The sequence below is a fragment of the Rhodococcus sp. NPDC004095 genome (genome assembly GCF_053604015.1).
Genome location: NZ_JBSGGS010000006.1, coordinates 113,298 through 170,968, shown reverse-complemented (window position 1 = coordinate 170,968; position 57,671 = coordinate 113,298). Strand labels below are relative to the sequence as shown.

The following is a 57,671-nucleotide window of genomic DNA, read 5'->3' as shown; positions in this document are numbered from 1 at the left end:
CGCCGGCCGCCGCGTCCACCACTCGGCGTCCTGCCTTGCCTGCGGCGCCCAGTACGACCAATTTCATGACTGCTCCCTCGATTCGGTAATGGCGGTCCGGGGCCCCGCGAGCGGTGCGAGTGGCGTCCACAACGTCGGTAGCAGCACGGTGACGCCGTCCCGCCGGCCCTGCTCGAAGACGAAGTCCATCGACGGGATGACGTCCTCCATCAGGTAGGGCTGGGGCTGGAGGGGGCCGTCGAGCAACGGGGTCATGAAGTCGTCCCAGTGCACGGGGATCACGCTGCGGGCGTCGGTGGCCCGCACCAGTTGATCCCAGTACTCGTCCCGGAACGCCGCGTCCTGCTTGCCGAGCATTCCGATGCCGAGATACACGACGTCGGCGGAGATGCCCTCGAGCTTGCCCGGCACGAAGTTCGCGCTGGCCTGGACCAGCACCGTCCCGCTCACGTGACGTACGAGCAGGGTGTAGCACTCGGCCGAGTGCCAGGCATCCGCGGTGGCGGGCGGGACGAGCGGCTCGTCGATCGTGCCGGGCGACACGTCACCGGGGCAGTGGACAGTTTCGACAAAGGAGATGTCGAAGCTGCCGAACGAGACGGTCTCGCCGTCCCCGACGACCCGCAGCAGCTCCTCCGAAAGCCCGTACCCGCGGCCGATGTTCGCCGTCGACGCCGAACCGATCAGGGGCGCGCCGAACTTGCCGGCGATCACCGGCGCGTCGAAGGCATGGTCGTAGTGCGAGTGGACCACGACGACGGCGTCGAGCGCGTCGACCCCCGCCCGCTCGAGACACGCGTCGACGACCGCCGGGTCCGGCGCGATGGGGCCGCCGAGCACTTGCTGCAGTGACGGCCGGGAGAGGAACCCATCGATCATCACCGACGTCTCGCCCGCCCGGATCAGCAGGCTGGAGGTGCCGAGGAACGCGACGGTCAGCGAGTCGTCGTTCGGTGGATTCCAGCGCCCCTCGACGGTGGGGTAATGGTCGATCCGGGGTCGGTCCGGTGTCGAGGTCATGCGGTCACCTCCGCCGTGTGCCAGAATCTGCGAGACGACCCGGTCGATCTCGGCAACCGGGTCGGACGCGAGATCGGCACTGCGCCAAGCAATGTATCCGTCGGGACGCACCAGCACCGCACCCGAATCGCCGATCCCGTAGGCCTCCAGGAATTCCATCCGGTCGTCCTCGAGCCCCGGGTCGCCGACGTGGTAGCAGGGGACCGGGACGGCGTACTTGCCGGCCGCGCGCTCAGCGGCGCCGCGCCACGTGGCGCCGCCCGGGCCGGTGAGGACGGTGAAGCCGGCGCCGAAGAGGTCGACGGTGGACACGGTGCCGGAGCGTCCCAGCCAGACGTGCGGCGCGCGGCAGCCCGGCGTCGCGCTCGGCTGGTAGTCGGAGTAGTCGTCGTCGACGACCGGGGCGGCGGTACCGTCCGGCACGACCGCGAACGAGTCGTAGACCGTCCCGAACTCGACACCGAGATGGTTTCCGTACCTGCGGGTTTCGCGCAACACGGTCTCGACGTCCAGGTCCGACTGTCCGCTGTACTGGGCGGCGCCCATCTGCTGGACCTTCTTGTGGTTGTCGAACGACTGCCGGGTCGTGCGCTGCGACGGCAGGCGCCGCTCGGTGTCGTAGGTGTGCAGCAGTGACCAGTCGGCGGCACCCGTGACGCAGAGCGCGAGCTTCCACATCGCGTTGTGCATGCCCTGCAGTCCGGTGTTGACGCCCAGACCGCCGGTCGGCGGGAACTGGTGGGCCGCATCGCCACACAGGACGATCCGGCCCTGAACGAATCGGTCGGCGACGGTGGCGTTCATCTGCCACCGACCGATGCTGCGTACCTCGACCTCGAGGTCCGGCTTGCCCACCGCGGCCCGTACCCATCGCCGGCAGTCCTCGTCCTGGTACACGTCGTCGGACCAGTCCTCGGCGGCCACCGGGATCTGGCACAGCCAGCGCCCGCGGGCATCGAGCGGTTGAAGTACACCTGCCGCACCGGAATTGGCGACGAACAGCAGGACGCCTCGGCGGTCCGGGATGTGCTCCTCGATGTCGGCGTGGAAGTAGCAGTTGACGAAGTGGTGGATCGCCTTCTCGCCGGTGAGCTCGATGCCGAGCTGGTCGCGGACCAGGCTCGTGGCGCCGTCTGCGGCGACCAGGGCGGACCCGGTCAGGGCGTACGCGCGACCGGTCGCCCGTTCCGTCACCTCGACGGTGGTGGTCTCGTCGTCGTCGGCCCACCCCGAGACGACCCCGGTGACGCGGTGCCCGAAGCGCACGTCCACCAGGCCCGTGGCGGCGGCCGCGTCGAGCAGGATCTTCTCGAGCAGGTCCTGGGAGGACATCACCGGCTGGGCGGGGCTGATCGTGGGTCCGGGTCCCTCGAAGCCGGTCGCGACGATGGTGCCGAACTCGCGTCCGAGCACGGAGTCGAAGAACCGGATTGGGCTCTTCCACCCGGGCGGGGTGTCGATGTCGCGCAGCCGCGCGTACACCTCGGGGCCCCAGTGCCGTGCGATCTCCATGGTGCGGGTGTTGAAGTTTCGCGTCTTCGGGTGCCATGCGACGCTCTCGTGCTGTTCGAGGAGAACGCTCGCGACACCGAAGCGTGCGAGTTCGAGCGAGGCCGCGAGTCCGACCGGCCCGCCGCCGAGGATCAGGACTGGGGAGGGAGGGTTCATGCGCCCAAAGTGTAATTGGATTACCATTACAGTCAATAGTGCTTGGGCACGTGCTGTCGACCCTGGGCCCAAAGGCGCGGGGCAGGAGGGGTTGCCGTGTCCGAGATGAGTCCGGATCGGACACGGCCGGAATTTCGTGAGGGCTACGTGACTCGCCGGGGATTGGCCGAACGGCCGGAGGTGGGTGTCACCCGAATATCGGTGCCGTTGTCGCCGTGAGGATCTCGACCAGACGTGCGGCCATTTCGTCGTCGGAGAGCGCGAATCGGCCCGGAGTCCGGTTCTCGAAGATGACGTGCTGCTGCAGCACGGCGGTGACGGTGCGGACCGCGAAGTCGATGCACCGTTCGCCGGTGTCCTGGTCCACGGTGATCTCGGGCCGCAGGCGGTTGGCCAGCAGTCGTGAGGTGGTCGCCATCAGCTCCGCCGCGCGCGCATACATGACGTCGCTGTCGGCGAGCACGACGCTTCGGAGCAGGTTGTGGTGTTCACCGAAGGTCTCGACGAGTGCGCGGGCGTAGAGGTCGAAGATCTCCGCGGGTGTCAGGGCCGCGGTGTCCTCGGATCCGAGGCGATCGACCAATCGCTGTTCGGCCTCGTGCTTGAACCGCTCGTGGGCGGCGAGCAGCAGGCCGTTCTTGTCGGTGAACCGGGCGTAGATCGAGGTCGGGGAACTGCTCGACCGAGCCGAGATCTCCGCGATGGTGATCTGCTCGAACGGCTTGTCCGCGAGCAGGTCCTCGACCGCCGCCAGCACTCGTTCCATCGTTGCGCGACTGCGCGATTGACGTGGCGGAGTGATGCTGGGCAGGCTCTCGGACGGCTCGGGTGGCACCCTCGTAGGGTACGGCAGCGGCCCGGGGGAACTGTAACCCCGCTACAGTTCCCAGGGCCGGTGTCAGCAGTGTGGGTGCACGTGTCCAAGCGGACCGTGCCTACAGCGCCCCGCCCGCCGCGATCGGTGCCCCGACGGATTCGCCTGCCGCACCGTTCATCTCGCGGGCAACGAACGCCTCGAGGTCGAACAGGTTGGTGCCGGCGCGGTCGGCGACGGTGAGCAGCGTGTTCATCGAGGCGACCTCCTCGACCTGCTCCTTGAGGAACCACTGCATGAACTGCTCGCCGAGGTAGTCGCCCTCGTCACGGGCGGTACTGGCGAGCTGGACGATCTGCTCGGTGACGGCCTTCTCCTGCTTGAGCGCCAGGGCGATGGGCTCGCGCGGGCTCTCGAAGTGCGAACGCGCGGGATCGATGCCGCTCAGCTCGACCTCGATGTCGCGGTCGAGGAAGTACTGCACGATCATCATCGCGTGGTTGCGTTCCTCGACGGCCTGCGCGTAGAAGTGCCGCGCCAGCTGCGGGAGGTCGGCGTTGTCGAAGTACACCGCGATCGCGATGTACTGATGCGAGGCGTTGAACTCGTTGCGGATCTGATCGTGGAGGAGGGCGTGAAACTTGGTCTGGTTCGCGTCATCCGGAGTGGGCATGAGAGCGACAATAGCGCTGGTCAGAGCACTACGCATCCAAGCGCATCCTTATTGAGGGCAGTGTTTCCTAACTGAGTTCACCCTATTTTCGTGCGCAGTAAGACCAGGTTTTCCGGGTGCCTGACTTTCCCGAATCGCGGTGAAATGCCCATTTTCCGTCAGATGCCGCCGCCCGCCGGCCGCGGCGCCGCCGGGTCCGGGGTCGACGTCGAGTTCATTTCGCGGGCGACGAATTCCTCGATGTTGAACAGATTCCCGTCGGCGCGGTCCACGATCGCCAGCAGCGTCGTCATCGAGGCGACCTCCTCGACCTGTTCCTTGAGGAACCACTGCATGAACTGCTCGCCGAGGTAGTCGCCGGTGTCGCGGGCGGTGCGCGCGAGGGTTGTGATCTGGTCGGTGACCGTCTGTTCCTGCCGCAGGGCCAGTTCCACGGGTTCGCGAACCGACGAGAACTCGGTGACGACGTCGTCGATGCCGGGGATGGTCACGTCCAAGTCGTTGTCGACGAGGTACTGGATCATCATCATCGCGTGGTTGCGTTCCTCGTTTGCCTGTGAGTAGAAGCGCTGCGCGAGCTGCGGTAGGTCGTGGCTGTCGAAGTACACCGCGACCGCGATGTACTGCTGTGAGGCGGTGAACTCGTTGCGGATCTGCGCATGCAGGAGGGCGTGGAACCCGCTGCGCTCACTGATCTCGGACATGCGGTCGAGCGTACCGTCGCGCGGGCCGCGACCGGCCGGCGAGCCGGGTCATGGGATCCGTCGACTGCCCCGGATCGCATGCCCGGCACACGGATTCGGCGCACTCGCCGCCGCTGCCGTCCGATCAGTTCGTCGTCAGGAGGTCCGTGGGCACCGGCTCGTCGTTGGCGAGGGCCTCGAAGAACCGGGACGCCTTCTCCCGATCCCACAGCAGGACGTTTCCGGAGCCGGCGACGTCCTCGAACCCGCCGACCGGGACGGTGGTGGTCACCAGGTCGCCGCGCATCGCCCACGCGAGACCGCCCAGGTTCCAGAGGTGGTCGCCGTTGTCGACCTGCAGCGTGCCCGCGGTCTTGGTGACCAGCGGCCACAGCCGGAACGGGTTGATCAGCGTCCCGATGCTGGTGGCCTGGTCCAGCAGCGCGGACATGAACAGGCGCTGGTTGTTCATCCGGTCCAGGTCGGCGAGCGGCGTCGCGCGACTGCGCACGAACCCGAGGGCCTGCGCCCCGGTCAGGTCCTGGCAACCGGGCTGCAGGTTGATCCCCGCGAGCGGGTCGTCGATCGCGTACGGCACGCACAGGTGGACGCCGCCGATCGCGTCGACGATGCCGGCGAATCCGCCGAACCCGATCTCCGCGTAGTGGTCCATCCTCAGGCCCGTCGCCTCCTCGACGGTCTGCACGAGCAGCTGCGGGCCGCCGCCGTCGATGGCGAAGGAGGCGTTGATCTTGTCCTTGCCCCAGCCGGGGATGTTCACGTACGAGTCGCGTGGAATGGACACCATCGTCGCGCCGCCGCTCTTCGGGACGTGCACGACGATGATCGTGTCGGTGCGCTTCGAATCCAGCTCGCCGCCCGTCGCCAGCTCCTGTTCCTGCTCGGGGGTCAGTCCGGTTCGGCTGTCCGACCCGACCAGCAGCCAGTTGGTGCCGGGGGTGTCCGCGATCCGCCCGGGATAGTCGGCGAGTGCGTCGATCCGATTGAGCGACCCATCCAGGTACACCACCGACCCGATCATCACCAGCAGCAGCACCAGGGCGGTCACCCCGATCCGGCGTCCCCAGTGCGGCCGGCGGCGGGGCCTCGGGGGCTCCGCAGGCGGCGTGGTCGCCGGGCGGCCCGGGCGCGGGGGCGGCGGCACCGGTGTGCCCGACCGTGGGCGTGCGCCCTCGGTGTACGGCTGCGGGGTCTGCGTCGGCGCGTAGCCGGACGCCGACCGCGGGCGTGGTTGCTGCGACGACCGCGGCGCGAGGGGCCGGGCGTCCGGGTCCTGCGACCACGCGCGGGCCGGCGCGGCCGGACGGCCGTCGCGGCGGATCACCTGCGTGCCCTCCGGCGGCGGTGCCGCCCGGTTTTCCCTCGGCGGTGCCGCCCGGTTGTCTCGCGGCGGTGCGGCTCGGTTGTCTCGCGGCGGCATCGCCCGGGTCGGCTCCTGCGGCATGTCGCGGTAGCGGTCCTGCCGTGGGTCCCGAGCGGGAGGGGACGGTCGGCGGGGTGGGTACTGCGGCGGCGGCACCTTGCCGTTCCGCGGCGGGGGCGGCCCGCCGGCGGGACGGGGCGGCGGCGTCGGTCCCGGATCCCCGGACTGCGACCGGCGTGGGTCGCCGCCGCGACCCGCTGCGGGGTCTCGGGGGTCGCGGTTGCGGGGACTGTCGCCGTTCACACCGGAAACTGTACTGGTCAGGGCAGCCAGGACAGGTGGCCGCGGAGCAGCGTGTAGCCGACGAACGCGACCGCGTCGATCAGCCAGTGTGCGACGACCAGCGGCCAGAGTTTGCCGGTCCGCTGCCAATATCGGCCGAACACCAGGCCCATCACCACGTTGCCGAGGCCCCCGCCGATGCCCTGGTAGAGGTGATAGCTGCCGCGCAGCAGCGCGGACGCCGCGAGTGCGGCGTTCTCGCCCCAGCCGAGCCGGCGCAGCCGGGAGATCAGGTAGGCCACGACCAGGACTTCTTCGGCGGCGGAGTTGGCCAGCGCCCACAGCACCAGCGCGGGCAGTCGCCACCAGTGGTCGTCGACGGTGCTTGGCACCACTGTGAGGTTCGCCCCGATCGCGGTCGCGGCCAGGTACAGGGCCAGCCCGGGTAGCCCGATCAGCGCGGCGAGTCCGACGCCGGGCAGCAGGTCGCGGCGCCACCGCGGGTGCGGTCCGAGGCCGATCCGCTCGGGTCCGAGGCCGCTGCGCCAGAGCAGGTACAGCCCGAGCGCCGCCCAGGCGCACAGCCGGGCGATGCCGAGCAGTTGCCGGCCGAGGTCGATCCAGCCGACGGTCGAGCGGGAGGTGTTCAGCGCGACGGTCTGGTCGGACAGTTGCCCGGGGGCCATCGCGGTCTCGACGAGCGACAGGACGCCGGACAAGCCGCTGAGGCCGAAGGTGACGAGCAGGACGATCGTGACCTCGAACCAGAGCGCGCGACGCTCCTTGGCGTCCAGCGGCGGTTCGGTCTGTCGGGGTGGGGAGGGCCGGAGCCAGTCGTCGAGCCGGGTCACGGTCTGAGATTAGGCGGCTTCGCCGCCCGTGAGTGGATTCGGAGTCCCTGGACCCGCAAAACGCGCACGAGCGCGTAGCGCCTATTTCCGGGCGCGGAGTCCGTTCATGAACGGGCAGCCGACCAGGATGCGGAGCGCGCGGTTCAGTCCGGCGGGGTCGTCGACGGGTTCCGGGAACGACAGCCGCACGTCGTTGTCGCCGGCGGGGGATTCGACGCGGAGCCGGATCCCGTAGCGGTCCAGGCCGAGCGGCCGCACCCGTCCGCTGCGCATGCTCGACGGAAGGCGTTGCGCCAGTTGGTGAACGAGGTCACCGTGGTCGGATTCGAGGTGCTCGAGCCAGCAGTCCTCGACCGACCAGAACGGGTCGGGGGTGGCGGTGAGCAGGTCGGCGAGCGGGACCGGTTCGGCGCCGTGGCTGTCGGCGACGACGGCCGAGTCGAGCACCAGTCGCAGCAACGTCGTGGTGTGTCCGACGTCGAGCAGGTCCGGGTTGGGGTTGTCGACGGCGACGGCGGCGGCGAGCGCGCGGGTGGCCTCGGTGGGAACGGCGTGCAGTGTGCCGCGCAGCCACACCAGGGAGCGGACCGGTTCGCGGAGCGCGAGCGGCGCGTGGTCGGTGAGTTCGAGGACGGCGGGCAGTCCGGCGCGGCCGGCCTGCCAGGTCAGCGCGGTGACCGCGACACCGTCCGGAACGGCGAGGACGACGTCGCCCCCGGAACGGAGGTGGTGGACCGCGACGGTGACCGGTTCGCTGCCGTCGACGGCGAGCACCGCCTGCTTGGCGCGGACGCACGCGGTGCGGACCCGTTCGGCGGTGGACGGGCCGAGGGTGGTGGCGGCGGTCATGCGGTGCTCCTTTTCGATCCCCTGCGGGTGCGGTACAACGCGGATGCGGCGACGGTCACAATAGGTTAGCCATGCCTAAGTTAGATCAGGCATGCCGGACCGCGCAAGAGTTCGGCCCGGGGATACCGTGGAGCCGTGGCCACCCTGCTCAACCTGCAACCGCCCGCCCCGCGCGAATCGCAGCCCCCGTTCGCGGGCCTGCTCTCCGAGCTCTGCCCCGACGGCGCCGCTCTCCGAGGCCGGGCTCGCGGCGCACTGTTCGGCCCGCCGGTGCTGACCGCCAGCGGCTTGGATGGTGTGGAGGCGGGTGACGGTCCGCTGTGGCTGCGACTCGACATCGCCCCCGACGCACTGCCCGGGTCCGCCCCCGACCTGACCCGGATCGAGGTCGACTGCCCGCTCGAGCACCTCGACGACGCGCTCGCCCTGGCCAAGGGTGATCCGGTGCGGCTGCCCGCCCCGGTCGCGGTGCGGGTCGAACCCGGTGCCGCCGGGCGGGGTTGGGCCGCCGAGTCCGCCGAACGGATCGCGGCCGCCGGTGCCCACCCGGTGCTGCCCGCCGGATCCGCGGCGGAGGACGTCGCCGACTTCCTCGCCGTTCTCGCCCACTCCGACGCCGGCTTCGTCTCGTACGCCGCCGACGGCGGCGAGGTGATCGCGATCCTCGCCGCCACCGTAGCGGCACTGCGCGGCGACGACATCCCCGCCGCCTACCTGGCCGCGGACCCCGCCCCGCTCGCCGCGCTCAGCACCCCGGCCGCGGAGGCGGTCCGGGAGGTGTTGCTGGCGATCGCCGTCCCCGACGCCGCCGCGGTCGAGGCGCACCTGCGGGCCCACGGCATCACCGCCGACCTCGGCAACCGCTGAACTCGTCCGCTCCGGACCGAGTGAACGGCAGCGTTCAGTCGATCGGATCGACTGAATGTTCCGTTCAGTCGGAATTGTCCGGACGGTCCGGGGGCGGTTGAGCAGGCGCGGTCGGGGCGCCGGTCCGGATGCGTAACCTGGACGCGTGCCTCGCATCGCGTACTTCGGACCCTCCGGAACCTTCACCGAGATGGCGCTCGACCAGTTCGAGTCGTCGGGTGCCTTCGACGGGCCCGTGGAGCGGGTCTCCGTCGGCAGCCCGCCGGCCGCGCTCGCCGCGGTCCAGGACGGTTCCGCCGACGCGGCGGTGGTGCCGATCGAGAGTTCCGTCGAGGGTCCGGTACGGCCGACCCTGGACGCCCTGGCTGCCGGGGAGCGGCTGCAGATCATCGCCGAAACCGAACTGGACGTGGCCTTCACGATCGTGGGGCGTGCGGGCACGACCCTCGCCGACGTCCGCACGATCCGGGCGTATCCGGTGGCGGAGGCGCAGGTGCGGATGTGGATCGAGGCGAACCTGCCGGACGCGGTGGTGGAGTCGGCGTCGTCCAACGCCGGTGCCGCCGAGGACGTGGCCGCCGGACGCGCCGATGCCGGCGTTTCCACCGCACTCGCGGGTCAGCGGCTCGGTCTGGACGTCCTCGCCGACGGGGTGGCCGACTTCTCCGGAGCCCGAACGCGATTCGTGCTCATCACGCGTCCGTGCCCGGTGCCCGCCGCGACCGGATCCGACCGGACGTCGGTGGTGCTGCAGCTCAACCACGAGCCGGGGTCGCTGGTCGGCGCGATGGCCGAGTTCTCCACCCGCGGAATCGACCTCACGCGGATCGAGTCGCGTCCCACCCGGGTCGAGTTCGGGACCTACCTGTTCTACCTGGATTGCAGCGGCCACGTCGACGACACCGCGGTCGCCGAGGCGCTCAAGTCGTTGCACCGCAAGCACACCGTACGGTTCCTCGGTTCGTGGCCGACGGCGACGCCCGGCGGGCGTCGCCCCCCGTCCGACGGGGAGGCCTGCGAGTGGCTCGCGCGGATCCGTGGCGGCGAGACGGAAGGAACGAACTGACGTGGCGGGCAAGCTGATTCTGGTCCGGCACGGACAGACCGAGGCGAACGTCGCCCGACGGCTGGACACCCGGTTGCCCGGAGCCCGGCTCACCGAGATGGGAGAGGGGCAGGCGCACGCGTTCGGGTCGTCGCTCACCGGTCCGCTCCCGAAGGCGGTGGTCGCGTCGGAGGCGTTGCGTGCCAGGCAGACCGCCGGATTCATCGAGCGGGCATCGGGGATCGTGGTGCAGGTTCGCGAGGGTCTCCACGAGGCGCAGGCCGGCGACCTGGAGGACCGTTCGGATCGCGCCTCGCACGAGACCTACGCGTCGGTGTTCCACTCCTGGCACGCAGGCGAACTCGGGGCGAGAATGCCGGGCGGCGAGTCGGGCGAGGACGTCCTCGCGCGGTACCTGCCCGTGGTCGACTCGCTGCGCTCGCAGTACCTCGAGATCGGGGACGAGGACGGCGACGTCCTGGTGGTCAGTCACGGCGCCGCGATCCGCCTGGTCGCCGGGTACCTGTCCGGGGTCGACGGCACGTTCTCCGCGGACACCCACCTGGACAACACGCAGACCATCGAACTGGCCCCCACCCCGGGCGGGGGCTGGACGGTCATGCGATGGGGTGCGCTGCTGCCGCCCTTCCGGGCGCCCGCCGTCGACGTCGTCGACGACCCGATGGGCTGACCGCTCGGCGTGGCGACGCCCTGAACGCCCGGGCGTCACATGTCGGGAGGGCGGTTCACCGGGGGAGCAGTGCCGGAACGACGAAGGCGCGCAGTTTCTCCCTGACCCGGTCGAGGGCGTTGTCGTCGGTGCCGTACTGGCTGATGTACATGATCTCGAGTTCGGAGATCCATTCGGAGAGCAGTCGCAGGTCCAGGTCCGCGCGGATGTTCCCCGCGGCCTGCTCGTCGGCGAGGACCGGTCCCCACAGTTCGTGGGTCAGCTCGACCGCGCGACCCGACTCGCCCAGCAACTGCATCGAGAGGGCCATCGACTCGGGGGAGACCAGCCGGTTCACCATCGGGTCCAGGTGGCCCTTGCGGATGTCCTGGCAGATGCCCTCGACGATGCGTTCCTCGACGGTCGGCCAGCGGGTGATGTGAGCGCGGGCCCGGTCCATGTTCGCCCGGGCGCGCCGGACCACCGATTCGGCGATCAGGGACTCCCGGTCCGCGAAGTAGCGGTACACCGTCGCCCGTGACATCGATGCCGCCTTGGCGACGTCCTCCATCGTGGTCTTCGCGATGCCGAACCGCTCGAAACACGCTTCGGCCGCAGCCAGGATCGCCGAATGGACGTCGGTCCGGGTGTCGGTGTCGGTGCGTGCTGCCACGCGAGAACCGTACCAACTCCACCGTCAACCGAAAGTAGTTAGATAAGACGCTAGACATTGATTGTCTCGTGTGTCACCCTCGATCCATGGAGCGCGACGAGAAGATCAGGCTCACGCAGCGGCTCATCGCCCACGTGGACAACGACACCACCGACTACGCGGACGACCTGCTCCGCGTGCCCTTCTCGGTGTTCAACGACCCCGAGCTGGCGGCGAAGGAACGAGACGTCGTGCGCCGGTTCCCGCACATCGTGGCGCACGTCGACGAACTGCAGAAGGCCGGCGACTTCCTGACCACAGAACTGATCGGCACCCCGCTGCTCGTGGTCAAGCAGGACGACGGCAGCGTCAAGGCCTTCTCCAACGTGTGCCGGCACCGCGGGGCCAAGGTCGAGTTCGGCGAGTCGGGCTGCAAGAGGGTCTTCGCCTGCCCGTACCACAACTGGTCCTACGGCAAAGACGGTGCGCTGCGCGGGCTTCCGCACGCCGAGGGTTTCGGCGGCATGGACCGTGGCGAGTACGGCCTGGTGGAGTTTCCGTGCGAGGTCCGGCACGGGCTGGTCTGGGTGGTGCCCACTGTCGGGGCCGACCTCGACATCGCCGCGGTGCTCGGCGCCAAGCACGACGCCGAGGTCGCCGACACCGGCATGGCCGGCTCCTTCCAGGTGCGCAAGGAGACCTGGAAGCTGGACATGAACTGGAAGATCGCGGTGGACGGCGTGCAGGACTCCTACCACCTGTGCCAGTTGCACACCAAGACCGTCTGCAACTACCTCGAGGGCAACATCACCGCGCTCGACGTGGTGGACCGCTCCTGGCGACTCGTGGTGGCGCGCAAGGCGATCACCGAGGTCCGCGACGCCGATCCGGACAGCTTCGACGTCCGCGACTACTCGCTCGCGAACTACACGATCTACCCGGGCACGATGCTCGTCACCGAGCCGAACCACTTCGAGATCTGGACCATCGTCCCCGACAAGGACGACCCGAACGTCAGCTACTGCACCATCCGGCTGCTCTCCCCGAAGAAGCCGGAGACCCCGCGCGAGGAGCGGATCCTGGAGAAGAACTGGGAGCTGCTGATGGAGACCCTGCACGCCGAGGACTGGTTCGTTACCAAGACCATCACCGACAACGCCGCCCACGGTCAGGTCGAGGAACTGATCTACGGACGAAACGAGTTGCCCGGACAGCTGTTCCACAACATGGTGGCGGGCGACGTCGCCGCCCTCGAACGCGAGCGTGCGGCCGGGCTCGCGGCGGCGCGGTAACGCCCGATGACCGTGGACGACCCGTCCGGAGTCCTGCTCCGCGACCACCCCGCACCGGGGGTGCTCCGGCTGACGCTGAACCGCCCGCAGGTGCGCAATGCGATCTCGCTGTCGCAGCAACGCGAGCTGGACGGCGTGCTCGCCGCGGCCGCGCGCGACGACGAGGTGCGCGCGGTGATCGTCGCCGGCGCCGGTCCGGACGCCTTCTCGGCGGGCTACGACCTCGCGGAGCTCGCCGCGATGTCGCCGGAGGAGGCCACCGAGGGGGCGCTCGAACGGGAGGAGCTGCTGTGGCGGTACCTCACGTTCCCGAAGCCGATCGTGGCCGCCGTCGCCGGCGCCGCGCACGGCGCGGGCACCATCCTGGCGGCCTGCTCCGACCTGCGGGTCGGGGGCCCGGCGACCCGGTTCACCGTGACCGCCGCGCGCTACGGCGGCGCGAACCTGACCTGGCTGCTGGACGGTCTGGTCGGCGCCGGCCAGGCGCGGGACCTACTGATGACCTCGCGCACCGTCGGCGGCGACGAGGCGTACCGGATCGGGCTGCTCAGCCGCTACGCCGAGGACGGGGACGTGGCAGGTGTGGCGCTCGATGCCGCGGTCCAGCTCGCCGGGCAACCGCCGGAGGGGCTGCGCGAGATCAAGGCCCTGCTGCTCGACGGGCCGGGCCGGGACCTGCGGGCCCGCTACGACCGGGAGAACACCGTCGCACGCACCACCCTGCGCCCCCGCCCGATCGCCGACCTGTTCTCCGGGTTCTTCTCCCGGCCGGGCAGCCGAACGTGAAGGAGGCCGGCATGACCGACGCCGCACCGACCCTCGACATCTGGAACCCGGGCTGGCCGGATCCGTTTCTCCCGACGGTCGATTCCGACGACGAGTACGCCGATCTGGTCGAGGCGCTGCGCGAGGTGCAGGAGGCGGTGACCCGGAGCCGTCCGACCCCCCAGGTCGCCAGGGAGGCCGCGGCCGCGCTGCGGGCGGTCGCACGGCGAATGCGGGCGTTCGAGGTCGACGAGGACAGTCAGATCGCCGGAAAACGTTGGGAGATACCGGGGAAGGGTCATGCACTCGCGCCCGCCCTGCGCATCGACACCGTCACCGACACCGCGGCCACCGGCCGGGTGACGGTCGGGCGGTTCCACTCCGGCCGGTACGCGATGAACGGCGGGGTGACGCCGCTGATCTTCGACGAGCTCCTCGCCCGGCTGGCGAACAGCGCCGGTCGACCCTGGGGGCGCACCGCCTACCTCAACGTGAACTTCCGGGCGCCCGCGCCGCTGCACACCGAACTGACCGTGGCGGCGGAACTCGTTGGGCAGGAAGGGCGCAAGCGCTTCCTGCGCGGGACGCTGCACCACGGCGACGTCCTCGTTGCCGACGTCGACGGGCTGTGGGTGGAACTCAAGCCCGAACAGACTCACAACATCTCGAAAGACCTGGAAGGAAGCGAACGATGAGCGGGTTCTCGCTGCTGGACGGCGTTCGGGTCCTCGAGGTCGCCCAGCTGGCCCCGGCCTCGCTGGGCGGGCACCTCGCGGACCTCGGCGCCGAGGTGATCAAGGTCGAGTCGGGGCCGCTCGGCGACCCGGTTCGGGTCGGCGGCAGCCGGGCGATCGGTGATGCGGACGGACCGGCGTTCATGCACCTGCGGTGGAACCGCGGCAAGAAGTCGGTCGCCCTCGACCTGCGCAGTCCCGAGGGAAAGCAGGCATTCCTCGACCTCGCCCGCTCCTGCGATGCCGTCATCGAGGGAATGCGGGGTGGCTACCTGGACTGGCTCGGCGTCGGCTACGAGCAACTGCGACAGGTGAATCCGAAGATCGTGTTGTGCACCGTGTCCGGCATGGGCACCGACGGCCCGTACCGCGGGCTCGGTACCGGCGGACCGGTGTTCGACGCCTACGCCGGGCTCCGTGAGGTGAGCACCCCCGCCGCGCCGCCGACCGAGGGCATGGCGGGCTCCACCACCCCGCCCATCGCGATGTACGCCCTCGGCGCGTACGGGGCGATGGGACTGCTCGCCGCGCTGCACAGGGCCGGGGCCACCGGCGAGGGGAGTCACGTCGAGGTGGCAGGCATCGACGTCGCGGCTGCATGGATGCCGGACCTGGTCGATGCGGAGCTGAACAAGGACCGGTCGATTCCGCGTCCGACCTGGTTGCCGGACGGGCGGCTGCCCGACTGGCCGCGGCTCGAGGCCTACCGCACCAGCGACGGCGAGGCGATCCTGTTCGGGTCGCACGTGGAGAAGTTCTGGCACAACTTCCTCGTCGCGGTCGGCCGGGAGGATCTGATCGGAGTCGACCTCACCAGCACCGACGACGGTGCGCCCGCTCGCGCGGACCTGGTGTGGCGGGCGCTGACGGAGATCTTCGCGCAGCGCACCCGCGCCGAGTGGGTGGAGTTGTTCCTCGAGCACGGCATTGCGGGCGGCCCGGTCAACACGGTGGCCGACATGCTCGCCGACCCGCACTTCCGGGCGCGCGAGAACACCTACCGGGTGGACCATCCGGAGGTGGGTGAGCTCGAGTTCGTGGTCAGTCCGGTGCGGGTCGCGGGGGAGAAGTTCGCGCCCGCGCTGCCGCCGGCCGTCGGCGCCGACACCGCCGACGTGCTGCGGTCGGTGGCGGGGTACGACGACGCGCGGATCGCCGCGGCGACCGACCCGAGAACTCCCCGACGTGAGGCGCCGCGCGCCGGCTGACGGGCCCACTCCCGAGATGCGACACCCACATGAAAACAACTGTGTGGGTGTCGTTTTCGTGTCCGAAACCGAGCGTGACCAGGTGGGCCGAAAGTCTCGAATCGGGCATTGCGCACTCCGCCTACAGCTGTTAGGTTTGCGGGCACGAAGTGAGGGTGATCACACCCCGTCGACGCGGCCGGCTGACGACACTCCGGCGAGCCGGCACATGAAACGAGGAGCACAGATGAATCTCGCGGACCTGACCCGGTTCTGGGGCAAGACCCGGTCGCAGCAGCAGGCGATCGTGTTCGGGGACACGGCGCAGACCTGGGCCGAGGTCGACGCGATCACCGACGCACTCGCCCGTGGTCTGGCGGCGCGCGGTGTCCGCAAGGGCGACCGCGTCGCGGTGATGATGCTCAACCGCCCCGAGCTCGCCCACGTCATCCTCGCGACCCTCAAGCTCGGCGCGATCAGCGTCCCCCTCAACTTCCGGCTCACCGCCAAGGAACTGGCCCCGATGGTGGTCGACTCCGCGCCCCGCGTCGTGATCGTCGAGGACGACTTCGCGCCGCTCCTCGAGGTCGCCGCCGAACAGGTGGAGTTCGAGACCTACTCCATCGGCGGCAGTGCGCACCCGCCGTACGAGCGACTGATCGATCCGGGGACCGCGCCCGTGGTCGCCATCGACGCCGACGATCCCGGCTTCATCTGCTACACCTCCGGGACCACCGGCGTGCAGAAGGGTGCCCTGATCACCCACCGCAACGCGATGACCCCCGGCATCTCCCAATCCCTCACGTTCGGCTTCTCCTCGCGGGACCGGGTGCTCTGCTCGGCCCCGCTGGTGTACACCGGCTCGGTCCTGTCGATCTTCATGCAGCTCGTCGTCGTGCCCGGCGCGACGATGGTGCTGCTGCGCGAGTACGACCCGGAGATCGCGCTCGACACCTTCGAGCGCGAGCAGATCACCGCCACCACCACCGTCCCGGTGATCTGGGAGCGGATGACGATGCTGCCCGACTTCGGCACTCGCAAGCTCGCGAAGTTCACCTTCGCGGGCACGGGCGGCGCGCCGGTCAGCCTCGACCTGCTCGACTTCTACCGCTCGCACGGCATCCCGCTCACCCAGTGCTACGGCCTGACCGAGGCGTCCGGCATGGTGTCGACGCTGGCGTACGAGGACGCCGTCTCGCGTCCCGGCTTCGCCGGTCTGCCGCTGGTCGGCACCCACGTCCGGATCGGTGACCCGGGCGACGACACCCCGGCCGGCGAGGTCGGTGAGATCCTGGTCCGCGGCGAGCACGTGCTCCGGGAGTACTGGAACAAGCCCGAGGCCACCGCGGCGACCCTGGTCGAGGGGTGGCTCCGCACCGGCGACCTGGGTATGCAGGACGAGGGCGGGTTCCTCAAGATCGTCGATCGCAGCAAGGACATGCTGATCTCCGGCGGCCTGAACGTGTACCCCGCCGAGATCGAAAAGGCTCTGCACGGCATCGAGGGCCTGGTCGACCTCGCCGTCATCGGTGTCAAGGACGAGCGGTGGGGGGAGGTGCCGATGGTGATCTTCCACAGCGACCGTCCCGCCGCGGACATCGTTGCCGACATCGCCACCGTCGCCGGCGAGAACCTCGCGAAGTTCAAGCGCCCCAAGCATGCGGTGGCGCTCGGCGAACCGCTGCCGCGGACCTTCTCCGGCAAGCTCGCCAAGCCGTCTCTGCGACAGCGCTTCCCAGAGGTGCCCGCGCACGCCGTGGCCGTTGAAGGCTCCTCCGCGCCGGCCTGAATGAACACCTGACTCCGTACCACTCGCGGATGCTCCCGGAACCCCACCGCCCGGTGCATCGGCGAGGGAGCTGGTGACACACCCGGCTTCATCTCCTGCAGTTCCCCGTCTCCGAGAGGAATGCACGTCGTGGCCCGAGCTCGTGAAGTCAACATCTCCCAACTCATCGACACCGCCCCGGTCTCGGTGCTCCAGAAACGCGCCATCGCACTGTGTCTGGCGCTCGCCATCCTCGACGGCATGGACGCCCAGCTGATCGGATTCGCGATCCCCGCACTGTCCGAGGACTGGGGGCTGTCCAAGGCCTCGTTCGGGCTGCTGCTGGCCCTCAGCAGCGGCGCGATGGTGGTGGGCAGCCTGGTGTTCGGTCCCGTCGCCGACCGGTGGGGCCGACGTCGGGTCATTCTGCTGTGCACCGTCCTGTTCTCGGTGTTCACGCTCGCGTCGGCATTCGCGCCGTCGATGGGTGTGCTCATCGTGCTCCGTGTCCTCGCCGGCATCGGGCTCGGCGGCGTCACGCCGAACCTGATCGCGCTGACCAGCGAGTACAGTCCCGCGCGTAACCGCTCCACTCTGGTCACCATCGTCGTTGCCGGCATGTCCCTGGGCGGATTCCTCGGCGGACTTGCTGCCGCCCAACTGATTCCGGCGTACGGCTGGGAGTCGATCTTCTTAGCCGGCGGCGTCCTCCCGCTCGTCGTCGCGGCGCTGGCCTGGGCCGGTCTTCCGGAGTCCGGCAAGTTCCTCGCGGCCCGTGGCGATCACGCCGGCGCCGCGAAGATCCTGTCGGCGATCGCTCCGGGAGCCGATCTGTCCGGCGCGGTCCACTTCACCCAGGACACGGTCGTCGTGACGAAGTCCCCGGTCCGCGAGCTCTTCGCGAACGGACGCGCCCTCGACACCGTCCTGCTGTGGGTGGTGTTCGTCATCAACTTCCTGGTGATCTACTTCCTGTTCGGGTGGATGCCGTCGCTGTTCAGCCAGGCCGGGCAGAGCGCGTCCACCGCGATCCTGGCGGCCGCGTTGTTCAACCTCGGCGGTATGGCCGGTGCCCTGTCCGTGGGCCACATCACCGACCGGGTCGCTGCCGCGTGGGGACAGTCCGGTGGATCCCGCGCCGCGTACGCGGTCGTGATGGGGGGCTACACGCTCGGGGCCCTGTTCATCGGGGCGGTCGCGATGTCCCTCTCGAATCCGACGCTGCTGCTGATCACAATCTGCGTCGTCGGATTCGGCATCTCGGGCAGCTCCGCCGGAATCATCGCGATCGCGGCGTCGATCTACCCGGTCGCCGCCCGTTCGACCGGTATCGGCTGGGCCATGGGCATCGGCCGCATCGGATCGATCGTCGGGCCCACCGTCGGCGCGGCGTTGATCGCGGCCGGGATGGATGCCCGCACGATCTTCCTGCTCATGGTGGTGCCCACAGCGCTCGCGGTCGTCACGCTCGGGGTGCTGTTCGTGCGGGACCGGCTGCGCGGACGCGCCGCAACCGGATCCGCGGTGCTGGCGCCGATCACCGCGGACGTGGACTGAGGTCATGCGATCCGCCACGTCCCGGCACACGTCGTTCTGCCGGCTGTGCGCCTCCTCGTGCGGGGTGCTGCTCGACATCGAGGACGGGCGGATCGCACGGGTGCTCGGGGACGCCCGGCACCCGATCTCCGGCGGGTACACCTGCCCGAAGGGGCGCCGTGGCGGCGATCTCGTCCACGGGCCGGACCGGTTGACCACCTCGATGCGGCGCACCTCCGCCGGATCACACGAACCGGTGCCGGTGGCGCGGGCCGTCGCCGAGATCGCGGATCGCCTGCGCGCCATCGTGGACCGCCACGGGCCGGATGCGGTCGCGCTGTTCATGGGCACCCAACAGAACTTCGCCGCTCTCACACCCCCGATGGCCCGCGCGTGGTTCAAGGGCACCGGATCACACAAGCTGTTTTCCACCATGACCATCGACCAGTCCGCGAAATGGGTTGTCGCCGAACGAATGGGAACATATCTCGGGGGACGGCAGCGATTCGAGGCCGCCGGCGTGTGGCTCCTGGCGGGCACCAACCCGGTCGTCTCCGGCAACGGGGGCGACGGGGACGGAGCGGTCGTGCAGAACCCGTCCGTCACCTTGCGCGCGGCCCGCGAGCGTGGGTTGCGGCTGATCGTCGTCGACCCGCGCCGCACCGAGACCGCGGCGCTGGCCGACGTGCACCTGGCCCCGCGCCCGGGGACGGACGCGGTGCTGCTCGCGGGCCTGCTCCACGTCATCCTCACCGAGCGTCTTCACGACGCCGACTTCTGTCGCCGGTACACCGCCGATTCGGGGGCTCTCGCCGACGCCGTGTCCGATGTGACTCCCGCTGTCGTGCAGCGGATCTGCGGCGTCCCCGCCGACCGGGTCCGTACCGCGGCGCGGATGTTCGCAGCCGGCAGTCGGGGGATGGCGACCAGTGGGACGGGGCTGTGCATGGGCCCGCACTCGAACCTCGCGGAGCACCTCGTCGCCGCCCTGAACGTGGTGTGCGGACGGTACCTGCGCGAGGGGGAGCGGGCCGACGACCGCGCCGTCCTGACCCGGCACGTGCCCGCCCGCGCGGAGGTCGCCCCGCCGTCCCGGGCCTACGAACGCGGCTATCCCAGCCGCATCGGTGGGGTGCGCGCGATGCGCGGCGAGCTCCCGTCCGGCCTCCTCGCCGACGAGATCCTCGCGCCCGGACCCGACCGGGTGCGGGCGCTGATCGTCTCCGGAGGCAATCCGGCCGCGGCCCTGCCGGACCGGGGGAAGGCGTTGCGCGCGTTGCGCTCCCTCGACCTGCTGGTGTGCATCGATCCCCGCATGTCGGACACAGCCCGGCTCGCGCACTACGTGATCGCGCCGACCACCATGTACGAACGTGCCGACCACACCGCGATCATGGAGCCGTTTTTCCCGCGCCCGTTCGCGCAGTTCACGCCCGCCGTCGTGACGCCGCCTCCCGATGTCGTCGACGACTGGCGGTTCTTCCTCGACCTCGCGGCCGCCTCGGGGCAGCCGCTCAAGTTCGCCGGGCGCATCCTCGATCCCGCCGCGCCGCCGACCTCCGAGCAGATGTTGGCGATGATGGCCGAACGGGGACGCGTCCCGTTCGCCGACCTGGTCGCCGCCCCGCACGGTCACCTCGCCGGCGACAGCGGCGCCGTCGTGGGCCCCGCGACCGCGGAGGGAGCCGGCCACCGCCTGCACCTGATGCCCGACGACGTGCGCGCCGAACTGCGCGCAGCGCTGACGGACACGGCTGTCACCGAAAGGTTTCCGCTGCTACTCACGGTCCGCCGGATCCGCGAGACCGTGAATTCCACCGGAACCCGCGTGCCCGGGCTCGTACCGGGCGGAACCAACCCGGCGAGCATGCACCCCGACGACCTCGCCGCCCTCGGTGTCGCCGATGGTCAGCGGGTGACCGTGCGCTCGGCGTCGGGACGGCTGCGCGCGACCGCACGGGCGGATCGTTCCCTGTCCCGGGGCACCGTGACGATGACCCACTGCTTCGGCAGTGTCGACCGGCGGGAGGACCTCGGAGTGAACGTCAACGTGCTCACCGGAACCCGGGACGGTGTGCAGGCGATCAACGCGATGCCGACGATGACCGCCGTCCCCGTCGCGGTCGAGCCCACGACGAGCGAAGAGGACGATTCGTGATGACCACCACCGAAGCACGCACCGGGCATCGCATCTGCCCGCTGTGCGAGTCGACCTGCGGGCTGCTGGTCGAACTCGAGGGCCGTGCCATCACCCGGGTCGCCCCGAACCCCGCGGACCTGATGAGCGCGGGACACAGCTGCGCGAAGGGTCTCGGGCTCGGCCACATCGAGGGCGACCCCGACCGGATCCGGACACCGCTGCTGCGCACCACCGGCGGCGGGTTCCGGGAGGCCACCTGGGGCGAGGCCTTCGCCGAGATCGCGCGCCGGCTACCGGAGTTCGTCACCGACGATCCGGGTAGCTGCGCGCTTTACCACGGCAATCCGGCCGCCCACCACCTGGATTCGACGTTCTATCTCGGCGAGCTGATCGGTGCGCTCGGCACCCGGAACGTCTACTCGCCGGCCAGCGTCGACACGTGGCCGAAGAACCTCGCGCACATGCTCCTGTACGGCACGGGGCTGGGCATGAGCCTGCCCGACATCGACCGCACCGACTATCTGCTGATCCTCGGCTCGAACCCGATGGTGTCCAACGGCAGCACCGTCACCGCGCCCGGCATGCACCACCGGTTGCAGGCGTTGCGCGAGCGGGGCGGCACCCTCGTCGTGGTGGACCCGGTGCGCACCCGCACCGCCGAGGTCGCGGACCAGCACGTACCGATCCGGCCCGGCACCGACGCGCTGTTCCTGCTCGGCGTGCTCTCGGTGATCGCGGCGGAGGGCTTGGCCCGACCGGGCCGCGTGCCGGACGTCGTCGACGGTCTGGACGAGGCGCTCGCGCTGGCACGCGAGTACACCCCGGAGTCGGTCGCCGAGGCTTGTGGGGTCGACGTCGCGCTGATCCGGACAGTCGCCCGCGGGTTCGCGGGAGCGACTGCGGCGGTGGCGCATTCGCGGATCGGCACCTGCATGCAGGAATTCGGCACGCTCGCGAACTGGCTCGTCGAGGTGCTCACGATCGTCACCGGGAATCTGGACCGCCCCGGCGGTGCGATGTTCTCGCTCCCCCCGGCCGGCGGTCAGAACACCTGGCCGGTCACGAAGCCGCCGAAGCTGATGTTCGATCGCTGGCGTTCCCGGGTTCGGGGGCTGCCGGAGGCGATGGGGGAGCTGCCCGCCGTGTGCTTCGCCGAGGAGATCCTCACCCCCGGACCCGGCCGCACCCGCGCACTGATCACCCTCGCCGGCAACCCCGCGCGGTCCCTCCCGAACAGCGGTGCGATCGAGGAGGCGCTCGACGCGCTCGAGTTCATGGTGTCGGTGGACTGCTACCTCAACGAGACCACCCGCCACGCGGACGTCATCCTGCCCCCGCCGCCGGTGACGACCCGTGGCCACCATGACGTGACGTTGTCGCACTTCCAGATCCGGAACGTGGCCCGCTACACGCCGCCGCTGCTGGACCTCGCGGACGGAGAGATGGCGGAATGGCAGATCCTGCTGCGGCTGGCCGCGATCGCGAAGGGCACCCCGCACCGTCCCGTCGACGAGATGGACGACGAGGTCGCGGCCGTCGCCGCGCGGCGGGCCGCGAAACTCGCCGGCTGCGAATCGGAGCGGGCCGGCGAGGCGACCGCCGGTCGCCGCGGACCGCAACGGCTGCTCGACCTGCGACTGCGCAGCGGACCCTACGGTGACCGGTTCGGCCTCGACCCCGGTGGACTGACCCTCGCGGCGCTCGAGGACAACCTCGACGGCATCGACTACGGACCACTGACCTCTCGCCTGCCGGAGGTGCTGCGCACCCCGGACGGACGGATTCACCTCGTGCCCGAGATGATCGCCCGAGATCTGCCGCGCCTGCGCGCGAGCATGACCCGGCCCGCCCCGGAACTGGTGCTGATCAACCGGCGCCAGCGCCGGGGCATGAACTCGTGGCTGCACAACGCGCTGCCCCAGCCCGACGGCGGCCAGTGCGCACTGCTGATGAGCCCGCACGACGCGGCCGAACGAGGTCTCGTCGACGGCGACCGGGTCGCGGTGACGTCCCGCGTCACCACCGTGGCCGCGGAACTGAGGATCGACGATGCGCTGCGGCCCGGCGTGGCGAGCATGCCGCACGGGTGGGGCCATGACGGTCCGGGACTGCGCACACCCCGGTCGGCCTCGGCTCCCGGCAGCAATTACAACGCGCTGGTGGACGACGACACGGCACTGGAGGCGCTGACCGCGTCCCCGATCTTCAACGGCGTCCCGGTCACGGTGACGCGCACGAGCGAGGAGCACTCCTGATGGCGTACGTGGTCACCCAGAACTGCTGCAACGACGCGACCTGTGTCGCGGTGTGCCCAGTCGACTGCATCCATCCGACCCCCGCCGAACGGGAATACCGGCGCACCGAGATGCTGTACATCGATCCGGGCACCTGCATCGACTGCGGCGCCTGCTCCGACGTCTGCCCGGTGGACGCGATCGTCCCCGGTGACGCAGTCGTACCGGACATCGACCGCTATCGCGACATCAATGCCGAGTACTTCCAACGGAATCCGCGCACCGCTGCCCCGGGTGCGCACGTCCAGCCGCTGCCACTCGCCATCGCGACCGCGGGTGTGGTCGACCCGCCGCCGCTGCGGGTGGCGATCGTGGGATCCGGGCCGTCGGCGTTCTACGCCGCCGAGGAACTCCTCGCCCGCCGCGACATCGCCGCCGAGGTCACCATGTTCGAACGGCTCCCTGTCGCAGGGGGACTGGTGCGTTTCGGTGTGGCACCGGATCACTGGCACACCAAGACGGTGGACCGCGTGTTCGACCGCACGGCACGCCGCACCGGCTTCGCGTTCCACCTCGGTGTCGAGGTCGGGCGCGACGTGACAGTCGAGGAGGTGCTGGCCCACCACCACGCGGTGATCCACGCGTCCGGTGCATCAGGCGATCGGCGCCTCGGTGTCCCCGGCGAGGAGCTGCCGGGCAGCCACGCCGCCAGGGAGTTCGTGGCCTGGTACAACGGTCACCCCGACCACGCCGCTCGCTCCTTCGACCTGACCGGGTCGCGCGCCGTCGTGGTCGGCAACGGCAACGTCGCACTCGACGTGGCCCGCATCCTCGTGTCCGACGTGGAGACGTTGCGCCGCACCGACATCGCCGATCACGCCCTGTCCGCGCTGGCGGACAGCCGGATCGAGGAGGTGGTGGTGCTGGGCCGTCGCGGCCCCGAGCACGCGGCCTGCACCACCCCCGAACTGCTCGCGCTCGGATCGCTGCCGGGGATCGACGTGCTCGTGGACGGGCCGGTGGACGCGGGCCCGGATGCACCGACGAAGCTGCAGATCCTGGCGGACTACTCCCGGCGCACGCCGACGCCGGGCAACCGGCGGATCGTGCTGCGGTTCGGGAGCACACCGATGGAGGCGTTCGGTGTGAACCGCGTCGAGGCAGTGCTGGTGGCGGACACCGAGTCGGGGGCAGGCGACAGGATCGAGTGCGGGCTGGTGCTGCGGGCGGTCGGCTACCGGGGGCTGCCGATCCCGGGTCTCCCGTTCGACGATGCCACCGGCACGGTCGCCAATGTCGCGGGCCGTGTGGTGGAACCGGAAACCGGCGACCCCGTCGCCGGTCAGTACGTGGCCGGCTGGATCAAACGCGGCGCGACCGGGGTGATCGGCACAAACCGCTACTGCGCTGCGGAGACGGTCGAGTCGCTGCTCGCCGATCACCGCGACGGGCAGCTCGCGACACCGGTGTCCACGGCCGGCGAACTGACGACGCTCGTCCGCACCCGCCGCCCCGATGCGCTCAGTGGTGCGGACTGGCGTGCGATAGACCGCCACGAGCGAGAGCGCGGCCGGGAGGCGGGCCGTCCCCGCATCAAGATCGTGGACGCAGACACCGCGGTGTCCGTCGCGACTGCCGCCCGAGGTCCTCGATGACACGCACCGTCCACACCTTCTGCCGAATCTGCGAGCCGGGGTGCGGCCTGCTCGCGGAGGTCGACGGCGGTGAGGTCACCCGGCTGCAACCCGACCGGGATCACCCGGTGCACCGCGGATTCTCCTGCCACAAGGGCGTGCACTACCTGCAGGTCCACCGCGATCCGGATCGGCTCGACCGGCCGCTCCGACGGGCGAACCCGCGCAGCGAGGAACGCGGCGTCTTCGAACCGGTCGACTGGGACGACGCCGCCCGGGACATCGCTGAACGGCTGCAGGACATCCGACGGCGGCACGGACGGAACGCGCTCGCGGTGTACCAGGGCAACCCGTCGGCCTTCAACGGCGCCTACTACGCGAACGCCGCGACGATCGCGCGTGGCTTCGACACCCGCATGCGCTTCAGCGCCGGAACCCAGGACACCTCCGCCAAATACGCTGCCAGCGAGGCGATCTACGGAGCGTCGATGGCGCACCCGATCCCCGACCTGCTGCACACGGACTACTTCCTGTGCCTCGGCAGCAATCCGCAGGTGTCGCACATGACGCTGATCCACATCTCTGACCCCATGGCGAAGATCCGGGCCGTCAAGCAGCGGGGCGGCACGGTGCTCTTCGTGAATCCCCGCAGGATCGAGTCGTCGTCACCGGAGACCGGTGACGTCCTGCAGATCAAGCCGGACACCGACTTCTATTTTCTCGCCGCGTTGCTGCACGAGATCGTCTTCCGGATCGGGTACGACCGGGCCGAGGTGGAACGTCACGGCCGGAATGTCGACGGCCTGCTCGAGTTCGTCCGGCGGTATCCCGCCGAGCGGGTTGCGTCGGTCGTCGGTGTCCCGGCCGAGGCGATCCTGCGGGTCGCGGCCGACTTCTGCGCGGCGCCGAGCGCGAGCATCTACATGGCAACGGGGGTGAACCAGGGGCGCCAGGGCGCGCTGGCGTACTGGATGCTGACGATGGTGAGCCTGTTCTCCGGCAACCTCGGCCGTTGGGGCGGCAACATCTACTCCCGCGGCGTCGCCGACGTGGTGCAGCACTCGAAGCGCAAGCGGGAGGACCCCTTCTTCGACGGGCCGTTCGGGGAGATGCGTACCGTCGGTGGTGATCTGCCCGCGGCCCTGCTCCCGGAGTTCATCGAGAGCCCGGACGATCCGATCCGCGCACTGATCGTCGTATCGGGTAATCCGCTGCTGTCGGTGGGCGGCGACGGACGACTGCGTCGAGCTCTCGAGCAGCTCGAGCTGATCGTGACGGTCGACCTGTACCGCACCGTCACCGGCGAGATCGCGGACTACGTTCTGCCGGCGACGGATTGGCTCGAGCGGGAGGACGTGAACTTCCTGAACACGATGGGCGTCGCGATGGAGCCCTACGTGCAGTACACGCCCGCGGTTGTCCCGGCGGCGGGGGAGCGACGCGACGACTGGTGGATTCTGTCGCGCATCCAGCAGGAGATGGGTGTTCCGACCCTGCTCGACGATCCGGAACCGAATCCGTTCGCTGCCGTCGACGCGGCGCTGGCGGAGTCGGGACTGAGTATCGAGACCCTGCAGGCGATGCCGTGCCAGACCGCAGTGCTGCCGGAGGCCGTCCCGTCCGACGCCTTCGACATCGCGGTACAGCACGAGGACGGGTTGATCGACTGCTGCCCGGCGCTCTTCCGGCGCTCGTACGCGAGCGCCGAGCGCATCTTCGAGGAACTTGCCGCCGAACCCGCCGACCAGCTCAAACTGATCACGCGCCGGACCAACTACATGGTCAACAGTTGGTTGCACAACATTCCGGTACTCAAACAGGGTGTCCATCAGGACAATCCGCTGTGGATGAATCCGGACGACGCGCGCGGCCGCGGTCTGGTCGAGGGCGACGACGTCGCGGTGCGCAACCGGCACGGGGAGGTCCACGCGGTGCTGGTGTACGACGACGCCCTGCGTCCGGGGGTCGTGGCGATGACGCACGGCTGGGGTCAAGGCACCGCCCACGGTCTCGACGTGGCCCGCCGACACCCCGGCGTCAACGTCAACAGGCTCGCGCCCACCGGACGGGAGGGCTACGACCCGCTCAGCAACCAGTCTCACCTCACCGGTATAGGCGTCGACGTCGTGCGGCAGTGAGGTGGGCGTGCCGGGTACCGTTCTCGGCGAATGGATCGGGAACGGTACCGGCAACGCGTGTGGTTCCATCGGATCGAACACGTGCACAGCGAGTTTCGCTGCTCAGTGGTTGTTCTCGAGTTCGACGACCTCGGGGCGGTCGGAGGCGCTTCCTCCGCTGGCGGGAGCCCGACCGTGCTTCATCAGGAGCACGCTCACGATGCCGACCACGCAGACCACGGCGAGGATCACGTACACGATCCGGAACCCGTGCATGTCGTACCAGACCATGGACGTTTCGGGGTTGATGCCCTGAACCGACGACGCGAGGATCAGGCCGAACACCGCCAAGCTCAGCGAGCCCGACAGCTGCTCGGCCTGGAACTTCATCGACGCACCGATGCCCTGTGATGTCGCCGGCACCGCTTCGATCAGCAGATTCCCCGAGGACGCGTAGTAGCAGCCCTGGCCCATTCCGAGCAGCAGACCCACCGCGATGACCGCGGCGGTGTTGGTGACGATGCCGCCTGCCAGCAGCAGGCACGAGATCAGCCAACAGGTTCCGCCGATGGCGAGGGGGATTCTCGGACCCCACCGACGGCTGCCCCAGCCGGCGAGCAGGCCGGTGAGCGCACCGGTCAGGCCGAAGGGAACGCCGAGGTAGATGGCGTACTGCAACGCGGACAGGCCCAGCCCCGGTGTGTCGGTGCCCGGCGCAGACGAGGCACGCAGCATCTGCGGCAGGATCCCGTTCCCGGCCGCGACGGCGGCCCCGAGTAATGCACAGACCGCGAGCGTCGTCCATACCGGCGGGTGGGAGAGCAGACGGAAGGAGATCAACGGCTCGGCGGTCCGGCGTTCGATGAAGTAGAAGGCGATCAGCGTCAGGACTCCGATCACCGCCGCGGGCGTCCGATAGTTGACGAAGGTGGCCGCGTACATCAGGAGACCGACTCCGGCACCGAGGAAGGCCGCGCCCACATAGTCGACGCGGTGGCGGGCCCGTACCGTCGTCTCGGGGACGAAGAGCGCCACCAGGGTTCCGGTGACGAGGACGTAGGCGAGCAGGAAGACGAAGGTGGCCTGCCAGCCGCTGTTGTCGATGAGCCAGCCACCGAGCAGTGGGCCCAGCAGACCGGACACACCGAAGCCGAGCCCGATGCCGCCGATGCCGATCGGGACGAACCTCGCAGGTAGCAGGTCACGGATCAGCCCGTAGGTGATCACCGAGCCGATCATGCCGATTCCCTGGACAGCGCGTCCGAACAGCAGAATCTCGAATGTCGGCGCGAAGATGCAGATGACCGCGCCGACCGCGACCGCGGCGGCGCCGGCGAGGAGCACCTTCTTCTTGCCGTATCGGTCGCCGAGCTTGGCGAAGATCGGCACGACCACCGCGCCCACCAGCAGGCCGAGGGCGAACACGATGCTGACGCTGGTGACGCCGAAATGCGCCGCGATGTTCGGCAGTGCGGGCGCGACCATGTTGAACTCGAAGGCGAACACCTCGGCCAGCAGAACGAGCAGGACGACGATCGTGATCGAGCGACGTTTGGAGAGTTCACCGGGGGTCGTCAGGGATACGGCCGCCACGGTGTCGGCCGAGGCCGCCATGGGGGATGCGCTCCCGGGAGGCTGCGGGGCCATCAGGATTCTCCGTCCGTTCGGCGGAACGCGCGGGAAGGGCGCTCGGTTGCTGCTGCTGTCGTGGTCATGCCGTCACCCCGCCGGGACGTTCGCCGACCACCGAGATGCGCTCCATGACGCGGCGCTGCGGGAAGTAGTCGCTGGTGGCGTAGTGCTGGCAGGATCGGTTGTCCCAGACGGCGATGGTGTCGGGCTGCCACTTCAGGCGAACCTGGAATTCGGGGCGCTGAATGTGCCGGTACAGGCCGTCGAGCAGGGCATCCGACTCCTCGCCGGTGACCCCGACGATCCGGTTGGTGAAGAGCGCGTTGACGAAGAGGACCCGCCGGCCGTTCTCGGGAATGACGCGGACCACGGGATGTTCCACCGGCGGGTGGTCCGCGCGGAACCCCTCGCGCACCTCGTCCTCCATGTAGGACCCGAAGGTATTGATCCAGTCGTGCTCGGCACGCGCCCCGTCGAGGCGCTCCTTCATCTCATCGGTGAGCGCGTCGTAGGCGGCGCCCATGTCAGCCCAAAGCGTGTCGCCACCCACCTCCGGGATCTCAATCGCTCTGAGAACCGCTGCCTTGGAAGGTGTTTCAAGGAATGTCACGTCGTTGTGCCAGTTGTTCTCGTATCCGGGGCTACCGGTTCCGCGGGCCAGGGTGGAGACATCCTTCGCCGATTGGCCGGGCTGCGCGAAGCGGAAGAAGGGATGGAGTTCGATCTCGCCCAGCCGGGCGGCGAACTCGCGGTGCTCGTCGCGGGTGATGTGCTGGTCCCGGAAGAAGAGGACCTTCCATTCCAGCAGTGCCCGCTCGATTTCCGCGAACGCCTCGTCGTCGAGGCTGCCGAGGTCGATCCCGCTGATCTCGGCGCCGATCGTCGGGGTCACCGCACGCAGGGTGATCCGATCGTAGGTTTGCGGGCCGAACGAGTCCGGAGAACGGCGGGACACGATCGGGCCCAGTCCCACGGCTGCCATGGCGGGGGTTGTCACGGAATGCTGACGCAACATGAGGTTTCCTTTCCGGGCGATTCTTCGTATGACGAACGGACCAGGCGAAGTGCTCTGGTCGGGCCGATGAGAATCGAACAAACGGCGAATATCGACGCCGGTCGGCCAGGATGGCGTAGCCGGGTCGTCTTTGCATTTGAATGTATTGGGGTACAACAAAACAGACCGACATCGCGGCCAAGAACGGGGCGCAGTTGTCCGGGGCCGCCGGCCGGGAGGTGACGTGGCTGGGCCGCGACCTAAGCGTCGATCGGGGAGGCCGGTGCCTCGAACAGTCCGACACCGGAATCGACGAGATCGGAAATCCGTGCGGAAAGATCGTCGATCTCGTCGATCGATCCCTCCATCCGGGCGATGGCGACGGCGGTCAGGTGCGCCAGGTTCATCGCTCGATTCCGTGCCGTCGAGTCCGGGAGATCGCTTTGCTCGACGAGCTGGTCCATCACGTCACGGACACTGTCTGCGTGGAGGTGCTGATAGATCATGTCGGCGAGCAGTGGATCGTTCATGCACTGTACGAGAAAGCGTGCGTAGTAGCTGTTTTCGTGGAACACGGTTTCCTGGGCGAACGGAAGAACCAATGCCTCGACCAGTGTCCGTATCGTGGTCCGGCTCGAGTTGCGATGCAGCATCTCTCGCCTGCGTTCGTTGATCGTCGCCATTCTCCTGTCGACGACGGCAGCGACTAGTCCGGCCTTGGATCCGAAATGATACTGCGCCGCAACACGGTTCGACTGTCCGGACATGGTGTGGACCTGACGCAGAGTCATGGCTGCGATGCCGCGTTCGGCGATCAACTCTTCTGCGGCGTCGATCATCCGTTCCCGCGATGTGAGCTGCGTCATGTGACAAAATTTAAAGGCATTAGGATTAAAAGTCAATGAGGTTCCGGCGAGAGGGTGAAGGACGTGGGTGGTGCAACTCGGTGGCCGAAGTGGGTCTATCGGGAAGGGGAGGAGCCCGACTACCGGTTCAGTTTCGCCAATGAGCGAACCTTTCTGGCGTGGATCCGAACCGCGTTCGCTCTTCTGGCGGCGGGGGCGGCGCTGGAAGTGGTCGACCTGTCGTTGTCCGAGGCCGCTCGAAAAATGCTGGGAGTGCTCCTGGTCTGCGCCGGCATTGTCGTTGCCGTGAACTCGTGGGTGCGCTGGGCGCGGGCGGAGGTGGCCATCAGGCGTGGCGAACCACTGCCGACGTTCCGGTTCGGCGTCGTTTTCTGCGTGGTCACGGTCGCGGCGGCCCTGATCGTTCTGGTGGCGACATGGTGAAACGGGATCCGGGACTGGCCAACGAGAGGACCGCGCTGGCCTGGCAGCGCACGGCGTTGTCGGTGATGGTCGGTGCGGCAGTCATCGCCCGCCTGGTGGGCAGGGCGTGGGCGCCCGCGATCGTCGCACTCCTTGCTGGTTCGGCTCTGCTGGGGGCGTGGGTCTTCGGGGGGAGTGGCGCGCGGTACGCCCGGCACGCCGGCCGTCGGCGACAGGGCCGGGCGCGAAGCGGGTTGCCGCCATTGACTCTCGCCAGCGCCGTGTGCCTCGTCGGGGCGGGTGAGTTGATTGCCGTGCTCGTCTGACGAGTGCCTCCGGGTCGGGGCGGCTTCGTGGCTTCGACCTTGCTCGTCGGGCTTGTGAACAGAACCAAATGCCATTAGGTTAACCGAGTGTGACGTGGGCCACCTCCAGGGTGCCACGTACCCCTGTCCTGCGCGGCGGAGGTTCGAGTAGAACCGGCCGCGGCGACTCCTCGGGAGGCATTCCATGAGCGGAACCGTGATCGACGCACTCACCTACTGGGCACGAACCGTCCCCGACCAGCCCGCGATCGACTTCGCCGGCGACGTGGTGACCTACCGCGAACTCGACACCTGGGCGGACGGCGTCGCCCACGACCTCGCTGCGCGAGGCGTCACGGCCGGGGACCGGGTCAGCTACCTCGGCGTGAACTCCCTGGAATGGTGCGTCGCGGCGCTCGGCGCGATGAAGGTGGGCGCCATCTCGGCACCGTTCAACCAGCGGATGCTCGCCGGCGAGCTGACCACCCTGGTGGAGGACTGTGAGCCCACGGTCGTGTACTGCGACGAGGCCCTGCGCTCGCGCCTCGACGAAGTGCACGCGCCGCGCGGCACCTTCGCCATCGCGGAATTCGAGACGGACGTCCGCCCGCTCCGCGGCAGGGCACACGCGGCGTTCCGCACGCCGGTGACCGAGCAGTCCGATCCCACCGCGATCGTGTTCACCAGCGGCACCACCGGCAAGCCGAAGGGTGTCGTGTTCACGCACGCCACCATTGCCGGCGAGATGCACGAGTGGTCACTGATGGAGCCGATCGAGCAGAACGGCCTGCGCCCGCTGCTCGTGCTGCCGCTGTTCACCGCGGCGGGCATCATCTGGGGCATCTCGCGCACCGTGCTGCACGGCGGCACCCTCCTGCTGCAGCCGGGATTCGATCCAGAGGCGGCGCTGCGGGTGATGAAGGACAGCCGCGCCACCACCCTGACCGGACCGCCGATCCTGTTCGAGCAGATCTCCCGGGTGCCCGGCTTCGAGGGCGCGGACCTGAGCCACCTCACCACCGCCCACGTCGGCGGGGCCCGGGTGCCCTCGGCGCTGGTCGGGGTCTGGCTGGCCCGGGGCGTGCAGCTGCGGCAGATCTACGGGCAGACCGAGATCGGCGGATCGGCCACCGCGATGCCCCGGAACGAGGCGGCCGACCATCCCGACAAGTGCGGTTTCGGCGGGATCTTCACGAAGATCCGCGTCGTCGACGCGGACGGGAACGAGTGCGCCCCGGGCGAAGTGGGTCAGATCCTGCTGCGAGGTCCGGGCATGATGCCGGGATACTGGCGCAACGAGGACGCCACCCGCGCCGCGCTGATCGACGGCTGGCTGCACACCGGCGACCTCGGAAAGCTCGACGAGAACGGCTATCTCACCTTCGTGGACCGGCTCAAGGACATGATCATCTCCGGCGGACTGAACATCTCGCCGGCCGAGATCGAGCAGGTGATCAACCGCATGCCCGGCGTCGAGGAGGTCGCGGTGATCAGCGTGCCCGACGAGAAGTTCGGCGAGACACCCGCCGCGATCGTGAAGAAGGTGGAGGGGTTGACCGAGGCGGACGTCGTCGAGCACTGCAACCGCAACCTCGCCGACTTCAAGGTCCCGCGGTACGTGGTGTTCGTCGACAGCGGGCTGCCCCGGATGGCCAGCGGCAAGATCTCCAAGCGGGACCTGCGGGATACCTATTCCGATGTGCCCCAGACCTACCCGAAGGTGCGGTGACGGTGGTGTCCGAGCAACAGCGGGTGGCGGTGGTGACCGGCGGCGGCCGCGGGATCGGGGCCGCGATCTCCCGGCGCCTGGCCGCCGACGGGTTCGCGGTGGCCGTCAATTATTCGTCCAGCGCGGCGGACGCGCATGACGTGGTGGACAAGATCGTCGCCGCGGGCGGGCGGGCCGCCGCGATCCGCGCGGACGTGTCCGACGCCACCCAGGCCGAGCAGTTGATCACCGCCGCGACAGCAGATCTGGGGTCGGCGCCGACCGTGCTGGTCAACAACGCAGGGATGAACATCGCCGGAGCGGCGCGTAAGCAGTCCCCTGCGGACTGGGACCGGGTGATCGGCGTCAACCTCAGTGGCGCCTTCTACTGCACCCACGCCGCGCTGCCCGCGATGTACGAGAGCGGTTGGGGGCGTGTCGTCTTCGTCAGCAGTCCGTCGGGTGGGCGGCGGCCGTCACCGGGCATGAGCGCCTACTCCGCCGCGAAGGCGGGGCTCGTCGGCATGACCCGTTCGATGGCCCTCGAGGTCGCGCGCCGTGGGATCACCGTCAACACCGTCATGCCCGGCTTCGTGGAGACCGACATCATCGCGTCGGGCGGCGACGGTGCCGTGGAGACCCTTGCGGCCCACTGGCCGAGGATCCCGGCCGAATCCATCGCCTCCACGGTGTCGTTCCTCGTCAGCGAGGAGGGCAGGCACGTCTCCGGTGAAGAGGTCGGCGTCTGGCTGGGCGGCCCGGTCGGCGTCTGAGACGGTTCCGTCACCTGTGCGCACATCCGGTGGTCAGGCCCACCTGTGCGTCGTCAGGACATAGTGGACAGTTCGAGGTGTCGCGACATCATGGACAGGTGTTGCCTTCGACGATCTGTCGATGACACGTCGAGGGAGGGTCCTCGGCCCGGCGGTCGTTGCGGCGATCGCCGATCGGGCCAGGGGGAAGAAGGTCGACGCCACCGTCCCTCGACCACCTCTACGGAGGTGGTCGGGGCGATGGTGCTCGCGCGCAAGCAGTTGCCCGATCAGGGCCGCGACAACGGTCCGTTCCATATCCGGCGACGACTCGTCGAGATGGGGTCGAACGGTTCCGTCGGAGTCGACGATCTACCGGATCGACATTCCTGGTCTCGACGTTCAGTTGGCACGCGGCGTTCATCTTCACCGGAATCCTCTCCGTGGCGTACCAGCGGTCTGGTGGCTCCTGTACGGCCTCCGGCGCGAGCATGATCGTCGACCCCATGGGTGTGGTGCTCGCGGGCCTGGGGGAGCGTGAAGGGGTGGTCGTCGCGCGTGCGTCCGGTTCCCCGACCGCCCCGGACCGGCAGCCTCGGCTCGCAACGTAGTTGCAACGCTCCTCGTCTTAGTGTTCTACATCACATCAGGCCGGTGGTCACGGCACCACATCCGCACACGGCGCAGGAGTTCGAACAATGACCGAGTACCTCCCTCCGGGTCAGCCCGGCACGCCACGCCCGCGGGCAAGGGCGGCCACCCTCACGACGGTGGGGGGTGGACAGTGTCGGTGGTAGAACATCCGCAGGGCTCCGGCTCCGCCGTGCACCCGAACGGCTCCGCCGAGCACCACGACGGAGCCGACTTTCACGACGAGGACCGCAGGTATCTCGAAAAGAGAACTCTGCGTAAGGGTTCCGCGGGTTGGCTGCTGCTCGCCGGCCTGGGCGTCAGCTACGTCATCTCCGGCGACTATGCCGGTTGGAACAACGGCCTCGCCGAGGGGGGCTTCGGCGGTCTGCTCATCGCCGCCGTCGTCATCGCGGGCATGTACCTCGCCATGGTCCTCGGGATGGCCGAACTGTCCTCTGCGCTGCCCGCTGCCGGTGGCGGCTACACGTTCGCCCGCCGGGCGCTCGGACCGTGGGGCGGATTCGCAACCGGCACAGCAATTCTCATTGAGTATTCGATCGCTCCGGCAGCCATCGCGACCTTCATCGGCGGATACGTCGAATCGCTGAACCTGTTCGGGATCACCGACGGCTGGTGGGTGTACCTCGCGGTCTACGCCATCTTCATCGGCATCCACCTGACCGGCGCCGGGGAAGCGCTCAAGGCCATGTTCGTGATCACTGCGATCGCACTGGTCGGGCTGATCGTGTTCGCCATCTCGGCGGTCGGCTTGTTCGACTCGGGCAACCTCACCGACATCGCGCCGACCGACGCCGTCGGGGCGTCGAGTTTCCTGCCGTTCGGTCTGTTCGGCATTTGGGCCGCGGTCCCGTTCGCGATCTGGTTCTTCCTGGCCGTCGAGGGTGTCCCGCTCGCCGCAGAGGAGGCGCGGGAGCCCGAGAAGAACGTGCCGCGTGGAATCATCATCAGCATGCTCGTCCTGCTGGTGACCGGGGCGACGGTACTGTTCCTGGCCACCGGGGCGCTGGGCGCCGAGGCCCTGTCGAACTCGGGCAACCCGCTCGTCGAGGCACTCGGGGACGGTGCGGCCGCCAAGGTGGTCAACTACATCGGCCTGGCCGGGCTCGTCGCGAGCTTCTTCTCGATCATGTACGCCTACTCCCGGCAGACCTTCGCCTTGTCACGGGCCGGGTACCTGCCGAAGAACCTGTCGGTGACCAATTCCCGGAAGGCGCCGGTGCTCGCACTCATCGTGCCGGGCGCGGTCGGTTTCATCCTCTCGCTCACCGGAGAGGGCGCGATGCTGCTGAACATGGCGGTGTTCGGCGCGGCCGTCAGTTATGTCCTGATGATGGTGAGCCACATCGTCCTGCGGCGTCGAGAGCCCGGAATGCGGCGCCCGTATCGCACGCCCGGTGGCGTCGCCACCACGTCGTTCGCGCTCGTGATCGCCGCCGTGGCCGTTGTCGCTACCTTCTTGGTCGACCCCGTCGCCGCGCTGTGGACCCTTGTCGCGTTCGCCGGTTTCATGGCGTACTTCGGGCTCTACAGTCGCCACCGTCTCGTTGCCAACTCGCCGGACGAGGAGTTCGCTGCTCTCGCGCGGGCGGAGGAAGACCTGGAATGACGATCTACACGCAGCAGGTGGCCGGCGTCGGCCACACCTTCGAGGGCCTCGTCGACCTGATGGCGAAGGCGACGCCGCTGCGCAGCGGCGACGAGTTGGCCGGCTGTGCGGCTACCTCGGACGCCGAGCGGGCGGCCGCGCAGTGGGCGCTCGCGGACGTCCCGCTCGGCACGTTCCTCGAGGACCTCCTCGTCCCGTACGAGGACGACGAGGTGACGCGGCTGATCATCGACACCCACGACAAGATGGCGTTCGGGGAGGTTGCCCACCTGACGGTCGGCGGGTTGCGGGACTGGTTGCTGGCGACAGCGGCGGCGCCGAACGCGGCCGAGACGTTGGCGCGGGTCGCGCCGGGGCTGACGCCGGAGATGGTCGCGGCGGTCAGCAAGATCATGCGTAATCAGGACCTGATCGCCGTCGCTCGGGCCGCGGAGGTGACGGCGGCGTTCCGGACGACGCTCGGGGTGCCGGGCCGGCTGGCCACGCGCCTGCAGCCGAACCATCCGACAGACGACCCGAGGGGCATCGCGGCGGCGACGCTCGACGGGTTGCTGCTCGGCTGCGGTGACGCCGTGATCGGGATCAACCCTGCGACGGACTCGCCGCATGCCACCGCGGACCTGCTGCACCTGCTCGACGAGATCCGGCAGCGCTTCGACATCCCGGCGCAGTCGTGTGTGCTCTCGCACGTGACGACGACGATGGGTCTGATCGAGGAGGGTGTGCCGGTCGATCTGGTGTTCCAGTCGATCGCCGGCACGCAGGGCGCCAATTCGTCTTTCGGTGTGGATATCTCGCTGCTGCGGGAGGCGAATGCGGCGGGACGGTCCCTGCGCCGCGGCACGGTCGGGGACAACGTGATGTACCTGGAGACCGGGCAGGGGTCCGCGCTGAGCGCAGGTGCGCACTTCGGGACCGGGGGCCGTCCCGTCGACCAGCAGACCCTCGAGACCCGCGCCTACGCCGTCGCCCGCGACCTCGAACCGCTGCTGGTCAACACCGTCGTCGGGTTCATCGGTCCCGAGTACCTCTACGACGGCAAGCAGATCATCCGCGCCGGACTCGAGGACCACTTCTGCGGCAAGCTCCTGGGGCTGCCGATGGGCGTCGACGTCTGCTACACGAACCACGCCGAGGCCGACCAGGACGACATGGACACGTTGCTGACGCTGCTCGGCGTGGCCGGGGCCGCGTTCGTGATTGCGGTGCCCGGCGCGGACGACGTGATGCTCGGCTACCAGAGCCTCTCGTTCCACGACGCCCTCTACGCCCGGCAGGTGCTGGGTCTGCGGCCGGCGCCCGAGTTCGAGAACTGGTTACGGCGCCTCGGCCTGATGGACGAGGGGGGCCGGGTGCTGCCGGTGGACGCATCGACCTCGCCGTTGCGCGCGTTGACGGGGGTGAAGTGACGTGGACGATCCGGCACTGCAGAGCTTCTGGGACGAGCTGCGTACCACGACGCAGGCGCGGATCGGGCTGGGTCGCTCCGGTGACGCGCTGCCGACGGCGCGGGTGCTCGAGTTCCGTGCCGCGCATGCCGCCGCGCGCGACGCCGTGCACCAACCGCTCGACACCGGGCCGCTCGTCGACCGGGTCGAGGCCGTCGGGCTGGGGCGGCCCGTGGTCGTCACCAGCCGGGCGGCGGAGCGGAGCGAGTACCTCCGCCGACCGGATCTGGGACGGACGCCTGCGGACCTGGCCGCGGTCGAGTCGACCACCGCGGACATCGGAGTCGTTCTCGCCGACGGATTGTCGCCGCGGGCGATCGCCGATCACGCGGTGCCCCTCCTGTCGGCACTCGTCGCCGAGTTCGACGGACGCTTTACCGTCGCGCCGCCGGTGATCGCGACGCAGGCGCGGGTGGCACTCGGCGACCACATCGGTGCGGCGCTGGGGGTGCGGACGGTACTGGTGCTGATCGGGGAGCGTCCCGGACTGTCGGTCGCGGACAGCGTGGGGGTCTACCTCACGCACCGTCCGACGCCCGGGCGCACGGACGCCGACCGCAACTGTGTCTCCAACATCCACCCACCCGAGGGGCTGGACTACGCAGTCGCCGCTCGGGTGGTCGCCGGCCTGGTTGTCGGGGCACGCCGACTGGGCCGGTCCGGCGTGGACCTCAAGGACACCTCACGCGCCGACGCACTCGACGGCGCCGGCCCGAGTATCGGTGTCATCGATTCGGCGGCAACGTGATGCGACGTCACACGATGTCGGTGACACTGCGCGCGGACACGGCGTCGGCCTCGGCACGGTAGTTGCCCGGCCACGCCTTGCCGAGTGTGAGGCCGCCGTCGACGACGATGTTCTGCCCGGTCACGAACGACGCGTCGTCCGAGACCAGGTAGGCGATCGCGCCGGCGATGTCCGCGCCCTCGCCGGCGCGGGGGATGGGCTGGAACGTCGCCAGTCCCTTGCGCACGCCGGCGACACTGGCGTCGAGTGCGTCTCCGTCCAGGCCGGCACCGTGGCCGACGATGCGGGTGGCGACCCCGCCGGGGGTGACGGCGTTGACGCGGACATGGAACTCTGCCAGTTCCCTGGCAGCACTGCGGGTCATCTGCAACACGGCAGCCTTTGCGGCGCCGTAGGGGTGCGGGCCGAAGCCGGTGCGCACCCCGGCCACCGACGACACGTTGACGACGGCGCCGAAGCCCTGCTCGCGCATCACCCGGGCGGCGTGCTTGGTGCCCAGGAAGGCGCTGCGCGCGAGCACCGCGAACGAGGCGTCCCACTCGTCGACGGTGGTGTCCTCGAGGTAGGTCCACGCGCCGACCCGTCCGGCGTTGTTCACCATCGCGTCCAGCCGGCCGAAGCGCTCGGTCGCGGCCTCGACCGCTGCCGCGATGTGGTCCTCGCGTGTCACGTCGGTGTGCAAGTAGACGCCGTGCTCGCCGAGGGCGGCCGCGACCGCCTCGCCGCGTGCGTCGTCGATGTCGGTCACCACCACCCGGGCGCCCCGCTCCGCCAGAAGGGCGCAGGTCGCGGCGCCGATGCCGCTCGCGCCTCCCGTCACCACCGCGACCTTGCCGTGCAGTTCCGCCATGTCTCGAACCTCTTCCCTGCTGTCCGTGAGAAACACGCATCTTGAGGTATTAACCTAAAGCCATTAGCTTGATATGTCGACGGTCACAGTGCGAAGTCGAGGCCGTCGCAACCGCACGAGGGGAAGGCCCCGCATGTCCGAACTGATCCTGACCGAGCGGCCGCGGCCGGGCGTTCTGCTGATCCGCCTCAACCGCGCGGACGCGCTGAACGCGATGAATGCTCAACTCGTCGAGGAACTGCACGCGGTGCTGGCCGACGTCCGCCACGACTCGGAGACCCGCGCGATCGTGCTGACCGGGAACGGGCGGGCCTTCTGCGCGGGGATCGACCTGCGCGGCTACGGCACCCCGCCCGGCGCGAGCGAGGGCGAGGGACGGGCGCAAGCCGGGATGCGGGTGCAGCAGCACATCGCGTCACTGGTCGAGGCGTTCCGCGGTGCGCGGCCGCCCGTGGTGGCCGCGATCAACGGCGCCGCCGCCGGCGGCGGAATGGCGTTGGCGCTGATGGCCGACGTCCGGATCATGGCCGACACCGCGGCGCTGCACGCTTCCTTCATCAACCGCGGGCAGTCCAGCTGCGACATCGGCGTCAGCTGGCTGCTGCCCCGGATGATCGGATTCTCCAGGGCGGCAGAGATTCTCCTCACCGGTCGGCCCGTCGACGCCACCGAGTGCGAACGCGTCGGCATCGTGTCGTCCGTGCATCCCGCGGAGCGGTTGCTCGACACAGCGCTCGACACCGCAGAGAACATCGCGCGCAACAGCCCGTTCGGGGTGTGGATGACCAAGGAGGTGATGTGGTCCAACCTCGAGGTCCCGAGCCTGCGCGCCGCGATCGACCTGGAGAACCGGACCCAGATCCTCGCCGCCATGACCAAGGACCACCGCGAGGCCGTGTACTCGTTCCTCGAGAAGCGTCCGCCTGTTTATCGGAATGCGTGACAGATCTAACAGAACCACCTACGGGACAACAGCTTTGAACAGACGAGACGAAGGGGTGGTACCGAAGTGAAGGTCGGAGTCATGGCCGGGTACTGGGGCTCGGGACCGCCGCGGCGGATGGAACAGACCGTTGCGGAGGCCGAGGCCCTCGGCGTCGACAGCTTCTGGACGGCCGAGTCGTACGGGTCCGACGCGTTGACCCCGCTCGCCTGGTGGGGCGCCCGCACCTCGACGATCGCGCTCGGCACCTCGGTGTGCCAGATGTCGGCGCGCACCCCCACCGCGCTGGCGATGGCGGCGCAGACCCTCGACCACCTCAGCGGCGGTCGCGTGATTCTCGGCATCGGCGCGTCCGGTCCGCAGGTGGTCGAGGGGTGGTACGGACAGCCGTACCCGCGACCACTCGAGCGGACCCGCGAGTACATCGCGATCATGCGGGCGGTGTGGGCCCGGGACGAGCCGGTGACCTTCGAGGGCAGGCACTACCAGCTGCCGTACCAGGGCGGCACCGGCCTGGGGAAGCCGCTGAAGTCGATCGTGCACCCGCTGCGCCGCGAGATCCCGGTCTACATGGGCGCGGAGGGACCGAAGAACGTGGCCCTCGCCGCCGAGATCGCAGACGGATGGACGCCGCTCTGGTTCTCCCCGAAGACCGACGACTTCTACCGCGCTGCCCTCGCCGAGGGTTTCGCCCGCGAGGGTGCCCGCCGCACCGCGGACGACTTCGAGGTGGCCAACGTGTGCTGGCTGGTCGAGGACGACGACGTCGAGCGGGCGGCCTCCCGGCTCAAGCCGGTCGTGGCGCTGTACGCGGGCGGCATGGGCGCCAAGGACGCGAACTTCCACAACGACGTGTTCGTGCGGATGGGCTGGGGTGACGCGTGCGCCGAGATCCAGGAGCTGTACCTCAGCGGCAGAGCGGATCTGGCCGCGCAGGCGGTGCCGACGGCGATGGTCGAGGACGTCGCCCTCGTCGGTCCCGCGGACAAGATCTGCGAGGACATCGAGAGGCGTTGGAAGAAGACCTGTCTGACCACCCTGATCCTCGGGGGATGGCCACGTCCGGGGAGTAGGGAGCGGATTCTCGACGCCATTCGCTCCTGACCGCAGTTCCGCGCCGGCGTCGTTCCATCCCGTGGCCCGCGCACCGAGATTCGTGATCTCGGTGCGCGGGCTTTGTCGTTCCACCAGAAGCCCTTCCGCTGTTGACTTCAAATACTAATGGCTCTAGTTTATTGCATGACGCAGGTCACAGTCGAGCGTTTCGGTGCGGGCGACCTGCGGTGTCATCGGTTTCGCGCGGAAAGTGAGGTCGACGTGACAGTCGACGTGGACATCAAGAGCATTCGCGATCACGCCCTTCGGGACCTGCTGGGCCATCTCGCCGGCTCCGTCACCGATCAGTGGGAGCGGATCGAACCGTTCGACGCGGGCGACTACCGCGACCCGATGCGAGCGGAGCTGGAGCGGGACAGGATCTTCGGCGAGGTCCCGTTCATCGTTGCGCACTCGTCGGAGCTGGCAGCCCGGCACGACTTCGTGTCGGTCGAGTTGCCGCGCAACAACGTTGTGGTGGTGCGGCAGAAGGACGGCACGGTGAAGGCGTTCGTCAACGCATGCCGCCACCGGGGAGCGCAACTGGTCACCGAGGAGTCCGGCAAGTGCCGCCTCTTCTCCTGTCCGTACCACCGTTGGTCCTACGATCCGGACGGTCAGCTGCGGACGGTCACGCTGGACGCGACGTTCGGCGAGTTCGACCGATCGAAGTACGGGTTGGTGGAACTCCCGGTGGAGGAACGCCACGGCTTCGTCTGGGTGATCGACAATCCGGCGCGCCGGATCGACGTCGCCTCCTGGCTCGGTCCCGAGGTCGACACGATCATGGCCGACTACCGCCTCGGCGACCTGGTCAGCGTCGATCCACACACCTATCGCCGCCCCGTCAACTGGAAGATCATGCAGGACGGCTTCCTCGACAACTACCACGTCAAGTATGCGCATCCGAACACCGCTGGAAAGATGTTGCACACCAACGCCGTCACACTCCGCGACTTCGGCAGCTCGTTCTGGTTCCTCACGGCGCGTAAGAGCATCGACCAGTTCATCGGGACCGAGGTCGAATGGGACGAGTCGATGGAGGGCCACACCATCGAGAGTTGCTTCCTCGCGCCGAACGCGATGTTGCTCAAGCACGCCACGCATTTCGAGTTGCTGACGTTCCGTCCGGTCGGCGCCGACCCGAACGAGTCGATCATGCAGATGCGGATCATGGCACCGACGGTCGAGGCGAGCGGGCTGACCGAGGAGCGCTGGTCGAAGCGGTGGGCCAAGAACTGGAACATCCTGATCTCCATCCTCCACGACGAGGACTTTCCGATTCTCGACAGCTCCCAGCGCTCCATGAACAGCCTTGACGCCGGCGAGATGTTGTTGGGTCGCAACGAGATAGCGAGCCATCTGTTCCGCCGGCGCATCGACGAGCTGATCCGCTGCGAGCCGCGGTCGTGATCGCCGATCACACGGAACCTCCCCCGGCGCCTCCCGACATCGAGATCCGCTGGCAACGGGGCCTTCCCACGGGGGAGCCCGCGGCACTGCGGTCCGCGGCGATCGCCGCCGACGACGAGATGGGGTACTCGGCCGCGCTGGCGGGAGAGGTCTGGCGGTCCGACTCGGCCGCGACCGCTTCGGTCTACACACACCTGCGCCGCCACGACATCCCGGCGGCGCCCCGCGGGCATCTGGCCGCGGTGCTGACGGTTGCGCCGCTGGGCGACGGCGTCGGTGCCGCCGATCTCCTCGTCGCACCGGCCTTCCGCTCGATGGGCGTGGCGACATCGGTGGTCGAGTCGCTCCTCCGAGACGCCGCGACCAGAGCGCCGTTCGAGCGGGTGCTGCTGTGCGCGTACGGCTCCCATCCGGCGGCGTCGCGAATTGCCGCACGGTTCGGCGTGATGCCCGCGGGCAGCCGGACCCACCTGATCCTTCCCTCTCGGTCGGACTTCGACGCGTCGCGAGCGGTCGGGATGCCGCGGCCCGGGGCCGTGAGAACACGCCTCGTGCGGCAGGGGGCCCGCCCCACGCCGGACGAGTGGTCGGTCTTCGGCGAACCGGTCCGCGATCGAATCCGGATCGAGGTCGCGGGCGCCGACGACCAGGCGATCGGATATGCCGACGTGAGCCGCACCGGCGAGATCGGTGCCGTTCACGACGTGCGCGGTCCTGACGGTGATCCGGCCGCCTTCGACACCGCCGTACAGGTCGTGTGCCAGGCGGTTCGGTATCTCGCGGACGGCGGCGCCGCCGCCGTGCACACCAGCGTGCGCTCCGCGTCAGGTGCGGAGTTCGACGCCTTCCGGGCGGCCGCCTTCCAGCGGGACCGCACCGACTTGCTCTTCAGCGGCGCACCGCAGGCGATGCGCCGCCGACTCCGTGCACACGACGTGCCGGAGTGACAGACCGAACGAAAGGCACAGAAGTGGAATCGAACATCCTTCGCCCGCTTGCCGCATGGACGTCCCGGATGCCCGACGAACCGGCGGTCGAGTGCGAGGGCCAGGTGCTGACGTGGCGGGAACTCGATCGCCGTGCCGGCGCCGCCGCCGCCCGCCTGATCGGACAGGGGATCGGCGCGGGCGACCGCGTTGCCGTCGTTGGCCGTCCCTCGCTGACCTGGGCCGCCGCCGCGATCGGAATCCTCCGCGTCGGCGCGGTCGTGTGCCCGCTCAACGAGCGGAACAGTGCGACCGAACTCGGGGAGGCGCTCGCTCGCCTCGAGGTGGACGCGATCGTCACCTCGGCCGCGTGCCGCGCGAACCTGGAAGCCGCCGCACCGGCGACCACCGTCCTGGACCTCGAGGACGTGGCCGCCGACGGCGGCCCGCAGGCACCCCCAATCGGGACCGCGCGGGAGACCGACGCCGTCTGCATCCTGTCGACCTCGGGGTCGACGGGGCTGCCGAAGGGAGTCGTCTACACCCATCGCACGCTCTCCGCAGCCTTCTTCGAGTGGTGCCTGCAGGAGCCGGGCTTCCTGCGCGCTCGATCACTGAACGTCAGCTCGATGTCGTTCGCGGCCGGCCTGCTCAACGGTTTCCTCGGGCCACTCGTGCTCGGGGGAAGTGTGGTGTTCCTTCCGGAGTGGGAGCCGCGCGCAGCGCTCGCACTCATCCGGGACAAGAAGATCAATCAACTGGGTGCGACGACCATCTTCTACGAACAGATGGCGGCGGTCCCGGAGTTCGCCGAGGCGGACCTCTCGTCGTTGACCGTCGCGTTCACCGGGGGAAACCCCGTCACGGCCAACCTCATCCGTTCGTGGTCCGACAAGGGTGTCGGTCTTCGGCAGGTGTACGGGATGACCGAGTCGCAGTCGAACGTCTCGGTCCCGAGCGTTCAGGCGTCGATCGACAACCCGGATTGCGTGGGCAGGGGCGGTGTCACCAGTGAGATTCGGGTCGTCGCGCCCGACGGCACGCCCTGCCCGCCCGGGGAGCGGGGCGAGGTCGTGATCTCGGGGCCCGGTCTCGCGGCGGGCTACTGGAACGATCCCGCGTTGACGTCGGAGTACTTCACGCCCGACGGGTTCCACACCGGTGACGTCGGACAGTGGGAGCCGGACGGGTCGCTGCGCATCGTCGGGCGGACCAAGGACGTCATCATCTCCGGCGGGATCAACATCTACGCCGCGGAACTCGAGCGCGCGATCATGGAGCTTCCCGGCGTGCTCGAAGTGGCGGTCATCGGCGTGCCCGATGTCGAGTTCGGGGAATCGCCCGCCGTGCTGATCCGGGGAACGGATCACGTCGGTCCCGAGGCGGTGGTCGAGCACTGCCGGATGCGCCTCGCACGCTACAAGTCGCCTCGATACGTTGAAATGCTGGCGGAGCCGCTGCCCCGGACCGCCGGGATGAAGGTGGACAAGGCCGCGCTTCGTCGGCAGTTCGGCAGTCTGCCGGACTGGGGTACCCGGCTCGGTGGAACGGTCCCACGCCCCGCAGTGGGCGAGTGACCGCGGCCGCCGGGCGGCGGCGGTGCCGGTGGCCCGTCCAACTAGGGTTTTCCTGACCGGCGCGCCGCGGCGGGATGGGCACCGGGGAGGCACCGATGGGCAGAAGGCCACTGATCCAGCGGGACGCGGTGGTCCGCACGGCGATCGAGATCGTGGATGCCGAAGGCCCGGGGGCACTCAGTGTGGAGAAGATCGCGTCCAGGATGGGGGTGCGCGGCCCGTCCCTGTACAACCACTTCGCGGACAAGGCGGAGATACTCGCCGAGACGGCCCGCGCGATCATCCTGGACACGCCGCGTCTGCCCGATCCGGTCGATCCGGGGGAGGGACGGTGGAAGGACTGGCTGATCGAGTCGTCGGTCCGGTTCCGGGCGACGCTGCTCGCTCATTCCCGGGCAGTGCCCCTCGTTGTCGAGTACTTCCCCCGTGCCCTCCTGGAGACGCTGTACGCGCAGCACTGCAAGGTCCTCGACGCGGGCGGAGTTCCGATCGACCGACAGATGTTCGTTCTGGAATCGGTGCACCGTATGACGGTGGGGTCGGCGATGTGCGTGGCGACGGGACGTCCGGCGATGGCGCCGTTCCTGGAGCCCGCCCGGTTCGACCCTCGGCTGAACGATGCGCTCGAGTCGGGTGGCTGGTCCGACGAGCGCCTGTTCGTCGAGATGCTCAGGGTGTTCCTCGACAACGTCGGGTGACGGCAGCTCCGGGCTGCGTCCGGTCGGAGTTCACGACCGCTGATCCGAGCGAACGCGCCGGGGGCTCTCGACAACCACCACGGCCCACCTTAACCTAAAGGCATTAGCTACTGGGTCGATCGCTCCGGCGACGTCCCGACGAAGAGATCCTGGATGGTGCCCCTGTGTCTGCCCACTCTGCCTCGCTCGACCCGCGAACCCCTGTCCTCGTCGGTGGTGGTCAGATCAACGACCGGGACGGCGGCCGCGAGCCGGTGGACCTGATCGCCGATGCCGCCCGCCGGGCCGCCGACGAGGCGGGCAGCGCGCGGCTGCTCGAACTCGTCGACTCCGTCCGGATCGTCGGCCTGCTGTCGTGGAAGTACCGCGACCCCGGCGCGCTGGTCGGGGAGCGGGTCGGTGCCGCGCCCCGGAACACCGCCTACACCGGCAGCGGCGGCAGCACGCCGCAGGTGCTCGTCAACGCCGCCGCCGAGGACATCGCCGCCGGCCGGTCGGATGTCGTGCTCATCGGTGGCGCCGAGTCGTGGCGCACCCGGATGAAGCTGCGCGGTCAGGGGATTCGTCCCGGCTGGACGGTGCAGGACGATTCGGTGCCGAAGGCGCCGCTGGTCGTCGACGAGGTACCGATGCAGTCGGCCACCGAGATGCGGGCCGGCCTGGACCGCCCGGCCTACATCTACCCGCTGTTCGAGCAGGCGCTCCGCATCACCGCCGGACGGTCCGTGGCCGAGCACCGCGACGCGATCGGCGCCCTGTGGTCCGGGTTCAGCAAGATCGCGGCGATCAACCCGCACGCCTGGACGCAGCGCGAGTACACCGCGGCCGAGATCGTCACCCCGTCCGCGGACAACCGGTGGATCGTCTCGCCCTACACCAAGCTGCTCAACTCCAACAACATGGTCGAGCAGGGCGCCGCACTGCTGCTCTGCTCGGTGGAGGTCGCGACCCGGCTCGGGATCCCGCGCGAGAACTGGGTGTTTCCGCAGTCCGGCACCGAGTCGCACGACACCTACGACATCGCCGAGCGCGGCGCGCTGGACCGCTCGCCGGCGATCCGCATCGCCGGTGCCCGGGCCCTGGACCTCGCCGGCATCGGTGTGGACGACGTCGCGCACGTCGACGTGTACTCCTGCTTCCCGTCCGCGGTCCAGGTCGCGGCGCGGGAACTGGGGCTGCCGCTGGATGATCCGGGGCGACCGCTGACCCTCACCGGTGGGCTCACCTTCGCCGGCGGGCCGTGGAACAACTACAGCACCCACGCGATCGCCACCCTGGCCACCCGGCTGCGGGAGTCGCCGGGCAGCTACGGGCTGGTGACCGCGAACAGCGGGTACCTCACCAAACACGCCTTCGGGGTGTATCGGACCGAACCGCCCGCCGCCGGGTTCCGTCGCGAGGACGTGCAGGCGGCGGTGGACCGCGAGCCGACGACGAAGGCGCATCCCACGTACGAGGGCCCGGCGACGGCCGAATCGTGGGCGGTGCTGCACGACCGGTCGGGTGCGCCGGAGCGCGGCTTCCTCGCGGCTCGCACCCCGGACGGGGGCCGCACGCTCGCGTCCACGACGGACGCCGCGGCGCTGGAACGTCTGCTGGCCGACGAGGAGGCGGGGGCGGGCGTCGTCGTCGCCGAGGACGGTGGGTTCGGGTTCGCCTGAGCCCGGCCGGCGTCTCGGATGTGCCCGCCACCGTTGACGCGCCAATACCTAAAGACATAAGGTAAATGCATACCGGCGCGCTGCGCCGAGCCGGCGCCGACGGCGCCCGTGGATCAAGGAGAATCGAATGTCGGCAGAGGACTTTCGGACGCTGTACGAGCGTCACGTGGGCTACGTCGTGTCCGGGAACATGAAGGCGGCCATCGCCGACATGGTGCAGGAGAACATCCCCGCAGTCTTCGACGGAGTCTCCGTACCGCGCGGCGCCGTCAACGCCTTCGAGATCAAGGACGTGCGCCTCGAGGGTGACCGGCAGATCGGTGAGACGGTCTACGACACCCCCGACGGCGTGATCGGGCTGCGGTCGATCTGGGAGCTGCGTGACGGGCAGTGGAAGGCCGCGTCACTGGAGAACTTCGCCGTGCCCGGAGCCCCGGCATGAGCGGTGACATCGCAGTCGAATTCCCCTGGGGCCCGGCCGCGGACGGACTCGACCTGCCCTACTGGGACGGACTGCGCGAGGGCGAACTGCGACTGCAGCGCTGCGGCAACTGTGCCGAGTGGATCTGGGGTCCGCAGTGGATCTGCGGGCGCTGCCACACCTTCGACCCCGGCTGGGAGACGGTCGAGCCGGTCGGCACCGTCTACAGCTGGGCGCGCAGCCACTACCCGTTCATCACCGAGCTCGCGGACCGGGTTCCCTACGTCACGGTCCTGGTTGAACTTCCCGGCGCCGGAAACCGCAGGGTCCTGGGCATTCTCACGGGCGATGACATCGACGTCCGGATCGGCGACTCGGTGGTCGGACACATCGAACTGGACGAGGGCGCGACCTGGCCGTTGCTGCGGTGGCGTCGACGTGAAGGAGCACAGGCATGAGCGGGGCAGCAACACGCGGCTCGGCCGCGATCGTGATGCGCGGAGCGGCGGCTGTCGTCGGCGTGTCCGAGCTGCACTACAAGCGTGGTGAGGCGCCGCACGGCGAGCTGCGGATGACGCTCGAGGCGATTGTCGCGGCCTGCGCCGACGCCGGCATCTCCCCACGCGAACTCGACGGCTTCGTCTCCTACGCGGGCGGCGGGTACGACGGCGCGACCATCGGCGGCGCCCTCGGCGTCGACGACGTGCGCTGGTCCAACATGATGTGGGGCGGGGGAGGCGGCACCGTCGCCGCCGCCGTCAACAACGCCGCCGTCGCCATCGCGGCGGGCCAGGCCGAGTGCGTGGTCGTGTACCGCTCGATGGCGCAGGAGGACACCGGACGCCTCGGGTACGCCAAGTACTTCTACGGACCGCACTATCTCGCGCACGGTGTCGGCTCGCCCGCCCAGGTGTGCGCGCTGCGCACCCAGCGGCTGCTCGAACACGACGGCGTGCCCCGCGAGGCGATGCGGGCGCTGGTTCTGGCCGCGTACCGGCACGCCCAGAACAACCCCACCGCTGCCGGTTACGGCCGGCCGCTCGACGAGGCGACCTACGACGCGTCCCGGATGATCACCGAACCGTTCCACCTGTTCGACTGCTCCCGGGAAAGCGACGGCGCGGTGGCGCTGGTGCTGGTCTCGGGCGAGCGCGCGAAGCGCATGCGGCCCGACGCCGCCTACGTGCTGGCCGGTGCGCAGGGCGCACCCGGCGGCTACTCGTCGATCATCGACAACGACGATCTGTACACGAGTGCGGGATTCGCCGGCCGCCCGGGCCGACCCGGGGTCGCGGAGAGGCTGTGGACCGCAGCGGGTCTCGGCCCCGACGACGTCGACGTGGTGCAGGTGTACGAGAACTTCAGCGGGCCCGCCGTGGCTGCGCTGATCGACCACGGGCTGGCCCCGACCGGTCCCGCCGCCGGCGAGGTGCTCACCGTGGACAACCTCACCGCGGGGATCGGCAAGCTGCCGGTCAACACCAGCGGCGGCAACATCGCCGACTCGTTCGTCAACGGCATGGGCCTGGCCGTCGAGGCCGTCCGGCAGATTCGCGGCACCTCGACCAATCCCGTTGCCGGAGCACGCACCTCACTGTTCATCGGCGGACCGATGGCGCCGCTGGTCAGCTCGACGCTGTTCGGCCACGAAGAAACCCTCTGACCGAGACATCTGCCCGACCCGGGCGAGACATCTGCCCGACCCGGGCGAGACATCTGCCCGGCTCGGGCGAGAAACCTGCCCGACCCGGGCGCGACCGCACTACCGGAGGATCCTCAATGGACACCACCCTGGACCGGCGCACGTTCTTCATCGACGGCGAGTGGGCCGCACCGCACTCGAACGCGACCTACGACGTGATCGAGGCCGCCACCGAGAAGGTGCTGGGCATCACCGCGCTGGCCGACAACTCGGACGTCGACGCGGCGGTGGCGGCCGCCCGCCGGGCGTTGACGCCCTGGCGCGCCCTGACGGCCGAGCAGCGCGCCGACCACCTCGACCGGTTCGCCGCGGCGCTCAAGAGCAGGGCGAAGCAGACTGCCGTGTTGAGCAGCCGCGAGAACGGCATGCCGATCTCGCTGTCGATCGGTGCCAACGGTTATGCCCCGGGCCTGATGGTCGGCTACTACGCGGACCTGATCCGCCGCGCGGAACGCGAGGACGTGCGCCCCAGCGCGTTCGGGGGACGCACGGTGGTCCGCCGGGATCCGGTCGGCGTGGTCGCGGCGATCACCCCGTGGAACTACCCGCAGTCGCTCGCGGCGATGAAGATTGCCCCCGCCCTCGCCGCCGGCTGCACCGTGGTGCTCAAGCCGGCACCCGAGACGGCGCTCGACGCCTTCGCCTTCGCCGACGCCGCCGTGGAGGCCGGGCTGCCCGCCGGCGTGCTGAACGTCGTGCCCGCCGGCCGGGAGGTCAGCGCGTACCTGGTCGAGCACCCGGGCGTCGACAAGGTCGCGTTCACCGGTTCGACTCCCGCGGGACGGGCCATCGGCGAGGTCTGTGGTCGGCTCCTGCGTCCGGTGACCCTGGAACTCGGCGGCAAGTCGGCCGCGATCGTCACGGCCGACGCCGACCTCGACGTGTTCACCGCGAACCTGCTCGAGGTCTCGCTGGTCAACAACGGGCAGACCTGCCACGCCAGCACCCGCATCCTCGCGCCACGCGGCCGGTACTCCGAGGTCGTCGACGCGGTGACCGAGACCGTGCGGGCGTTGCGGATCGGCGACCCGCTGGACAAGGCGACCCAGATCGGCCCCCTGGTCAGTGCCGCCCAGCGCGACCGGGTGCTCGGCTACATCGAGGCCGGCCGCGCGGACGGGTACCGCATCACCTCCGGTGGCGGAACGCCCGCCGACCAGTCCGTCGGGTGGTACGTCGAGCCGACCGTCTTCGAAGGCGTGGACAACGCGGCGCGGATCGCGCAGGAGGAGATCTTCGGCCCCGTCCTGACCGTCACCCCGTACGGCGACGAGGAGGAGGCGATCGCGATCGCCAACGACTCCGAGTACGGTCTCGGCGGCACGGTGTGGACCACCGACGAGGAGCACGGTCTGGCGATCGCGGACCGGATCCACAGCGGCACCGTCGGTGTGAACCACTACGCGCTGGACCTGGCGGCCCCGTTCGGCGGCGTCAAGGCGTCGGGCCTCGGCCGCGAACTGGGCCCGGAGGGCCTCGCCCCGTACTACAGCGCGAAGTCCGTCTATTTCGGCAGCCGCTGAACCACAGGCAATCACCGATCGAACGGAGCCAACGATGACCCTTCCGCTGGACAGCGTCCGGGTGCTGGACCTCACCGACGGTCTCGGCGAATCCTGTGGCCGCTACCTCGCCGACCTCGGTGCCGAGGTGATCCGGATCGAGATGCCCGGCGGATCACGTTCGCGTGCCGCCGAACCCGTCGTCGACGGCGTGAGCATTCCGTTCGCGCTGCGCAATGCCAACAAGCTCGGGATCACGCTCGACCTGGACACCGACGCCGGCCGGGGGCGACTGCGGGAACTCGCCACGAGCGCGGACATCCTGATCGAGTCGCTGCGCCCGGGCCGGCTGTCCGAGTGCGGTGTCGGCGCGAACGAGATTCGGGCCCTCGTACCGGGACTGGTGTGGGTGTCGGTCAGCGGATTCGGCCAGACCGGACCGTACCGGGACTGGGTGGCGACCGAGCAGGTGCTCTACGGACTGTCCGGAGTCCTGTCCCGCTCCGGTGCCCCGGGCGCGGAACCGCTGCTGCCGCCGGGCGGACTGGTCGAGGAGACCGTCGGCGCGCACGCCGCCTGGGCCGCACTGCTCGCGTACCACCGCCGATTGGGTACCGGTCGCGGCGAAACCGTCGACGTGTCCGCGTTCGAGGCGATCGTGCACGGATTCGACCCCGGATTCGGCACCCAGGGGTCCGCGGCCGCGGCGCGGTCCGAGGATTTCCCGCGGGGCAGGCCGAACGCCGCCAACTTCTATCCGGTGTTCCCCTGCAAGGACGGTCACGTCCGGATCTGCCTGCTCGCCAAACGGCAGTGGCGGGGCATGTTCGAATGGCTCGGTGAGCCAGAGGAGTTCGCGGATCCGAAGTACGACACCATCCCTGCGCGATTCGTCGCCGCGGACACCCTGCACCCCCTGATCGAGCAGCTGTTCTCCGCATACACCCAGGCGGAGTTGGTGGCGGAGGGGGCGCGCCGCGGCGTGCCGGTCGGTGGTGTGCACACCCTCAGCGAGGTGCTCACCACCGAGCACTTCGCGGCGTCCGGTTCCCTCGTCGACGCGGAGATCGCGCCCGGGCTCCGGGCCCGCGTGCCGTCGGGCTATGTCCGTGTCGGGGGAGATCGTGCCGGGATCCGAACGCGGGCACCGCAACTCGGCGAGCACAACGACCTGACCTTCGCGGCGCGGGACATCATTGCCGGTACGGGTGACCCGTCGGCCGCGCCGCTGGCCGGGCTGCGCGTCCTCGACCTAGGGGTGATCGTGTTCGGCGCCGAGTTGAGCCGGCAGTTCGCCGACTACGGCGCCGACGTCATCAAGATCGAGAACGCGAACTTCCCCGACGGGCTGCGCCAGTCCAAGCGCGGCGCGGCGCTGGCCGCATCCGTCGCCTGGGGGCACCGCAACAAGCGCAGTCTCGGGATCGACCTGCGCAGCCCCGAGGGCGTCGACCTCTTCCGGCGACTGGTCGCCGATGCGGACGTGGTGCTGGCCAACTTCAAACCCGGCACCCTGGCGTCGATGGGCTTCTCGTACGAGACCCTCGCCGAGATCAATCCCCGTGTCGTGGTGTCGGAGTCGAGCGCATTCGGCAGCACCGGACCGTGGAGCACCCGGCTCGGCTACGGCCCGCTGGTCCGGGCCTCGTGCGGCGTATCCGCCCTGTGGCGGTACCCGGACGACGAGGAACTGCTCTGCGACGGGCAGACCGTGTACCCCGACCACATCGCCGCGCACGTCACCGCCATCGCGGTGCTCGCCGCGCTGATCGACCGGCGTCGGACGGGACGGGGAACGAACCTCGAGGTGGCCCAGGCGGACACGGCATTGGTGCAGCTCGGCACCCAGCTGGTCACCGAGGGAATCCGGCCCGGGACGATCACCGCGCCCGGCAACGTCGATCCGTACGCCGCGCCGAGTGGCGTGTACGCGTGCGCCGGTGACGACGAGTGGTGCGTGGTCACCGTCCGCGACGACGACGAGTGGGCGGCGCTGTGCGGTGTGGTCGATCGTCCGGACCTGGTGGGGGACAGGCGGTTCGCCACCAACCCGCAGCGGATCGCGAACCGCGGCGAGGTGGACGGCATCATCGCGGCCTGGCTTCGGGACCGGGACCCCCAGGAGGCGACGGCGGTGCTGCAGGCCGCGGGAGTCCCCGCGGGGGCGATGCTGCGGCTGCCGCAACTGCTCACCGACCCGCAGCTGACCGCTCGTGCCACCTACACGGCGGTCGAGCACGAGCTGCTGCCGACACCCCTATCCGCCACCGCCCGGGTCGCCGTGTTCGGCGAGATCGCCGACCCGCCCACCCGTCAGGCTCCGCTGGCCGGCGAGCAGACCCGGCAGATCTGCGCCGAACTGCTCGGCCTGGAGGACGCCGAGATCGATGCGCTGGTGCGGTCCGGGGTGTTGCAGCCTCCGGCGACCGACCCTGCCCTCGTGCGGGAGGTGGCGACCGGCTAGCCCGGACAGCACCGGCCGGAACGCCTTGAAATTGCGACGACAGCAGGTCATCTCGGGTGACGTGCTGTCGTCGCAGTTTGCTTCCGGATGGACGCAGTATTGTGGAACCGGCAGACCTGCAACGGTATTCACGCGCTGGTGACGGAACTTCGAACCTTGCCTCCCCGCTGCGGGCACGATCATGCCGCCGTCACCTGCGCGGCCGGAGTTCCGATTCGACCCGAACAAGCGGGCCTGCGACCAGGCCCGCACGTCGTGCGTCACGCATACGAGTCCGTCCTGGGCTTGCCGGATGTCGAATGGAGTTCAACTTCCGATCGAAATAGATGGTGGTTGCACACATTTGGCGCCAAGTCGAGCGCAAGAATCTTCCGTAGACAAATCTAATGACTATTGGTTAATGTGTTGCGCATCACAGGACATTCCGGGTGATCGCCCGGCCTTACACACATCGAGGTGTGCATGACCGAGACCAGAACCGAAGTCACCGAAAACCTCACGGACTCGATCCGGGCGCGCTCCACCGCGGACTCGCGCCGGGCCAGCCGCGCCGCCTTCGTCGGAACCCTGCTCGAATACTACGATTTCAGCCTCTACGCTTCTGCGGCCTCGGTGGTCTTCGCGAGCGTGTTCTTCTCCGGATCGAGCCCGTTCCTGGGGACCCTGCAGGCGGTCGGCACCTTTGCGGTCGGCTTCCTGGTCCGCCCGATCGGCGGGGTGGTCCTCGGAAGTCTCGGAGACCGTATCGGGCGCAAGCGAATTCTCGTGCTGACCCTTGTGCTGATGGGCGCGGCCACCATGCTTGTCGGCGTGCTGCCGGGATACGCCCAGATCGGATGGCTCGCACCCGTCCTGCTGGTGTTCCTCCGGATCCTCCAGGGCATCGGCGCGAGCGCCGAGTACGGCGGTGCCACGCTGGTTGCGGTGGAGTTCGCGCCGGAACGCAAGCGGGGACTGCTCGGTTCACTCCCCGGTATGGGTTCGGCGCTCGGTGGCGTCCTGGGTACCAGTGCACTGCTGCTGGTGTCGACCCTGCTGTCGAAGGAGGACTTTCTCGACTGGGGGTGGCGGATTCCGTTCCTGCTCAGTGGTTTGATCCTCGCCTACGGGCTGTGGCTGCGGCGGTCGCTGCCCGAGACACCGGAGTTCCGGCGAATCGAGAACGCGGATGACACGGCTCGGACTCCGGTCCGCGACGTGATTCGCCAGCAGCCGCGGGCACTGCTCGCCGTGATGGTGATGGCCATCGGCATGACGGGCATCGGCTACTTCTTCATCGTGTTCATGGGCACTTTCGGCGCCAACCAGCTCGGGCTGGGCAAGACCGACATCCTCATCGGCCTGATTCTTGCCCAGGTCGCCAACGCACTGCTGATCCCGCTGTTCGGTGGCCTCTCGGATCGGATGGGCCGACGGCCGGTGATCATCTTTGGCTTCGTCTACAGCGCCGTCTTCGCGTGGCCCGCGTTCTGGCTGCTCTCGAACCACGGCTCCGCAACCGTGTTCTGGCTCGTCCTCGCTCTGGGCAACGGCATCGGGGTCGCGTCGATCTTCGGCCCGATGGGCGCCTACGTCACCGAACTGTTCGAGACCCGGCACGCCTACAGCGGACTCGGTCTGGGCCGGGAGACCGGTAACGCCCTCGGCGCGGCCATCGTGCCGGTGGTCGCGGTGCCACTGGCCTTTCATGACACCACCGCCTGGCTGAGCCTGCTGCTCTGCGGCATCGCGATCCTCGGCCTGGTCGCGGCGGCACTCTCGCGGACGCGATCGGAATCGCTCGAGGCGGGCGGAGACGTCGAGACTCTGCCGGTGTAGTCGCACCCGGACGTCACGGCACGGGTTCCGATCGCGGGGATCGGAACCCGTGCCGTTCTCGGTCGGGACGATACTCTGGCCTAAAGGAACTAGATATTCGACGCGCGACGGCCGGTGCTGCCGTGGCGCAGGATTGGAGCACTCCGATGTCCACCGTCCCCCTGCTCGTCGACGCCGACTGGCTCGTCGCCCACCGTTCGGATCAGAACATCCGGATCTACGACGTCAGCATCTCGCACGGGAAGACCCAGGCGGGCGAACCGTTCACCACGTCCGGGCGGGAGACTTACGAGGCGGAGCACATCCCCGGCGCCGCGCACGCCGACGTGTTCGGCGACCTCGCCGACACGCAGTCACCGTATGCCTTCACCAGCCTCGACCACGACACCTTCGCGCAGCGGGCCGGTGCCCTCGGCATCGGACCGGACACCCATGTCGTTCTCTACGACCAGGGCGGGAACCTGTGGGCGACCCGGCTGTGGTGGAACCTGCGGCTGGAGGGCTTCGACCGGGTATCGGTCCTCGACGGCGGTCTCGGTGCCTGGAAGGCCGCAGGGCACGAGATCGAGCAGGGCGGGAGCAACACCTACCCGGCAGCAGCCTTCTCCGGTGAGCGCCGGCCCGAACTGCTCGCGACGAAGGAGAGCATCCTCGCCGGGATCGGTAACCCGGCCGGCGTCCTGGTGAACTCGCTGGAGCCGCAGACGTTCCGGGGCGAGGTGGACACCTACGGGTACGGGCGTCCGGGCCGGATCCCGGACAGCGTCAACGTCTTCTTCGGCGACCTGGTCACCGAGGACGGCAGGGTCGGCGGGCTGGAGCTGGTCCGGCCGCTGTTCGCCGAGGCGGGTGCGCTCGACGAGGACAAGTCGGTGGTCACCTACTGCGGTGGCGGCATTGCCGCGACCTTCCTCGCCTTCCAGCTCGCCCGGCTCGGCCGCGAGGACGTCGCCGTCTACGACGGGTCGATGAACGAGTGGGTGTCCGACGAGTCGCTGCCCCTCGAGGTCGGTGAGCCGACCGCCTGAATCGGCGAAGGGCGCGGACAGCAGTGGGGCGGACCGTCACGGTCCGCCCCACTGCCGTATTCGCAGGGCACGGACACAATGCGAGGAGCTCCCCGGGATGCGGTGCACACCCGGGGAGCTCAGTGCTGTCTCCGGCGTCCCCGCGAGAGCTGCTGACAAAAATCGATTGACGTCAGCTGTCATTCGCTGTAACGTCAGTCACAGGCCGCGAGAAGAACACCTCCGGTCAGAGTCTTCAGGTCGCCCGGGTTCGGGCGACATCTCTCCACGGCAACGACCGCTGTGGCTCACCATGCACTCCCTTTCACACAAGGAGCTCGTATGAAACTCAACGGCAAGGTCGCTCTCATCACCGGCGCGGGGTCCGGGCTCGGACGGCGGTCTTCGCAGCTGTTCGCCTCCGAGGGCGCCACGATCGCCGTCGTCGACATCGATGCCGAACGGGCCAAGGGCACGGTCGCGCTCGTCGAGGAACAGGGCGGTACCGCGATCGCGATCACGGCGGACGTCCGGAGCGAGAAGCAGGTCGCCGACGCCGTCGCGACGACCGTCGACGCTTTCGGTACCGTCGACATCGCATTTGCCAACGCCGGCGTCGTTTCTCGCGGCGGAGTGCCGTCCGTGGCCGGAGGAGAGCAGGTCGACTTCGAGGACCTCACCGACGCCGACTGGCAGGATGTGGTCGGCGTGAACCTCTCCGGTGTCTTCTACACCGCGAAGGCCGTCGTTCCCACGATGCGCAAGCAGGGTGGCGGCGTCATCCTCGCGACCTCGTCGGCCGCGTCCCTGGTGGCCTACCACAGCATCGCGATGTATTCGGCGACGAAAGCCGGCGTGAACGGGCTCGTTCGCGGGCTGAGCCTGGACCTGGGCAAGTACGGCATTCGCGTCAATGCCATCGCGCCCACCCACGGCATGTCGCCGAACTTCCTCGCGCCGGAGGGCACTCCGGTCGTCGGGAAGTCCTACGAGGAGGTCGCCGGCCCCTGGGATCCGGGAGTCTCGCCGATCCCGCTCAAGCTTGGCCGTCCGCCGTCACTCGACGACAACGCCCGAGCGGCCCTGTTCATGGTGTCGGACGACTCTGCCTACATGTCGGGTGTCGTGCTGCCGACCACCGACGGCGGAACACTGTCCCGCGTCGGCATGTGGTTCCCGGAGGATCTGGAACCCTCGACGGACGGCCACGGCGCATGACCGCAACGACCGCCGCCTCGTCCGGCCACAGCAGCGAAAGCGGGACAGGATTACGCCTGAACGTCGATCGTTCCGCCTGCGCCGGTCACGGCCTGTGTTACGGCGGGTATCCCGAGGTGCTCGATTGCGACGATCAGGGTGATCCCGTGATTCTGCGCGATCCGCTCGACACCGCAGCCGAGATCGACGCCGCCCGGGCCGCCGTGCAGGTGTGTCCGGAACGTGCCCTCACCGTCGAATCCGTCTGATCAGAAACAGTTCCGAGGAAGGAACGACATGACCACCACCACTCTGGACGACGCGCCCAGCGATCTCGTCGTCGACTTCGACATCTACGACCCGGCCCTGACCGCGCCGGTCGACACGATCCAGGATCGCGTCGCCGAGCTTGCAGGC

Annotated in this window: 50 protein-coding genes (2 of these 50 cut by a window edge); 37 read left to right on the top strand and 13 right to left on the bottom strand. The window is 69.3% G+C overall.

The window, feature by feature from the left end; genetic code table 11:
- The 8 genes from ACWEPG_RS13830 to ACWEPG_RS13795 all read right to left on the bottom strand — a co-directional run.
- A protein-coding gene (locus ACWEPG_RS13830) for an NAD(P)-dependent oxidoreductase (RefSeq protein WP_450112529.1) crosses the window boundary here: on the bottom strand, positions 1 to 67 show its 5' portion. It extends 575 nt beyond the left edge of the window; the window shows 67 of its 642 coding nt (coding positions 1-67); its start codon is at positions 65 to 67; its stop codon lies off the left edge, out of view.
- The gene (locus ACWEPG_RS13825) at positions 64 to 2,688 is read right to left on the bottom strand and encodes an FAD-dependent monooxygenase (protein ID WP_450112530.1); all 2,625 of its coding nucleotides are present in this window, start codon (positions 2,686 to 2,688) and stop codon (positions 64 to 66) included. Before ACWEPG_RS13825 ends, ACWEPG_RS13830 begins: the two co-directional genes overlap by 4 nt.
- 187 nt (positions 2,689 to 2,875) lie before the next feature.
- A complete protein-coding gene (locus ACWEPG_RS13820; RefSeq protein WP_450112531.1) occupies positions 2,876 to 3,454 on the bottom strand; it encodes a TetR/AcrR family transcriptional regulator in 579 nt (192 codons plus the stop codon).
- A gap of 169 nt (positions 3,455 to 3,623) precedes the next feature.
- A complete protein-coding gene (locus ACWEPG_RS13815; RefSeq protein ID WP_450112532.1) occupies positions 3,624 to 4,175 on the bottom strand; it encodes a ferritin in 552 nt (183 codons plus the stop codon).
- Positions 4,176 to 4,333: 158 nt separating this feature from the next.
- Positions 4,334 to 4,879: a ferritin gene (locus ACWEPG_RS13810; protein WP_450112533.1), complete on the bottom strand. Its 546-nt coding sequence runs from the start codon at positions 4,877 to 4,879 to the stop codon at positions 4,334 to 4,336.
- Between the two features lie 124 nt (positions 4,880 to 5,003).
- A complete protein-coding gene (locus tag ACWEPG_RS13805; RefSeq protein WP_450112534.1) occupies positions 5,004 to 6,203 on the bottom strand; it encodes an LCP family glycopolymer transferase in 1,200 nt (399 codons plus the stop codon).
- 359 nt (positions 6,204 to 6,562) lie between these two features.
- Positions 6,563 to 7,375 carry a CPBP family intramembrane glutamic endopeptidase gene (locus ACWEPG_RS13800; protein WP_450112535.1) on the bottom strand — a complete coding sequence of 271 codons (813 nt, stop codon included), beginning with the start codon at positions 7,373 to 7,375 and terminating at the stop codon, positions 6,563 to 6,565.
- Between the two features lie 81 nt (positions 7,376 to 7,456).
- Entirely contained in the window at positions 7,457 to 8,224 is a 768-nt protein-coding gene (locus tag ACWEPG_RS13795; protein ID WP_452594601.1) for a DUF2470 domain-containing protein, read from the bottom strand.
- Between the two features lie 135 nt (positions 8,225 to 8,359).
- On the opposite strand from ACWEPG_RS13795, the gene ACWEPG_RS13790 reads away from it, so the two are divergent.
- The 3 genes from ACWEPG_RS13790 (at position 8,360) to ACWEPG_RS13780 (ending at position 10,827) form a co-directional block, all read left to right on the top strand.
- Positions 8,360 to 9,091, top strand: coding sequence for a hypothetical protein (locus ACWEPG_RS13790; protein ID WP_452594600.1), 732 nt, complete (start codon positions 8,360 to 8,362; stop codon positions 9,089 to 9,091).
- A gap of 145 nt (positions 9,092 to 9,236) precedes the next feature.
- Positions 9,237 to 10,157: a prephenate dehydratase gene (pheA, locus tag ACWEPG_RS13785; protein WP_450112538.1), complete on the top strand. Its 921-nt coding sequence runs from the start codon at positions 9,237 to 9,239 to the stop codon at positions 10,155 to 10,157.
- 1 nt (position 10,158) lies between these two features.
- A complete protein-coding gene (locus ACWEPG_RS13780) occupies positions 10,159 to 10,827 on the top strand; it encodes a histidine phosphatase family protein (protein WP_452594599.1) in 669 nt (222 codons plus the stop codon).
- Positions 10,828 to 10,882: 55 nt separating this feature from the next.
- Here ACWEPG_RS13780 and ACWEPG_RS13775 read toward each other — a convergent pair whose 3' ends face one another.
- Positions 10,883 to 11,479: a TetR/AcrR family transcriptional regulator gene (locus ACWEPG_RS13775; protein WP_452594598.1), complete on the bottom strand. Its 597-nt coding sequence runs from the start codon at positions 11,477 to 11,479 to the stop codon at positions 10,883 to 10,885.
- Positions 11,480 to 11,565: 86 nt separating this feature from the next.
- Between ACWEPG_RS13775 and ACWEPG_RS13770 the strand changes: the two genes are divergently transcribed.
- The 10 genes from ACWEPG_RS13770 (at position 11,566) to ACWEPG_RS13725 (ending at position 26,886) form a co-directional block, all read left to right on the top strand.
- Positions 11,566 to 12,750: an aromatic ring-hydroxylating oxygenase subunit alpha gene (locus ACWEPG_RS13770; RefSeq protein ID WP_452594597.1), complete on the top strand. Its 1,185-nt coding sequence runs from the start codon at positions 11,566 to 11,568 to the stop codon at positions 12,748 to 12,750.
- A 6-nt stretch (positions 12,751 to 12,756) separates the two neighbouring features.
- The gene (locus ACWEPG_RS13765) at positions 12,757 to 13,536 is read left to right on the top strand and encodes an enoyl-CoA hydratase/isomerase family protein (protein WP_452594596.1); all 780 of its coding nucleotides are present in this window, start codon (positions 12,757 to 12,759) and stop codon (positions 13,534 to 13,536) included.
- A gap of 11 nt (positions 13,537 to 13,547) precedes the next feature.
- Positions 13,548 to 14,210, top strand: coding sequence for a PaaI family thioesterase (locus ACWEPG_RS13760; protein WP_450112543.1), 663 nt, complete (start codon positions 13,548 to 13,550; stop codon positions 14,208 to 14,210).
- Positions 14,207 to 15,457, top strand: coding sequence for a CaiB/BaiF CoA transferase family protein (locus ACWEPG_RS13755; RefSeq protein ID WP_450112544.1), 1,251 nt, complete (start codon positions 14,207 to 14,209; stop codon positions 15,455 to 15,457). The genes ACWEPG_RS13760 and ACWEPG_RS13755 overlap by 4 nt, the downstream gene beginning before the upstream one ends.
- 226 nt (positions 15,458 to 15,683) lie before the next feature.
- Positions 15,684 to 17,225, top strand: a complete 1,542-nt coding sequence (locus ACWEPG_RS13750; RefSeq protein ID WP_450133939.1) for a class I adenylate-forming enzyme family protein — start codon at positions 15,684 to 15,686, stop codon at positions 17,223 to 17,225.
- Positions 17,226 to 17,354: 129 nt separating this feature from the next.
- A complete protein-coding gene (locus ACWEPG_RS13745) occupies positions 17,355 to 18,761 on the top strand; it encodes an MFS transporter (RefSeq protein WP_450133940.1) in 1,407 nt (468 codons plus the stop codon).
- Positions 18,762 to 18,765: 4 nt separating this feature from the next.
- Positions 18,766 to 20,898, top strand: coding sequence for a molybdopterin-containing oxidoreductase family protein (locus ACWEPG_RS13740; RefSeq protein WP_452594595.1), 2,133 nt, complete (start codon positions 18,766 to 18,768; stop codon positions 20,896 to 20,898).
- Positions 20,898 to 23,135: a molybdopterin-dependent oxidoreductase gene (locus ACWEPG_RS13735; protein ID WP_452594594.1), complete on the top strand. Its 2,238-nt coding sequence runs from the start codon at positions 20,898 to 20,900 to the stop codon at positions 23,133 to 23,135. Before ACWEPG_RS13740 ends, ACWEPG_RS13735 begins: the two co-directional genes overlap by 1 nt.
- Entirely contained in the window at positions 23,135 to 24,769 is a 1,635-nt protein-coding gene (locus tag ACWEPG_RS13730; protein WP_452594593.1) for an FAD-dependent oxidoreductase, read from the top strand. The genes ACWEPG_RS13735 and ACWEPG_RS13730 overlap by 1 nt, the downstream gene beginning before the upstream one ends.
- Positions 24,766 to 26,886 carry a molybdopterin-containing oxidoreductase family protein gene (locus ACWEPG_RS13725; RefSeq protein ID WP_452594592.1) on the top strand — a complete coding sequence of 707 codons (2,121 nt, stop codon included), beginning with the start codon at positions 24,766 to 24,768 and terminating at the stop codon, positions 26,884 to 26,886. The genes ACWEPG_RS13730 and ACWEPG_RS13725 overlap by 4 nt, the downstream gene beginning before the upstream one ends.
- A 102-nt stretch (positions 26,887 to 26,988) precedes the next feature.
- Here ACWEPG_RS13725 and ACWEPG_RS13720 read toward each other — a convergent pair whose 3' ends face one another.
- The 3 genes from ACWEPG_RS13720 to ACWEPG_RS13710 all read right to left on the bottom strand — a co-directional run bounded on the left by ACWEPG_RS13720 (position 26,989) and on the right by ACWEPG_RS13710 (position 30,357).
- Positions 26,989 to 28,479 carry an MFS transporter gene (locus tag ACWEPG_RS13720; RefSeq protein WP_452594591.1) on the bottom strand — a complete coding sequence of 497 codons (1,491 nt, stop codon included), beginning with the start codon at positions 28,477 to 28,479 and terminating at the stop codon, positions 26,989 to 26,991.
- A 97-nt stretch (positions 28,480 to 28,576) separates the two neighbouring features.
- Positions 28,577 to 29,512 (bottom strand): TauD/TfdA dioxygenase family protein, encoded by a 936-nt coding sequence (locus ACWEPG_RS13715; protein ID WP_450112651.1) that lies wholly within the window; start codon positions 29,510 to 29,512, stop codon positions 28,577 to 28,579.
- A gap of 239 nt (positions 29,513 to 29,751) precedes the next feature.
- The gene (locus ACWEPG_RS13710) at positions 29,752 to 30,357 is read right to left on the bottom strand and encodes a TetR/AcrR family transcriptional regulator (RefSeq protein ID WP_450112551.1); all 606 of its coding nucleotides are present in this window, start codon (positions 30,355 to 30,357) and stop codon (positions 29,752 to 29,754) included.
- A gap of 54 nt (positions 30,358 to 30,411) precedes the next feature.
- Between ACWEPG_RS13710 and ACWEPG_RS13705 the strand changes: the two genes are divergently transcribed.
- The 7 genes from ACWEPG_RS13705 (at position 30,412) to eutC (ending at position 37,980) form a co-directional block, all read left to right on the top strand.
- Positions 30,412 to 30,780, top strand: coding sequence for a YidH family protein (locus ACWEPG_RS13705; protein ID WP_450112552.1), 369 nt, complete (start codon positions 30,412 to 30,414; stop codon positions 30,778 to 30,780).
- The gene (locus ACWEPG_RS13700) at positions 30,774 to 31,085 is read left to right on the top strand and encodes a DUF202 domain-containing protein (RefSeq protein WP_450112553.1); all 312 of its coding nucleotides are present in this window, start codon (positions 30,774 to 30,776) and stop codon (positions 31,083 to 31,085) included. Before ACWEPG_RS13705 ends, ACWEPG_RS13700 begins: the two co-directional genes overlap by 7 nt.
- Positions 31,086 to 31,269: 184 nt before the next feature.
- Positions 31,270 to 32,793, top strand: a complete 1,524-nt coding sequence (locus ACWEPG_RS13695) for a class I adenylate-forming enzyme family protein (protein ID WP_450112554.1) — start codon at positions 31,270 to 31,272, stop codon at positions 32,791 to 32,793.
- Positions 32,790 to 33,545, top strand: a complete 756-nt coding sequence (locus ACWEPG_RS13690) for an SDR family oxidoreductase (protein ID WP_450112555.1) — start codon at positions 32,790 to 32,792, stop codon at positions 33,543 to 33,545. The genes ACWEPG_RS13695 and ACWEPG_RS13690 overlap by 4 nt, the downstream gene beginning before the upstream one ends.
- Before the next feature lie 763 nt (positions 33,546 to 34,308).
- Positions 34,309 to 35,784, top strand: a complete 1,476-nt coding sequence (eat, locus tag ACWEPG_RS13685) for an ethanolamine permease (protein ID WP_450112556.1) — start codon at positions 34,309 to 34,311, stop codon at positions 35,782 to 35,784.
- A complete protein-coding gene (locus ACWEPG_RS13680; protein ID WP_452594590.1) occupies positions 35,781 to 37,193 on the top strand; it encodes an ethanolamine ammonia-lyase subunit EutB in 1,413 nt (470 codons plus the stop codon). The genes eat and ACWEPG_RS13680 overlap by 4 nt, the downstream gene beginning before the upstream one ends.
- A gap of 1 nt (position 37,194) precedes the next feature.
- The gene (gene eutC / locus ACWEPG_RS13675) at positions 37,195 to 37,980 is read left to right on the top strand and encodes an ethanolamine ammonia-lyase subunit EutC (RefSeq protein ID WP_450112558.1); all 786 of its coding nucleotides are present in this window, start codon (positions 37,195 to 37,197) and stop codon (positions 37,978 to 37,980) included.
- Between the two features lie 7 nt (positions 37,981 to 37,987).
- Here the strand turns inward: eutC and ACWEPG_RS13670 are convergent, their stop codons facing one another.
- Positions 37,988 to 38,830: a glucose 1-dehydrogenase gene (locus ACWEPG_RS13670; protein ID WP_450112559.1), complete on the bottom strand. Its 843-nt coding sequence runs from the start codon at positions 38,828 to 38,830 to the stop codon at positions 37,988 to 37,990.
- 133 nt (positions 38,831 to 38,963) lie between these two features.
- On the opposite strand from ACWEPG_RS13670, the gene ACWEPG_RS13665 reads away from it, so the two are divergent.
- The 17 genes from ACWEPG_RS13665 to ACWEPG_RS13585 form a co-directional block, all read left to right on the top strand.
- Positions 38,964 to 39,773 carry an enoyl-CoA hydratase/isomerase family protein gene (locus tag ACWEPG_RS13665; protein WP_450112560.1) on the top strand — a complete coding sequence of 270 codons (810 nt, stop codon included), beginning with the start codon at positions 38,964 to 38,966 and terminating at the stop codon, positions 39,771 to 39,773.
- 66 nt (positions 39,774 to 39,839) lie between these two features.
- Positions 39,840 to 40,877 carry an LLM class F420-dependent oxidoreductase gene (locus ACWEPG_RS13660; RefSeq protein ID WP_450112561.1) on the top strand — a complete coding sequence of 346 codons (1,038 nt, stop codon included), beginning with the start codon at positions 39,840 to 39,842 and terminating at the stop codon, positions 40,875 to 40,877.
- A 135-nt stretch (positions 40,878 to 41,012) separates the two neighbouring features.
- On the top strand, positions 41,013 to 42,281 hold the full coding sequence (locus ACWEPG_RS13655; RefSeq protein ID WP_452594589.1) for an aromatic ring-hydroxylating oxygenase subunit alpha: 1,269 nt from the start codon (positions 41,013 to 41,015) through the stop codon (positions 42,279 to 42,281).
- On the top strand, positions 42,278 to 43,228 hold the full coding sequence (locus ACWEPG_RS13650; protein WP_452594588.1) for a hypothetical protein: 951 nt from the start codon (positions 42,278 to 42,280) through the stop codon (positions 43,226 to 43,228). Before ACWEPG_RS13655 ends, ACWEPG_RS13650 begins: the two co-directional genes overlap by 4 nt.
- Entirely contained in the window at positions 43,225 to 44,784 is a 1,560-nt protein-coding gene (locus ACWEPG_RS13645; protein WP_452594587.1) for a class I adenylate-forming enzyme family protein, read from the top strand. The genes ACWEPG_RS13650 and ACWEPG_RS13645 overlap by 4 nt, the downstream gene beginning before the upstream one ends.
- A 95-nt stretch (positions 44,785 to 44,879) precedes the next feature.
- Positions 44,880 to 45,482 carry a TetR/AcrR family transcriptional regulator gene (locus ACWEPG_RS13640; protein WP_450112565.1) on the top strand — a complete coding sequence of 201 codons (603 nt, stop codon included), beginning with the start codon at positions 44,880 to 44,882 and terminating at the stop codon, positions 45,480 to 45,482.
- 164 nt (positions 45,483 to 45,646) lie between these two features.
- Complete coding sequence (locus tag ACWEPG_RS13635; protein ID WP_452594586.1) at positions 45,647 to 47,143, top strand: acetyl-CoA acetyltransferase; 1,497 nt, start codon at positions 45,647 to 45,649, stop codon at positions 47,141 to 47,143.
- Between the two features lie 127 nt (positions 47,144 to 47,270).
- The gene (locus ACWEPG_RS13630; RefSeq protein ID WP_452594585.1) at positions 47,271 to 47,585 is read left to right on the top strand and encodes a hypothetical protein; all 315 of its coding nucleotides are present in this window, start codon (positions 47,271 to 47,273) and stop codon (positions 47,583 to 47,585) included.
- Complete coding sequence (locus ACWEPG_RS13625) at positions 47,582 to 48,022, top strand: Zn-ribbon domain-containing OB-fold protein (protein ID WP_452594584.1); 441 nt, start codon at positions 47,582 to 47,584, stop codon at positions 48,020 to 48,022. Before ACWEPG_RS13630 ends, ACWEPG_RS13625 begins: the two co-directional genes overlap by 4 nt.
- Complete coding sequence (locus tag ACWEPG_RS13620) at positions 48,019 to 49,227, top strand: thiolase C-terminal domain-containing protein (protein ID WP_452594583.1); 1,209 nt, start codon at positions 48,019 to 48,021, stop codon at positions 49,225 to 49,227. Before ACWEPG_RS13625 ends, ACWEPG_RS13620 begins: the two co-directional genes overlap by 4 nt.
- A gap of 116 nt (positions 49,228 to 49,343) precedes the next feature.
- Entirely contained in the window at positions 49,344 to 50,789 is a 1,446-nt protein-coding gene (locus tag ACWEPG_RS13615; protein ID WP_452594582.1) for an aldehyde dehydrogenase, read from the top strand.
- A gap of 34 nt (positions 50,790 to 50,823) precedes the next feature.
- A complete protein-coding gene (locus ACWEPG_RS13610) occupies positions 50,824 to 53,232 on the top strand; it encodes a CaiB/BaiF CoA transferase family protein (RefSeq protein WP_452594581.1) in 2,409 nt (802 codons plus the stop codon).
- Positions 53,233 to 53,694: 462 nt separating this feature from the next.
- On the top strand, positions 53,695 to 55,050 hold the full coding sequence (locus ACWEPG_RS13605) for an MFS transporter (protein WP_452594580.1): 1,356 nt from the start codon (positions 53,695 to 53,697) through the stop codon (positions 55,048 to 55,050).
- A 146-nt stretch (positions 55,051 to 55,196) separates the two neighbouring features.
- Positions 55,197 to 56,078 (top strand): sulfurtransferase, encoded by an 882-nt coding sequence (locus tag ACWEPG_RS13600; protein WP_452594579.1) that lies wholly within the window; start codon positions 55,197 to 55,199, stop codon positions 56,076 to 56,078.
- Between the two features lie 321 nt (positions 56,079 to 56,399).
- Positions 56,400 to 57,275 (top strand): SDR family NAD(P)-dependent oxidoreductase, encoded by an 876-nt coding sequence (locus ACWEPG_RS13595; protein WP_452594578.1) that lies wholly within the window; start codon positions 56,400 to 56,402, stop codon positions 57,273 to 57,275.
- Positions 57,272 to 57,523, top strand: a complete 252-nt coding sequence (locus ACWEPG_RS13590; protein ID WP_450112575.1) for a ferredoxin — start codon at positions 57,272 to 57,274, stop codon at positions 57,521 to 57,523. Before ACWEPG_RS13595 ends, ACWEPG_RS13590 begins: the two co-directional genes overlap by 4 nt.
- 28 nt (positions 57,524 to 57,551) lie before the next feature.
- Positions 57,552 to 57,671 carry the 5' portion of a cytochrome P450 gene (locus tag ACWEPG_RS13585; RefSeq protein WP_345348481.1) on the top strand. The gene runs 1,119 nt beyond the window's last position, so 120 of the gene's 1,239 nt are visible here — the first part of the coding sequence; it begins with the start codon at positions 57,552 to 57,554; its stop codon lies beyond the right edge, outside the window.

Excerpts from the sequence above, each read along its gene's own strand:
- ACWEPG_RS13825 (WP_450112530.1), bottom strand. The coding sequence starts at position 2,688 with ATGAACCCTCCCTCCCCAGTCCTGATCCTCGGCGGCGGGCCGGTCGGA.
- ACWEPG_RS13820 (WP_450112531.1), bottom strand. The coding sequence starts at position 3,454 with ATGGAACGAGTGCTGGCGGCGGTCGAGGACCTGCTCGCGGACAAGCCG.
- ACWEPG_RS13815 (WP_450112532.1), bottom strand. The coding sequence starts at position 4,175 with ATGCCCACTCCGGATGACGCGAACCAGACCAAGTTTCACGCCCTCCTC.
- ACWEPG_RS13810 (WP_450112533.1), bottom strand. The coding sequence starts at position 4,879 with ATGTCCGAGATCAGTGAGCGCAGCGGGTTCCACGCCCTCCTGCATGCG.
- ACWEPG_RS13795 (WP_452594601.1), bottom strand. The coding sequence starts at position 8,224 with ATGACCGCCGCCACCACCCTCGGCCCGTCCACCGCCGAACGGGTCCGC.
- ACWEPG_RS13770 (WP_452594597.1), top strand. The coding sequence starts at position 11,566 with ATGGAGCGCGACGAGAAGATCAGGCTCACGCAGCGGCTCATCGCCCAC.
- ACWEPG_RS13765 (WP_452594596.1), top strand. The coding sequence starts at position 12,757 with ATGACCGTGGACGACCCGTCCGGAGTCCTGCTCCGCGACCACCCCGCA.
- ACWEPG_RS13760 (WP_450112543.1), top strand. The coding sequence starts at position 13,548 with ATGACCGACGCCGCACCGACCCTCGACATCTGGAACCCGGGCTGGCCG.
- ACWEPG_RS13755 (WP_450112544.1), top strand. The coding sequence starts at position 14,207 with ATGAGCGGGTTCTCGCTGCTGGACGGCGTTCGGGTCCTCGAGGTCGCC.
- ACWEPG_RS13750 (WP_450133939.1), top strand. The coding sequence starts at position 15,684 with ATGAATCTCGCGGACCTGACCCGGTTCTGGGGCAAGACCCGGTCGCAG.
- ACWEPG_RS13740 (WP_452594595.1), top strand. The coding sequence starts at position 18,766 with ATGCGATCCGCCACGTCCCGGCACACGTCGTTCTGCCGGCTGTGCGCC.
- ACWEPG_RS13735 (WP_452594594.1), top strand. The coding sequence starts at position 20,898 with ATGACCACCACCGAAGCACGCACCGGGCATCGCATCTGCCCGCTGTGC.
- ACWEPG_RS13730 (WP_452594593.1), top strand. The coding sequence starts at position 23,135 with ATGGCGTACGTGGTCACCCAGAACTGCTGCAACGACGCGACCTGTGTC.
- ACWEPG_RS13725 (WP_452594592.1), top strand. The coding sequence starts at position 24,766 with ATGACACGCACCGTCCACACCTTCTGCCGAATCTGCGAGCCGGGGTGC.
- ACWEPG_RS13720 (WP_452594591.1), bottom strand. The coding sequence starts at position 28,479 with ATGGCGGCCTCGGCCGACACCGTGGCGGCCGTATCCCTGACGACCCCC.
- ACWEPG_RS13715 (WP_450112651.1), bottom strand. The coding sequence starts at position 29,512 with ATGTTGCGTCAGCATTCCGTGACAACCCCCGCCATGGCAGCCGTGGGA.
- ACWEPG_RS13710 (WP_450112551.1), bottom strand. The coding sequence starts at position 30,357 with ATGACGCAGCTCACATCGCGGGAACGGATGATCGACGCCGCAGAAGAG.
- ACWEPG_RS13700 (WP_450112553.1), top strand. The coding sequence starts at position 30,774 with ATGGTGAAACGGGATCCGGGACTGGCCAACGAGAGGACCGCGCTGGCC.
- ACWEPG_RS13695 (WP_450112554.1), top strand. The coding sequence starts at position 31,270 with ATGAGCGGAACCGTGATCGACGCACTCACCTACTGGGCACGAACCGTC.
- ACWEPG_RS13680 (WP_452594590.1), top strand. The coding sequence starts at position 35,781 with ATGACGATCTACACGCAGCAGGTGGCCGGCGTCGGCCACACCTTCGAG.
- ACWEPG_RS13670 (WP_450112559.1), bottom strand. The coding sequence starts at position 38,830 with ATGGCGGAACTGCACGGCAAGGTCGCGGTGGTGACGGGAGGCGCGAGC.
- ACWEPG_RS13665 (WP_450112560.1), top strand. The coding sequence starts at position 38,964 with ATGTCCGAACTGATCCTGACCGAGCGGCCGCGGCCGGGCGTTCTGCTG.
- ACWEPG_RS13655 (WP_452594589.1), top strand. The coding sequence starts at position 41,013 with ATGACGCAGGTCACAGTCGAGCGTTTCGGTGCGGGCGACCTGCGGTGT.
- ACWEPG_RS13640 (WP_450112565.1), top strand. The coding sequence starts at position 44,880 with ATGGGCAGAAGGCCACTGATCCAGCGGGACGCGGTGGTCCGCACGGCG.
- ACWEPG_RS13630 (WP_452594585.1), top strand. The coding sequence starts at position 47,271 with ATGTCGGCAGAGGACTTTCGGACGCTGTACGAGCGTCACGTGGGCTAC.
- ACWEPG_RS13625 (WP_452594584.1), top strand. The coding sequence starts at position 47,582 with ATGAGCGGTGACATCGCAGTCGAATTCCCCTGGGGCCCGGCCGCGGAC.
- ACWEPG_RS13620 (WP_452594583.1), top strand. The coding sequence starts at position 48,019 with ATGAGCGGGGCAGCAACACGCGGCTCGGCCGCGATCGTGATGCGCGGA.
- ACWEPG_RS13615 (WP_452594582.1), top strand. The coding sequence starts at position 49,344 with ATGGACACCACCCTGGACCGGCGCACGTTCTTCATCGACGGCGAGTGG.
- ACWEPG_RS13610 (WP_452594581.1), top strand. The coding sequence starts at position 50,824 with ATGACCCTTCCGCTGGACAGCGTCCGGGTGCTGGACCTCACCGACGGT.
- ACWEPG_RS13605 (WP_452594580.1), top strand. The coding sequence starts at position 53,695 with ATGACCGAGACCAGAACCGAAGTCACCGAAAACCTCACGGACTCGATC.
- ACWEPG_RS13600 (WP_452594579.1), top strand. The coding sequence starts at position 55,197 with ATGTCCACCGTCCCCCTGCTCGTCGACGCCGACTGGCTCGTCGCCCAC.
- ACWEPG_RS13595 (WP_452594578.1), top strand. The coding sequence starts at position 56,400 with ATGAAACTCAACGGCAAGGTCGCTCTCATCACCGGCGCGGGGTCCGGG.
- ACWEPG_RS13590 (WP_450112575.1), top strand. The coding sequence starts at position 57,272 with ATGACCGCAACGACCGCCGCCTCGTCCGGCCACAGCAGCGAAAGCGGG.